Below are 57671 nucleotides of genomic sequence, written 5' to 3'. Positions count from 1 at the left end.
CTCAGCCCCGAGACCGCTCTTCAGATGCAGATCGTCTTCCTCGGCAAACTGCTTCAGGACCGCGACCTCACCGAGACGCAGCTTGAAGTGTTCATCGCCGACGTGGAACGAACGGCCGCCGAGTACCTGTAGCCAGCGGGACTGCGTGCCACCCTCATCTCCGATAGTGTCCGTCCGACCACGCAAACGTGAACTTGTTCGCGCGATCGGCAGACGGAGGGTGGCATGGCCAGCATCGAGGAAGTCAAGGCTGCACTGATGCAGGCCGCCGAGCAGGGCAACGCCACTATCAACCAGATCCGGGCCGCCGCCGAGAACACCGAACAAATGCTGACCCGACTACGCGCCATCTCCGCCGGCACCGGTCATCCGACGATCGCCGAAGCCATCGCCCGCGGCGAGCAGAGCAAGCAGCGCCTGGCCGAAGCCATGGCCCTCGTGCAGGGCAGCTCGGAGGCGGCACGCCGCTACATCAGCGTCCTCGGCTGACTACGAGGCACGACCTCATGGTCAGCCATTGTCGAACCGCATTACTTCGCACGCCGCTACAGGGCGACGACGGCATCCTCGGCGAGGGTGAACAGGCCAGCGTCGAGCGTGATGGTTTTGAGCTTGGTGTTCTTCGGCACGTCGAAGTAGACGTTTGCGGTCACTGAGTTACCCGGGTTGATTTCGTCGAGGAATCCCTGCCCGTCGCTGTTGCCGTAGATTCCGGCTTCCCCGTCGACCTCGTACTCTCGACCACTGGCGTCCTGGGCAGTGAGACTGCCGTCGGCATGGAAGTTCTGCGCGCCTTTGGTGACGTTCTTGACGGTCACGCTGACCTTGCAGAAGGCACCCTGTGCCTTGGTGTTGAGGATTTCGGTGCCAACCTTGGAGATCCCGCATTTCACGCTCTTGACGGTGAACTCGAAGTCACCGCCTCGGACCTTGTCGCCGATGCCGGAGGTCTTCGGCTTCGCAGGCGCGGGAGCCGCCGTCGTCTTAGCTGGCGCTTCCGCCACCGCACTCGCCACCGGTGCCGCTGCGCTCGCCGAGGCGGCGCTGCTGCTGCCGGCAGCGGGCGCGCCGCTGCTGACGGACGTAGCCTCGGTCTTTTTGTCATCGCTGGCCAGGCCAATCACCATCGTGCCGCCACAGCACAGCACCACGAACGCGCCGACACCGATGAGGGTAGGCAGCAGCCAAGGGGCACGCTTCTTGGTGACGGGCGGCGGAGGAAACTGGCCGGGCGTCGGCGGAGGAAGCTGGCCCCCGTGCGACGGCGCGAACTGTCCGGCGGGCACCTGCGAGAACTGGGCGCTCGGTGGGGTCGGCTGCTGGCCGGCGGGCGGCTGATTTGGAACAGGCTCGTAAGGGGCCGTCATTGACTGGCTTCTCCCGGGTCTTTTTGATTGATGCTGCCGCGTGATGCGCAACGCGCTCCCCACGGTGCCACAGTTATCCGAGGCAATGGTCGTCCAGCCGGCTCGACCCGTACGACGGGTTTGCTGAGAAGGCACCCGTTCCGATGACCCAACCGTCAGACATTAGGCCGAAGCATAGGCCTGCAAGGCCACATTCGAGGGCGACTAAGAACATCTAATCGATGCCCAGTTCTGTCGGCTATCCGTCAAGTGAATTTCATCATTTACCACGCCGCCCTGCTCGACACCGTTAACGCCGAGGAAATCGCGCGCCGCGACGAGATCTAGTTCGTGGAGAAGGACGAGGGCGCATCCTCGCCGCACTGTAGACCGAGATCGAGCCTAGGAAGGAAGGCGAAGACCCCATGGCTGATCGGCTCGGCCCGCCCTCAAAAGAGCGAACCGTCCACCTCAGTCAAGCAATTCATCGCCGCACTGCGTTGGCTGTTAGTCCGCCTTTCCGCAGAACCGGCGGTGGTGTTGAAGATTGTCCACTCCGATCGGATGCTTCGGGTGTAGCCGCAGCTTGCCGATCTTCTCGCCACTAACTGCCCACCGCACGACGAGGTCGCTGTCGATGAAGATGGCAAAGGCGTCGAACTGGACGTGGTGATTCGGGCATAGACAGAGCACGTTGTCGATTTGATCCGAGCCCACGTGAGGTCTACCCAGCCCCTTGATGTGGGCCGCCTCGCTGTAGAAGCCAAAGCGAGTCGCCAGCCGGGTATCGCAGATTTGGCAGCGGTGCCCGTGGAGTCGCTTGACCTCTTCGGCGACGGCCGAACTACGGACGATGCGCTCGATCTGCACCGTCTTTCGCCTTGCCGGACCCTGATCACCGGCCTCGGATCCGGCAACCTCCTCTGCGTCCAGCACCCCCGATGCGGAGTCGTAGCCGGCAAGACCGACGTCCGCCAGAAACGCCGCCTTGTCGATGTCGACCGGCAGCGCAGGCGACAGGACGGCCACCGCGCGGCCCTGAGTCTCCGGGTCACCGAGCAGAGCCGTCACTGCCGAGGCGAAACCAATCAACGGGACATCCGCATCCATGGCACGGCGATCGGAGCGCTGCCTCCCATGTAAGCCGGAACGATCGACCTCCCAGAGTTCGCTGCTGCTGGCGATCTCCCACAGCCCGCTATCACGCAGCTTCCCGGACAGCTCCGCATCGCCCGGTCGGCTGTCCGTCGCGTCGTACCGCTGAAGGATCGACTCAAGGTCGGACCTGAGGTGCTGTGGCTCTGCAGGGTGACCGTCAGCTGAGGCGATCTGCCCGATGTTCCAGAGCACAGTCAGCGGCAGGCGCCTTGCGGACGGGTCAACGTCTTGCCCATGACAGGCATCGACGACTCGTTTCAACGCCTTGAACAGCCGCTTGCGGGTCATCTTGCGAGGAGCGGTGAATGTGGGTTCGCGGGGCGTGACCCCTGCCGCGGCCAGCAGGGGCTGGATCGTGGCGTAGTCAGCCGCAGTGGCCAGGGTGAGGCTCCGCAACGGGACGCTCAGCCCGAGCCGACGTAGGATCGGAGCGGCCGGAACTGGCCGCTCAAGGCGCTCGACGTCGCCGAGCGCCATCATGTGCTCCCAGGTCCGCCCGTCGTCATCGGTTCCCCAGATCCGCTTGGCCGCGGCAGGGTTGTGCAGCAGGTGCAGGATCCGAGCACGTGCGAAAAACGCCGTGTCGGCGTAGAAGAGGACGTCATCGCCGACGCGCCGGTCGCGCAGTGCTCGCGCCTTGTAGTTGTTCATCTGGTTCGTCGGCGTCGACCCCCAGAAGCGAGCAACACCGTCCGGGTAGAGCGCGGTGAGTGCCGCCAGGTCGGGACCAAGCTCCGCCGCGACGTCTCCCAGCCGGATTCCGTGCTCGACGGAGTGGGCGTAGTTTTGCGGCCCCCGGATATTGGCACCACCGCGCAACTGCAGGATCAGTTGCGCTACTCCGCTGGCGTTCTCCATGCGATCCACACTCTCAGTCACGGTGTCCCGTTTACCTCAGCACCATCGACCGGTGCGACAACAAGCCGCTCCTGGTCCTTCCTTGCCCTCACGCCGGAACGAGACTCGAGCGATCCGCCCCTAATTGCGACAGCTCCGCGTCGACCAGCTCAGTGAAGAACTGGGCCGGCGAGCCGGGAAAGCCCGGTCGCTCGTCGGCGTACCACTGGTGCAGCCACGGCTCCAGCTCGGCGATGCCCGCCAGCAGCGGCAGCAGCCGATCCGCCGGCCACGCCGCCTGCAACTTCCGGTCCAGGTAGACGGTCGCCAGCGCCTGGGCCTGGGCGAGGTGGTCCCACCCGGCCCAGCCGAGCAGCTCCGTGCCGTCGCCATCCCGGCCCGCCTTCGGGTACGAGATAAAGCGCTCCTTCGGCACGTCGAGCTTGCCCCGCGCCCGCCAGTACGACGGTTGGGTGAAGTCCGCCGAGGTGTACTTCGGCGGCACCTTGATGTCCACATCCTCGCCCGCGTCCTCCAGGCGCTGCTGCGCCCAGGTGCGCTCCCACTGTGCCCGCTTGCGCAGCCCGGACGGCTTGTAGCGGTGGGCCGGCAGGTAGGGCACATGCTCGTCGGCGACCAGCTTTGCAAGGGTCTTCGTCTGGTCGTGGTCGTCGCGGCCGACCCACAGCTCCAGCACCGAACGGAAGTCCTCGTCATGGCGTACCCGGTCGGCGAGCTGCGCCACCGACTGTGGCATCGGCCGGTCCCCCCACAGCTCGGGCGACTCCAACCGGTCGAGCAACCAGTCCCGCAACGCCTTGGTCTGCATCGCGTCCCAGCCGTTGGTAGCCCAGCGGCGCTTGCACTCCGGCCGCTCGACCAACGCGATGTTGCGATCCGACTCGATGACCTCGATCCGCCGCTGCACCAGCGCCCGATAGTCATCCGGCCAATGCGCCGGCACCTCGGTGATCGGCATCGACCCGTGCCGCGCGAACCACTGCGTCTCCACCTCGCCGGCGGCCATCTTCCGCGCCAGCACGATCTCGAACGCTCGCTCCCCCAGCGCAAGACCCGGTGGCTCGGCACAGGTCAGGTCGTCATCGAGCAGCCCGTAGAGGCGATAGACCTCCCAGTCCACCTCCTCCTGCACCGCGATCATGCGGGCTCGGGTCGTGTCGTAGTCGACCTGCGCCGTCCGCAGCCGCTCCCTCGTCGGCACGCCAGACTTTGCGACCGCCGCCGGCGTCAGGCTGGCGAGCCGCTGCGCCAGCAAATCGAGCAGTCGCGCCCGCTCCAACGGGTAAGCCCCTGGCAGCGGAAACTCCTGTAACTTGGTCCCGGTGAATTCGTAGCGGGGCTCCCACGCCTCATCGCCGATCCCGCCACCAATCCCACCGTTGCCCTTATTCTGGCTCACCTGCTTGAGCCAGAAGCAGGCGGTCGAGCTGTTCAGCACCCCGAGCAGCCGCATGTGATCGTCCTCCGCTGCCCCCTCCGGCAACTTAATCACTGGTGCCGACCTATTGAAGACCTTCCCTCCCCGATCCAACACAAAATGGTTATGCGTCGACACAAACGCAAAGGGAATGGAGAGCGGAGTGCGATACGCAGACGCAGTGTGCTGATGATATTCCCACCAGCGCAATCCGGCATCAGCCATACTGCCCTGGAAGGTCCGCCTAGCGGCAAGCATGGTTCGCCACGGCCATAGCTCAACCGACAGACCAGCCTGACCCAGACTCGAATCGTAGGGGTACCAGATTGCGTCTTCGGGCGAGGAGGCCCAGTCTCTGACAGCTTCACCAATTATCAACGGACGCAACGCTCGGGCGTCGGCTGCTACCCGCATCTTCCGGCCCAGCGGCCGCATGAAAGCTTCGTCAGCGCCCGCGCGGATCGCTCGGCCCACTGGCAGATCCACAACCTGCGACATCCGTCTGGCCTCGGCTTCCAGCGAAGCCACCAAATTGCTCGCGCCGCCGCCACTCAGACTCCAGGGATGCGTCTCCAACCGCCCGCGGTCCAAGTCAACCGCGGTCACCCACTCTGAGTTGCCTTCCGACCGAGTGACGCCTGCCTTGATCGCAGACCACACCAATCCTGCTGCCGGGTCAGCAGGCTGGGAGGGCTCTCCGCGAACCCCGAGAACTGCCAAGACTTTTCGAGAGTGCCGGCGATCCTTTGCCCTACCGACAAGAATGACCGTGGGCGTGCCGTGGCCGGGGATATAAGCTCCCGAGGTGTCGATGACCTCGGTCAGCTCGACGGTGTGCGCGAAGTAGTCCTCGATGAGTTTCTTGCCGAACTCGCGCTTCATGAAGGCGTTGCCGGTGATCTGGCCGACGTGACCCGCGCCGTCGCCATGCTCGTCCGACCGCTTGGCCAGATCGAAGAAGCGCTTCGCGAACGGCACCGTCAGCGCGTACTGCCGGTGGCAAACCGACGAGTATTCCTCGCGATAGCGATCGTTGAGCGCCTTGTCCTTCACCGTGATGTAGGGCGGGTTGCCGACTACCACCGTGTACTGCCCCTTGCGCAGGTAGTCACCGAGCACGTCGGCGTCCTCGGTCGCGTACGCGAAGGCGTCCCGACCTCCGAGCACCGCCAACAGATCCCCTTGGTGCCGCGACTTACGGCCCCAGTCGAGCAACGAGTCGCCCGTCGCCACCCGGACCGGCCAGGCCGGTGTGCGTTCCAGGGACGTCAGGCCGCACACCTTCATCGCGGCGATCAGCAGCCGAAACCGCGCGATCGCCACCGCGAACGGGTTGATGTCCACCCCGGTGACCTGCCCGAGCGCCCGTTCCGTCAGCACTCGGATGTCGGTAGCCGGTTCCCGCTGCCACCACTTCGCCACCAGTCGACCGAACGCCCCGAGCAGGAAGTGCCCTGACCCGCACGTCGGGTCGATGACCGACGTCTCCGACAGGCCGAACTCCTTGACCGCCGGCTCGAACGTCCGGTCCAGGATGAACTCCTCGACGAAGTCCGGCGTTTGGAGCAGCGCGTACGTCTTCTTCGCGTGGGTCGACAGGTCCTGGTAGAGGTCGCCGAGGAAGCGGGTGTCGAGGTCCGCGACCCGCAGCGACACCAGCCCCGGCCCGCGCCGGAAGAACTCCGACAGTTTCTCGGCCGCCTCACCGGAGATGCCGAACCGCCACACCGGGTTGTGCTCGTCGAAGATCTTGCCAGTGGCCTTCAGCGTCGCCAGGTAGCCGAACGCCTCCCGCAGCCACTCCCGGTCGTTGTGCCGGGGGTTGTCGATCAGGTACTGCTGGCGGTGCTGCACCGCCCGTTCCACCGGCGCCACCGGCTCCGGGCCACCGATCCACAGCGGCTCGACCAGCGCGTTGTCCTCGCAGAAACGGACGAAGACGCAGCCGAGCACCCAGGCCACGGTCGCCTGGTCGAGGACGTCCTCCAGCCAGGTCTCGAAGGTCCCCGCCGTACGCCGCGCCTCGGTTGCCTGGGCGTGCTCCTTGCGCAGTGACGACTCCAGCTCGGAATCCCGGGCCACCTGGTCGCGCAGGTCATCGGTGAGGGCGGTGACCTGGCCTTGTAGCGCCTTGAGCGCGATCATCGGGGGGTGGTCCTCTCCAGGGCGGGGGTGGGGGGCCAGTCCTCGGGCAGCCACAGTGACTGGCCGGCCGGTGAGGTCAGCGGCAGTTGCTGCCCGTCGAGCAGCACCGGCTCGGTGCGGCGGGCCGGCACCAGCAGCAGCCGGGCGGCCGGGCGAGTTCGGGTCGGATCGGCCAGTTCCTGGATCAGCCGCAACTGCTGGTAGCGGGCCAGCGGCGCGGCCTCAGTGATCAGCACCGGGCGGTCGGTCTCGGCGAGCGCGCGCTCGATCGCCGGGACCACCTCGTGGCGCACCAGCTCGACCAGCGAACGGAAATCGGGGTCGGTGGGCGAGCCGTTGTCGGCGGCGACGATCGCCTCCCATGGGAAGCCGAGCGTGCGCAGCTCCCGCAGCAGGATCGCGGTGACGTCGACCTCCACCAGGTCAAGCCGGTCCAGCAGCGCTCGCCGGGCCCGGCCGAGCCGCCGGATGGAGGCGAGCAGCACCACGAACCCGCGTCGGTCGATCACTCCGGCCAGCCGGGCCGCTGCCTGTGCCGCGGCGTCGGGTTCCAGGAGCGGCCCGACCGTGCTCAACACCCGGGTCCCGGTGACCGATGAGGAGCGGTCCGGCGGCAGGTAATGGCCCGCCACCGGATCCCAGACCAGAGGTATCTCGCGGAGCAACGCGTCCAGCGTCGGCCGGGCCGGCAACGGCACGGCGTGCGGGAATCGGGTACGGACTCTGGCGCGTACCGTCTCGGGGTCGAGCTTCTGACCGACCAGCGCGCCCGCCGCGAGTCGCACCGCGCGCTCGGCGGACATCCCCGCCGGGTAGAGCTGACCCTGCGCGTTGACGGCGGCCTCGCCGCCGCTGCCGGCGGCGGCGAGCTGCAACAGCCGGGCGTCACTGAGCGCTGGCATGCCGGTCGGCGGCGGCTCCAACGCCCGCAGTTCCTCGACGGCCCGGGCCCGGGTGGGCAGCGGGTCCGCGCCGGCCAGCGCGACCGCGCGGCGACCCAGCCGGACCACGTACCCGAGCAGGTCCGCAGCCGTCCGCACGGTGCCGGGGTCGTCCGGCTCCCGACCGATGAGTACGCCGCGACTGCCGCGCAGCCGCTGCTCGGCCAACCGGGCGTCGCCGCCCCGGGCCAGTTCGGTCTCCACCGCCGCCCGGACCAGGCCGATGGCCTGCGCGGTACGCCTCGGTTCGGCCGAGTACGAGCCACGGGTGGCGATCAGCGCCTCGGCCACCTCCTCGGCGGACATCGCCCCGCCGCGCGCGTCCAGCAGCGCGACGATCTCGTCGCGGACCAGGCTCAGCGCGGCGTTCGGCTGCCAGTCCCGGGCGATCACCCGCTTGAGCAGGTTGGAGAACTGCGGCTGCTGCTTGCCGGTGGCGCGGGCCGCCTCCGCCTGCGACGGCCAACGCAGAAAGCTGCCGTCGACGGCGGTCTGCCCGAGCAGCACCTGCAGCATGGGCCGCTGCCCGGCGTTGCGGGTGGTCTCCGCCGGCAGCAGGCTGGCGCAGAGCGCCTCGATGCCCTGGACGTGCGGCCGGGCCGGAGTCGGCTCGGGGTCTGGCCCGAGCAGGTCACGCAGCTCACGAGTGCGCGCCAGGATCTCCTTGCGCGTGGCGTCCGGCACCCCCCGGGCCCGGGTCAGCGCCGACGGCTCGGCGTCCAACAGCTCCCCGACGGTGAGGATGCCGAGCCGTTCCAGCGCCGACCGCGCACGGGCGGTCAACTCGGTGGCCTCCAACGGCGACATCCGGTCCAGGGGCGCCAGCGTGCCGGTGTCGTCGGTGCCCGCCTCCGGCTCCGGGATCTCCCGGAACACCGCCCGCCAGGCGTCGGTCATCTCGTCGAGCGTGTCGAAGCGGTTCGCCGTGTCCCGAGCCAGCGCCTTGGCGAAGAAGGCGACCAGGCGGTCCGCGACGGAGACATCGAAGGCGGCCGGATCGAGGGTGACCTCGTCGGTGATGGCCAACGGGTTGGCGCCCTCGCCCCACCGGGGCAGGGTGCCGGTGGCCATCTCGTAGAGGGTCACCGCCGCGGCGAACCGCTCTGCGGCGGCGTCGAAGCGCAGCCGGCGCGGCGGCCCGAGGAACGGGTCCAGATAGGCGGTGGTGCCGGCGGTGAGCTGATCGGCCGGCACCGCGGCGAGCGAGAAGTCGAAGACGCACAGGTGCGGCTGCTTGTCCTTCGGTCGGGGCCGGGACGCCAGGTTGGCCGGCTTGATGTCCCGGTGCCACACTCCCTGCCCGTCGAGGAATGCGACGATCTCCAGCAGGTCGCGGCCGTAGCGCTCCAGCAGATCCAGCGCCAGCCGACCACCCCGCAGATCCTCGGCGAGGGTGCGTTGCCCGGCGTTCTCCAACAACAGGGCCGTCCGGCCGCCGACCTTGATCGGGCCTTGGACCAGGGCCGCCACGCGGGAGTCGCGGAGCTGCTCGACCGTGCGAGCCTCGGCGGCGAAACGGTCAGCGAACTGCTCGTCACGCGCCACTTTGAGCACCAGTTCCGGGCTGCCCTCCGGCCCGTCCTGGCTGACCAACAGGGCAATGGCCGTGGCACCGCTGCCCATATTGCGGAGCACCGTCAGACCGCCGTCGAGCACATCGCCGCGATGCGCCTGCAGCGGGTCGACCACCGGCACCGGCTCCGGGGCGGTCAGCTCCTCCCAGACCAGGTCGATGCAGGCCCGGAAGTCACCGATCCGCTTCATCCGCTGCGCCGGGTCACCCCGGGTGGCGTCGTAGACCGCCTCCACCAGCGCGTACGGCATGCCGTCGGCGACCGAGTCGAGGTGCAGGCCGCCGTCAGCGACCGCCGCGAGCAACTCCTCCGCCGAGGTCGCCGGTTCCGCTCCCGCGAAGATCCGGTACGCGAGGGCGCCGAGCGAGAAGATGTCGAGCTGATGCCCCGGCAACTCGTCCAGGCTGGCCGCTTCCGGTGCCTGGTAGCGGCGGACCGCATCGTCGAAGAAAAGTTCCAGACTGGCCGGGTCGGTCGGTGAGCCGAAGGAGGTAAGCCTGGTCCCCGGCAATCGCCCCCCGGTCTGCCAGTCCGTCATCACCAGGGTCGGACGGGCACTCTCCGGGTCACAGACGTAGATCGCCCGGGGATTCAACGAACGGTGCGACAGCCTCCGGGAGTGTGCGTGGTCGACGATCTCGGCGAGATCCTGCACGAGCTGGAGCCGTTGGGCCAGTTGCAGCTTGCCGTCCCGCTCGCCCAGCCACTGGTCCAGGCGGACCCATTCCGGCCGGTGGTCGAAGATGACGGCTGGCCCCCACGGGTGTTCCACCAGATCCAACGCCCGCGCGATCCCCGGATGGTGGATGCCCTGCAACAGGCGAAACTCGCGTTCAGCGGCCCGCCGGATCGCCGGCACGTCCTCCTCAGCCGCACGGCTGGTCAGATAGAACCGCACCCGGCGCAGCAGGGAGGTATCGACGGTGTGGTCGGCCAGGAAGTCCTGCCAGCCGAGGCCCTCGGCGAAGGGCCGCTGGCGCAGGACCAACTGGTTGACCCGCCGGTCGGCCACCGAAGGGCGGATCTTCGCGCCGCGGACCAGCTCGACGATCTGCCGCCCGCGCACCGCGTCGACATGGTGCTTGGCGTCGACTGGGCGGGCGAGCAGCATCTCCTTCAAACCTGGCAGCTGGGACGAGTTGCCGTCGAGCCCGTAGACGTGCTGGCGGCCGATGTCATCCAGCTCGGAGCGCATGTTCCGCGCGTGCAGAAACACCGCCGCGTTGACGTAGGGGACCCGGGCGCCATGCGGGGCGTACTGCTGCAGCACGCTGCGCAGCCGCTTGGCCTTGCGGTTGGCGAGGATGAGCGGGCTGTCCAACGTCCGGCGACTGCCGCCCGGCATCTTGCGTCGCCACTGCTGGCCGTCTCCGGCGATCACGCCCTGCCAGTGCTTCAATTCCAGCACATAGAGGCCGCGCGAGGTGAGCACCAGCGCGTCGACCTCGTTGATCGAACCGTCGGTGCCGACAAACTCGACGTTCGCCCAGACGTGGTACGGCTCGGCATCCGGCAGGTACGACGCCAGCTCGCGCAGACCGTCCTGCTCGTGCGGGAACGCGCTCGAATTGATCTGCTCCCAGCGCGGCGAATCCTCACGCATACGGCACCGTGCGCGCCCGCGTAGTCATGACAACCACTCCCCACGAATGCCCTGTGCCGGTCTCGGGGACGCTACCGTCCCTATCGGACAGTGCCCAGTCTCCATTCGGCGGTTAAATGAGGCGGCTTTCCGGTCCATCCGGCCCATTGACGTCCATACCGGCATGCGACCTGCAAACCCCTGGGTTGGGCAGCACGACTCGGGAGCCCGACAGAGTCCGGGATCCGGCACCGACGCTCAGCGCTCGTCAAGCTCACCATCGGCAGCGCCCGAACGGGCGGGCATCGAACCGGTGTCCGAGCGCTCGCTAGGGGTGGCCGGGGTGCCGGTATGCGAACCCGCTGGGCGGTCGGCTCTGACCGCATCGATCCGCCTTACGCCCGGAGCAATCAGTCGACCTGGCCTATGCGGTGCCGGGATAAGCTGCGACAGGAAAGCCTGAGTCTCCGGATCATCCGCGAACAGAAGCGTGCCTCGAAGCCCTCTGGTGAGCAGGACCTTGTACGTGTTTCGGATCAGCCGGTCCGCGTTCCTGGCGATGACCCTGCCCTCGCCATTCACGATTGCCGGGTCGCACGACTTTCTCGGATCGGAGACGAATCGGCCATCGCGCACGACGAGGTCCTTGCCGATGATCACGCCGGACCAGTCGTACTCGAACCCCTGGGCGGTGTAGATGCAGCCAATCTGCCCGAACCCGCGCGGATCCGTGGCCCAGTAGGCGCTGGTCGGAATTCCTTTGGGCGGATAGTCGTCGTACGCGTTCCACGGCCTTGCCCAGCTCTCGATGCGGACGTCGGGCACGAGCCGGCCGTTCTGCGCCCGATGGGTCCACGGCCAGCAGAATCCGGCCGAGATCCTCGCGCTCTCCCCCCGATCTTGGCATCCCCGCAGGATCGTCTCCATTTCCTCGGGAGAATCCACCAGGGCGAGCCGGAACCGTTCGTCGCCCTTCCAGCGGTACGGAGCCGCGCGGGCCAATCCCAACAGGTGCAGCACCCACCGTTCGTAGCGTGGGCTACCGCCGCAGCGGAACTGCGCGCCTAGCTCGATCCGGTCGACCTCCAGATCCAACTGGCCTGCTGCCTCCGTGATCGTGTCTACGCTGCCCACCTCGTCTGGGCGTACGACCTGGTTGTCATCGAGCAGGAAGACCGGCACCTTGGCGGCCTCAATCAGCTCCTGCACCTGGGGCTTGCTGCCCTGCCGCGACCCCTTGGTCGACCGTGCACGAATCCGGTGCGCCTCGTCGCAGATGAGCACGTCGAGCTTATCGGGAGTGGCATCCATGAAGTCCATGAAGTAGCTGAACAACGGTCTGGTCCGCTGCGCAGGGTCCGCGGGTTGACGCCGCGCATACTGCTGGAGGGTCCGGGTAAATGCCCGCGAACCGGTAGCGTGGGCAATCTGCCGTTCCTCGCGGGCCAGTTCGGCGAGCAGGTTGAGCCCGATCGCGCTCTTGCCGCTGCCCGGTCCTCCCGAAATGATCACGACTCGCTTGCCGCGCCCCTCCTCGGCCCAACGCACCCCTCGCAGCACCAGCTCGTATGCCGCCCGCTGCTCGTCCAGCAGGGGGAAGAGCGCCCGGTTGGTCACCTCATCCGCCGCGAGGGACAGCAGTTGCCTGCTCTGCCGAATTGGGCTGGTCAGCAGCCGATACGCAGCCTGCGGGTGCCGCACTCGATGAAACTTACGCTCGAGATAGACAGGGAACTGTTCAGCCTTGTCCGGGGTCCACACCATGCTCTGGTAGCTGCGCTCACGCAGCAGGTCCGGGATGTGGTCGCGCTTGGCGTTGTGCAGGTAGGCCATGCCGTGCACGGCGTTGGGCCACTCCCTTACCTTCTCGACATAGTCCACGAGGTACGCGCAGTACGCCTGCACCTGCAGGGCGGGATGCAGCTGCGGTTGTTCGAGGTAATTGACGCGCAGAACGCTCCCGTCGTCGTCGTACCGCGAAGCCTCGCTCCACTGCTTCAGTTCCACCACGAGGTACGTCGCCCGCATCGTCAAGGGTTCGGCTCCGGCGAGGATGACGTCGATCCGCCGGCTACTGCGAGGAAGTTGGTACTCCACGAGCGCGTCGAGATCGCCGTATCCCAGCGCACACAGGTGTCGCGCAAGGGCTGGCAGGCTGTTTCGCCAGGAGCGTCGCTCAGGCCCGTTCACCTTGTATCCGGAGGCGGTCAGATAGGCCGCCAACTCGTCGTCGAGTCGTTCGTCGTCATGCAGCGCGACGATCTGAGCTGGTGTGGTTTGGAACGCCAGCACTGACAGGCCCCCGAGGCACGAAGATCTCGTGCGGTGGGGGCGTGTCCTCCGCAGGAAGCCCGTCGATCCGCTGAACTGACGGTCACAGTATCGACACTGTGTGGCTGCCGCTACCCGGCTTCGACCTCGAACCTGATCTCCGGTGCCCGTCGGACCCGCACAAGATCGCGCAGGAACTCCCGCGTCTCCGGGTCGGTCGCGTACAGCACCGTGCCGCGCATGCCCCGGGTCAGCAACACCTTGTAGGTGTTGCGGATCAAACGGTCAACTTCCCCGTCGCCGACGGACTTGCGGCTGCGGATCGACGAGTCCTTCGACTCCTCGCGGCGGGTCACCAGCCGGCCGTCCCTCGCCACCAGGTCCGGGCCGATGATGACCCCCGACCAGTCGTACTCGAAGCCCTGGGCGGTATATACGCAGCCGACCTGGCCGAAGCCATTCGGGTCGGTGGCCCAGAACGCACTCCCCGGCGCCTCGCCAACACTGCGTTCGCTCCGGACATTCCACGGTCGCGCCCAGTCACCGATCGTGACGTCCGGCACCAACGTGCCGTCGGGCCTCGGGTCGCTCCACGGCCAGCAGTAGCCGGCCGACATCCTAGCCGTGCCGCTGGTTCCCTGCCGTTCGGCGAGGTATGCCTCCATCTCCTCCGGCGACTCGGCGACCCGCACGTCGAACCTGCCGTCGCCGCTCCAGACGGACGGCTCGCCCCCATCGAGGCCGAGCAGGTCAAGAACCCATTCCTCGTACGCTTCGCTGCCGCCGCAGCGGAACTGGTCGTGCAGGGAGACCACGTCGACGTCCACGCCGAGCTTCTCCGCGAAGGCGGAAATGACCTCAACGCTGCCCAGCTCACCCGGCTTTACCACCTGATGCTCATCGAGCAGGAAGACCGGCACCCGGGCGAGCGAGATGAGTTCCTCCAACTGCGGGCGGGCGACATCCCGCCGGGCCTTAGGTGTGTAGCGGTTGGCCGAGTTCTCCCGCACCCGATGCGCCTCGTCGCAGATCAGCACCTCGATGTCGTTCGGCTCGGCGTCCATGAAGCTGTTGAAGTACTTGAAGAGGCTCTGCAGCCGGGTCGATCCCCGGCCGGCGTAGCGACGCAGCGTCTGGGTGAACGACCGCGAGCCGGTGGCGTGCAGCACCGACCGGTTCTGCCGGGCCAACTCCCCGAGGACCGAGAGGGCGATGACGCTCTTGCCGCTGCCCGGCCCGCCCGCCACCACGACCGCGCGCTTGTGGTTCGCCGTCCGGGCCCGCTCGATCGCGTGCATGACCAACTCGTACGCCACATGCTGCTCGTCGAGCAGGATGAAGTGCGAGCGTTCCTTCAGCTCAGCGGCGGCGTACGCCAACAGATGCCGGCTGGGGCGCACGGTGCTGGTCAGGAACCGGTCCGCCGGGTCTGCTCCCGAAACGGGTGCGAATCGGCTACGCAGGTGATCGAGCCACTGCCCCCGACGCTGCCCGGTGAAGATCCGGCTCTGCTCCGTGGCTGGCCGGTCGAACAGGTCCGCAACGTCACGGTCCACCGCGTTGTGCAGGTAAGCGGCACCCCATAACAGCTTCTGATCGCGGCCGAGCACACCGAGGAAGTCAGTGAGATAGCGGCAGTAATCCTGCACCTGCACACCGGGATGCAGGCGTGGCCCACGGACCTGCTCGACCGCGACGAGAGTGTCGGAGTCCTCGAAGGCCGTGGCGTAGGACCATTGCTTGAGTTCGACGACGAGGTAGGAGTCATCTCCGGTACGCGGGTCGACACCGGCCAGTACCGCGTCGACGCGGCGGCTGGTCAACGGGAGTTGGTACTCGACCAACACCTCGACCTCGGCCAAGCCCGTGTCGACGAGATCCTGCGCGAGTACCGGCAGACTACGCGCCCAAGAGCGCTTCTCAGCGGGGCTCACTCCATGACCGCCGAAGCGAGCCCGCTCGGTCAGCACCTCGACGAGGGTGCCATCAGTGGCGAGACGCGACAGACCAGCAGCGGACGTACGGTACGCCGACATCGACAGGTGCTCCCGGGCAGCACGAAACGATCGTGCGGATGGGGGCATATCCGTGCACTGGAAGCCCGTCGGACCGCCTTACTGCGATGACTGTAGCGAGAAGATCAACCAAGGACTACGACCGTGGCGCCTTCGCCGCGGACCCCCTGGCGATTTCCACCGGGTACCGCCGGGCTGAGTCGGCCAGCTTGTCGGTCGCCGCGCCCACCAGGTCGATGTCGAGGACGTCGGCGAGCCGGACCAGATAAATCATGACGTCGCCGATCTCAGCGCGTACTCGCGCACCCGCCTGCGGGTCCGCCATCACCTGGGCCGCCTGATCTGGTGTCAGCCACTGCAACTCGGCCAGGAGTTCGCCGACCTCGCCGGAGAGCGCCATCGCCAGGTTCTTCGGCGTGTGGAACTGCTGCCACTCGCGCTCCTCCGCGAAAGACCGGAGCTGATCGGCGAGCTGGGTGACACTGCCTGCAGCGGATCCCGCTTCCGAACGGCTGCCCATACCTCAGATCCTCACTGGCCGAGTTCGACCTTCTCGTTGTCGCCTGAACTGAACAAGGTCAGCATCGTCCCCGGCGTGATGATCGTGCTCGAACGTGGAAGTAGTGGCCTCATCGTCGAGGGAGGCCACTACTTCATGGATCGAGCACGATCTTGGGAGGGAAGCTAGCTCCGTTCGATGTCGTTGACGCAGCGCAGCACCGGTCGGGCGGTCAGGGCCGCAGCGTCGAGCAACCCATCGGCCCGCACGGTGAAGGTGACAGACTCGCCCGGCAGCAGAGTGACCAGGGCCTGGTCGACGGACGCCGACGGGTCGAGCCGGTCCGCGAAGAGCGTCAGGTCGCGCAACACCGTGCCGGTGGTGACCCGGACCCGCTGACCGCCGTCGAACGGCTCGACCGTGGCGTTCCACACCGCCGACGGCCAGTCCACGTCCCGGTCCTCGGCGAAGAACCACAGCGCCCGCTCGGCGCTCTGACCCGCCTCGGCGACCAGTAGCTCACGCCGGGTCTCGTCCGGCCGGGCCAGCTCCGCCGGCAGCGCAACCACGACCGAGGCGTACGCGGGGACGTCCAGCTCGAACGTCGTCTTCGCCCGGGGCTCACCGGCGAGGGTCAGCCGGGTCACCGAGGCCGACGCCCGCCAGGTCGTGCCGCCGTCGTTGACCGCGACCAGGGCGAGGCCCCCGTCGCGGGGCTGCACGGTGAGCAGTCGATCGGCGTACGCGTGGCGCAGCGCGTACCACAGGGGTTTGCGACGGCCGTCGCCGTCGACGGCGGACCAGGACGTGACCGGCCAGCAGTCGTTGAGCTGCCAGACGATGGTGCCCGCGCAGACGCCCCGGTGTGAGCGGAAGTGCTCGACCCCGAGCTGGATCGCTCGTGCCTGGTTGAGCTGCGTCAGGTAGTGCCAGTCGTCGAAGTCCGCCGGGGCGGGCAGGTGCGCGTCGAGGCCACGCTGGAGCTTGGCGTCCCCGTCGGCCGCCTTCTGGTGGTGCGCCATGCCCGGTGAGTCGTGCGCCAGGGGTTCGTCGCTGAGCGCCCGGCGGAGGGTGGCGTACGCCGGTGGGCCCTGGTAGCCGAACTCGGCGACGAAGCGCGGCACGTACTCCCGGTACTTGGTGTAGTCGTCGGTGTTCCACACGTCCCAGATGTGGGTGGTGCCGTGCGCCGGGTCATTGGGGTGGATCGCCTCGGTGCCCGACCAGGGGCTGCCCGGCCAGTACGGACGGGTCGGGTCGAGCTCACCGACGATCCGGGGCAGCACGTCGAGGTAGTAACCGCGCCCCCAGGTACGCCCGGCGAGGTCCTGCTGCCAGTCCCAGTCGTGCCAGCCCCAGATGTTCTCGTTGTTGCCGGTCCAGAGCACCAACGACGGGTACGGCGAAAGCCGGGTCACCTGCTCGGCGGCCTCGGCAGCCACCTCAGTGCCGAACGGCTCCTCCTCCGGGTAGGCCGCGCAGGCGAAGAGGAAGTCCTGCTGGACGAGCAGCCCGCGTTCGTCGGCGAGGTCGTAGAAGTCCGCCGACTCGTACCGGCCGCCGCCCCAGACGCGCAGCAGGTTGATGTTGGCCGCGATGGCCTGGTCGAACCGCTCGGCCAGCCGGTCCCGGGTGATCCGGGTGGGGAACACGTCGTCCGGGATCCAGTTGACCCCGCGTACGAAGACGGGGACGTCGTTGACCGACAACGCGAACGGGGTCCCGTGGTCGTCCGCGGTGGTGTCCAGTCGCACGGAACGGAAGCCGATCCGGTGGGACCAGTTGTCGAGGACGTCTCCGTGCGGTCCGTGCAGGGTCACCTCGATCGGGTGGCGCACCTGTTCGCCGTACCCCCGGGGCCACCAGAGCGCGGGCTCGCGGACGGTGAGGGTCAGCACGGCCGTGCGCTGGCCAGCCGGGATGACCACGTCGGCGCTGACGCCGGCGACGGCCGCCCGGACGGTCAGCGGGACGTCCGCGACCCGCTCGACGTCGACGTGCAGCTCGACCTGGCCGTCGCGGCCGTCCATCGTGACCAGTGGGCGGACGGTGGCCAACCGGGCGGTGGACCAGGCGTGCAGGCTGATCTCCTGCCAGATGCCGGCGGTGACCAGGGTCGGCCCCCAGTCCCAGCCGAAGTTGCAGGCCATCTTGCGGATGAAGTGGAAGGGCTCCGGGTAGGCGTTGGGCCGGTCGCCGAGCCGTTCCTGCTGCGCCTCGGCGTAGCGGTACGCGGAGTCGAACGTGATGGCCAGGTCGTTGTCGCCGTCGCGCAGCAACGACCGGACGTCGAACCGATAGCCGCGGTGCATGTTCTCGGTGCGACCGACCTCGACACCGTTGACGGTGAGCGTGGCCACGGTGTCCAGGCCGGCGCAGACCAGGTCGACCCGGTCGTGGTGTTCGGTCGGGCGCCGGAAGCTCGTCCGGTAGTGCCAGTCGGTGCGCCCGATCCAGGCCAGCGCCACCTCGTTGTCGTCGAGGTAGGGATCGGGGATCAGCCCGGCGTCGAGCAGGTCGGTGTGCACACAACCGGGCACGGTCGCCGGCACGGTCTGCCCGGCAATTTCGGCCGGCACGTGCGCTCCGGGTGCCGCCCGCAGGGTCCAACCGTCGTAGAGTGCCTGTCGGCTCAACACTTCACCGCACCTTCTGCATCGAAAGACGTTGACTGAACCGGATAAGCTAAGCCACCGTACGGTTCGGAATCCGGACGGTCAACGGCCAGAGCGAAGGAGCACGCCGGTGAAGCGGCCGACCATCGCCGACGTCGCCCGGTACGCCGGGGTGTCCAAGGGTGCCGTCTCGTACGCGTTGAACGGGCAGCCCGGCGTCTCCGAGGCCACCCGGCAGCGCATCCTGGCCATCGCCACGGAGATCGGGTTCAGCCGCAGCAGCGCTGCCCGCGCACTCTCCGCAGCCACCGCCGGGGCGGTCGGTCTGGCCCTGTGCCGGCCGGCCCGGACACTCGGCGTCGAGCCGTTCTTCATGGCGCTGATCAGTGGCGTCGAGGCCGAACTCTCCGCCCGCTCGTACGCGCTGACCCTCCAGGTGGTGGCCGACCCCGAGGCCGAGATCGCGGTCTACCGGCGCTGGTGGGGCGAGCGTCGGGTGGACGGGGTGCTCGTCTGCGACCTGCGCACCGACGACCGGCGCATCCCCGCACTCGAGCAGCTGCAACTGCCGGCGGTGGTGATCGGCGGGCCCGGTGGCACCGGCGACCTGGGCAGCCTCTGGTCCGATGACGAGGCCGCCTTGACCGAGACGGTGGAATATCTGGTCGCGCTCGGACACCGGCGGATCGCCCGGGTCGCGGGCCTGCCCGACCTGCGGCACACCGAGATCCGTACCGACGCCTTCGCCGCGCTGTGCCAGCGGCTCGACCTGGTCGACGCGGTCACCGTCTGGTCCGACTACACCGGGGAGGAGGGCGGCCGGGCCACCCGCCGGCTGCTCAGCTCCGCCCACCGGCCCACCGCGGTCATCTACGACAACGACGTGATGGCCATCGCCGGGCTGTCCGTCGCCCAGGAGATGGGGCTCACGGTGCCCGGCGATCTGTCCATCGTGGCCTGGGACGACTCGCCGTTGTGCCGACTGGTGCACCCGCCGCTGACCGCGCTGGGCCGGGACATCCCGGCGTACGGAGCGCACGCCGCCCGGCAACTGCTCGCCGTCATCGCCGGACAGCCGGCGAGCCGGGTGCAGGACGAGACGCCGCAGCTCACCCCTCGTGGCAGCACCGCGCCACCCCGGGAGAGATGAACCGGTTCAGCGAAGGCTCAGCGGGACGCCGACGGAAACTCCTCGAAGTACGCCTCGACCCGCTCGGCCGTCGCCGGGCGGGCCAGCGCGAATCCCTGCCCGTACCGGCAGCCGCCCCGGCGCGCCCCCTCGACCTGGGTCGACGACTCCAGCTCCTCGGCAACGATCTCGACGCCCAGCCGCTCGCCGACGTTGACCACCACGTCGATCAGCGGTGGCTGCCCGTCCGGCCGTGCGCCCACCAGCTCCGGGCCAACCTTGAGCAGGTCGATCGGCAGGCGGCGGAGCTGCGCCAGCGAGGCGTGCTCGGGCCGGAAGTCGTCCAACGCGGTGCGTACGCCCAGCGACCGCAGCCCGGCCAGCCGCGCCACCACGGTCGGCAGGTCACCCGCGACCCTCGGCTCGCTCACCTCCACCACCAACCGCTCCGGCGGCACCCCGTACGCGGCCAGCACGGCCGCGGCCCGCTGGACGAAGTCGGGGGTGGTCAGCTCCCGGGTCGTGACGTTGACCGCCATCCACAGCTCCCGGACGCCCGCCGACCAATTGGACAACTGCCGGCAGGCCCGGTCCAGTACCCACCATTCCAGCTCGCCGACCAGGTCCAGATCCTCGGCGACCGGCAGCAACTCGGCCGGGAGCACCGTGCCGAGCACCGGGCTCCGCCAACGCAGCAACGCCTCCGCGCCGACCGGCTGCCCGTCCGCCAGGTCGAGCACCGGCTGGTACACGAGATCCAGCTCGCCACGCGCCACCGCACCGGGCAGTTCCCGTTCCAGGTCGAGCCGGCGAACCAGCTGTTCCTCCAGGAACGCGTCGTACCACTCGACCCGGTCCCGGCCCAGCTGCACGGCCCGTCGTCGGGCCAGCTCGGCCTGCCGGAGCACGTCCGCCGGCCGGTCACCGCTCACCTCGGCCAACCCGATGCTGGTCTGCACGCGCAGCACCGAACCGGCCAGCTGGTAGGGCGGGGCGAGCGCGGTCAGCAGCCGGTTGCCCAGCGCGTACGCCAGCACCGGGCCGGCACCGGTGACCACGGCGAAGCCGGCACCCGTGCACCCGGTGATCAGGTCGTCGGAGGCGACGACCGCGCGGGCCCGGTGCACCGCCTCGGCCAGCACGTCCTCCCGCGCGGTCGGGCCGATCCCGTCGGTGCCGTGCAGGTCCACCAGGAGCAGCGCGCCGGACGGCGCCGGCACGTCACCGATCGCGGCGAGGGCGTCCAGCAGGGCGGCTCGGTCGCCCGGAGGACCGCCGCCCGCCGCAACGGGCCGCCGGTCGAACGTCGGCCAGCCGGCGCCGTCATCCGGCGACCAGGCCGAGCCGGCACCGTTTGCGGTGACCGGACCATCCGAGTCACCGGGGCGGCCGGGCTGGCCGTGCGCGGGCTGCCCAGGTGGGAGATCCGACGTGCCCAGCGAGCGTGGTTGCGCCGCGAAGCGGTGCCGGACGGCGCTGCCGGCGGGTCGGCGATGTGCGGCGCGGCGTTCGGCGGTGGGCGCGTCACCGGCCCGAAGCAGTTCGCGCAGCACCAGGGGCGGCACCGCCGCCAGGGCCAACAACACGCTCGTCCGGTCCGTCGCGCGGCCGGCGCTCAGGTGCAGACCCGCCGCCAGCAGCAGGACCGCAGCCGGGAGCACCGACCGGGGCCAGGCCGGAGCGATCGGATCCGCCGGCCCGGGATCACCGGCGTCCGCCGCGTCGGCCGCACCCACCGCGACGAGCAGCATCCCGAGCACCAGCGGGGGTACGGCCAGCAGGGTCACCCGCCCGGCCGGCGACGGCAGCGCGGCCAGCAGCACCAGCCCGCCCAGGGTGAGCAGGACGCCGCCCCGACACACCGCCGCTGGAGAACGTCGCCGTGGCCCGGCGAACGCGTTGAGCACGGCCATGCCCAGCCCGCCGAGCGCCAACGCGGCGACCAGCCGGACCGAAACCGGCAGGCCGTCATGGGGCAGCAGCAGCCAACCGGCGAGGGCCATCCCGACGGCCGGGCTGGTCGACTCGACCAGCCAGCGCAGCCCGACCCCGGCCGACGGTCGCGTCCGGCCGGGAAGCCGACACAGCCCGGTCACGGAGAGGGCCGCCACGACCAGCGACCCGACCAGCACGGCCGAGGTGTGCCCGCCGTCGACCAGGGGCAGCACGACGGCGGTCAGGCCAGCCGCCACCACCGCCGCGTCGAGCAGCACGCCCGCCGCACGCGGTGACGGATCGGTGCGGCGCCGGGAGGCCAGCCGGGCCAGCCGCACCCCGGCGAGGGTGGCGCCGGCGCCAGCTGCCAGCGCGATCACCACCGGGGCGGGGACCAGGTCGGCGGCACCGGCGAGGAGGAGCAGCGCCACCGCCGTGGACGTGGCGGTCTCCGGTGCCACCCGGCGGGGGACGAGGACGCGGAACGGGTACGCGAGGAGCACAGCGGTCGCCTTCGTGAGGGGGCACGGGGGCGGTGCGACGGTGCAGGACATCGGAGTTTGTTGATCCGCTGTCCAATTACTGACAACGATCGACGGCCAGATCGGTTACGTGCCGGTCACCCGGTGGAGACAACGACCCGTGTCACTGTACGACGCACCGCACCCTGCCGGCACCGCCCGCCGCGAGCCGGACCGGCCGAGGGTGGGATCATCGGAGGGTGAGTAAGCCCGACACGGTCCGCTTCCGGTACAACCAAGCCATCCTGGTCGCCGCGGTCATCGCCTTCATCGGTGCCCTGCCGCTGGCCAACGCCCGGGGCTACCTGCTGCCGGTGCTGCTCGTCCCGCTCGCCGTCGGGCTGTGGGCCTGGCGTGCCGGCACCGACGCCGACGCGCGGGAGCTGCGCGTACGGGCGTTGGTCGGGCAACGCCGGATCAACTGGGACCAGGTCCTCGAGCTGACCACCGACCAGCGCGGACGGGCGGTCGCCCGGCTCGACGACGGCCAGCAGGTCTCCCTGCCGGCCGTCCGCGGCGTGGACCTGCCCCGCCTGGTGTCGGCCACCGGCCAGGCGCTGCCGGACAACGCGGCCGAGGCGCCCGGTCAGTAGCCGTCGACCACCGTGTTGATCAGTGGCTGCCCGGCGGCGAACCGGCGAACCTGGTCACCGACCAGTCGGTAGGCCCGCGGCAGCAAGCCCCGCACCGCCCCGGCCACGTGCGGGGTGAGCAGCACGTTCGGCATCGCCCAGAGCGGAGAGTCGGCAGGCAGTGGCTCCGGGTCGGTGACGTCCAGCGCGGCCGAGATCCGACCGGTGCCCAGCTCGGCGACGAGCGCCTCGGTGTGGGCCACCGGCCCCCGGGCCGCGTTGACCAGCAGCGCCCCGTCCGGCATCGCGGCCAGGAACTCCTTGTCGATCAGGCCACGGGTCTGGTCGGTGAGCGGCACCAGCACCACCACCACGTCCGCCTCGGGCAGCAGCCGGGGCAACTCCTCGACGGCGTGCACCCCCTGCTCCGGGCGGGCCGTCCTCGCGACCAGGGTGAAGCTCACCTCGAACGGGGCGAGTCGGTCACGCACCGCGGTGCCGATCGCACCCGCGCCGACGATGAGCACCCGTTTGCCGGTCAGCTCGCCGGTCGGGGTGTTCCCCTCGTTCGCCCAGCGCCGTTCGGCCTGCGCGCGGACGAACGTCGGGAACGCCCGCAGCTGAGCGAGGATCGCGGTGACGACCCACTCGGCGGTGGACGGGTCGTGCACGCCGCGTGCGTCGCAGAGCGTGACACTCGGCGGCGTCCGGCCGGCCCAGGCATCCGCTCCGGCGGAGAGCAACTGCACCACCGAAAGGTCGGGCAGCTCACGCAGGAGGGCCGTCGCGTCCGTGCCGCCCAGGAACGGTGGCACCCAGACGCGGACGTCGGCGACCTCCGAGGGCATCCGGTCGGCGTGCTCGAACACCTCCACCGTCACGTCCGGGGGCAGCTCCCCCATGAGGTTCAGGCCGGCCTGGTGCGGAATCCATACCTTCACGTCAGCCGACGATAGTCCCCGCCGCCGAGGCCGGCGCAGGCACGGCCGCGAACCGGCGTCCCGGGGGATGGCGCGCGGAGCCGGGGCGGGCGAGACTCAGCACACCGATGTTCGACCCGGGCCTGGACGAGGTATAACGAAGGGTCGGAGGGCCGGTCGGCCTCCGCCCCAGCAGACAGGTGCTCGATGACCGACGGCTCCCCCGCCACCGCCCGGCCTCCGGTCGCCCCACCTGCGGCGCTCGCCGACCCGGAGCGGCTGCGCGCGCTCGCCGACACCGGGCTGGAGGCGGCCCCGGACGAGGCGTTCGATCGGTTCGCCCGGCTGGTCAGCGACCTGCTGGACGTGCCGGTCGCGCTGGTCTCCCTGGTCTCCGCCGACCGGCAGTTCTTTCCGGGCGCGGTCGGGTTGCCGGAGCCCTGGTCGGAGCGCCGGCAGACCCCGCTGAGCCACTCGTTCTGCCAGCACGTGGTGGACGTCGAGGCGCCGATGGTGCTGCCCGACGCCCGGCTCTATCCCCGCGTACGACACAACCCGGCCATCGAGGACCTCGGCGTGGTCGCGTACGCCGGGGTGCCACTGACCGACCTCTCCGGCCGGGTGCTCGGCGCGCTCTGCGCCATCGACAGCAAACCTCGCGCGTGGACCGCCGCGCAGCTGCGGACACTTGCCGACCTGGCGGCCGCCTGCTCGTCGGAGCTGCGACTGCGGATCGCGCTCGACGGCGCGCAGGAGGCACGGCGGCGGGTCGTGCAGGCGCACGAGCGGCTGGAACTGCTGGCCGGGGTGAGTGAGACGTTGGCCGGCACCCTGGACGTGGGCACCGCGCTGCACCGGCTCGCTGCCGCCATGGTGCCGCTGCTCGCGGACTGGTGCCTGCTCACTCTGATCGGGCCGACCGGCCTGCCCCGGGAGGTGGTCTCGGTGCACCGTGACCCGGCCCGGACAGCGGACGTCGGCCGCTTCGGTGAGCTGCTGCGCACTGGGCTGCGCCCGGAGTCGATCATCCGGACGGTGCTCCGGACCGGCCAGCCCCGGCTCGGCGGCGTCGCGTCCCTGGCCGACGTGACGAGGGGCACCACGATCCCGGAGATGACGTCGATCGCCGGCCGTCTGGGCATCGCCTCCTACCTGTGCGTGCCCGTGCGGGGTGTCGGTGGCACCGTGCTGGGCGCGATCACCCTGGTCAACGGCGCTCAGCGTCAGCAGTTCGACGACCGCGACCTGCTCACCGCTGTCGAGATCGGCCGCCGGGCCGGCCAGGCCGTCGGCAACAGCTCGATGTACGGCGAGCAGCGGCACGTCGCCGAGGTCCTGCAACACAGCATGTTGCCGAGGCTGCCGGTCGTGGGGCAGTTGGAGCTGGCGGCCCGTTACCAACCGGCCGCCGACCGGGTGGAGGTGGGCGGCGACTGGTATGACGCCTTCGTCCAGCCCGACGGCGACGTGATCGTGGCGATCGGGGACGTGGCCGGGCACGACATCGAGGCCGCGGCCACCATGGGCCAGTTGCGCAACCTCGTGCGGGGCAACGCCTTCGGTCGGCCGGACACGGTCGGGGCGCTGATGAGCAACCTGGATGGCGCGATCCGTGGCCTGCGGCTGCCGATCGCCGCCACCGCGACGCTGGTCCGGATCTGTCCGCAGGTCGCCGGCGTCCACGAGGTGACCTGGTCCAACGCCGGGCACCCGCCGGCCCTGGTGGTCCGCGTCGGCGGGGCGGTGGAGGCCCTCAACGCGACGCCGGAGCCACTGCTCGGCCTGACCCGGCCGTCACCGCGGACCAGCCAGTCGACCAGCCTGGCCACCGGTGACACCCTGCTGCTCTACACCGACGGGCTGATCGAGCGGCGGGACCGGTCCATCGACGAGGGGTTCGCCGAGCTGGTCGGCCGGCTGACCGGTGCCGACAAGCTGCCCCTCGACGAGCTGTGCGACCTGCTGCTCGCCTCGATCCGCCACCGGGAGGACGACACCGCGCTGCTGGCCGTACGGGCACGGTGAGCGGTCCACCGGGGACCACCCGCCGTGGGTCACCGGCACCGGTCAGTTCCGACGGGCCCGGCCGGGCCGTCCGGCGGGATACCCTGGGCCGGGTGAGAGCCCGTCCCCCGTACCCTCGCATCCCTCGCCTCCGGGTGGCCCTCGCGGCGTCCTGCGCGGCGCTGTTGTTCACCGCTGGTTGCAGCTTCGGCGAACCGGAGCCCGACCCGGCCGGCGAGCCGCCCAACCTGCCGACCCCGTCCGCCTCGGCGAGACCCGGTGGCGCTGGCCAGCAGGCGGTGGCGACGGTGCTCGCCAAGGGTCTACGGGTGCCCTGGGGCATCGCCTTCCTGCCGGACGGCGGCGCGCTGGTCACCGAACGGGACAACGGCCGGATCCTGCAGGTCGGCCCCGAGTCCGGGCCGGACGGGCTGCGGGTTCGCCCGGTGCAGACGATCCCCGACGTGGCGGCTGCCGGCGAGGGCGGCCTGCTCGGCATCGCCGTCTCCCCCGACTACGCCCGAGACAAGACGGTCTTCGTCTACTACACCGCCGAGCGGGACAACCGGGTCGCCCGGCTGCAACTCGGCGGGCAGCCCACCCCGATCCTCACCGGCATTCCCAAGGCCAACGTGCACAACGGCGGCGGGCTGGGTTTCGGCCCGGACGGGCAGCTCTACGTCAGCACGGGTGACGCGGGCCAGCGCCCCCTCTCCCAGGACGTGAAGAGCCTCGGCGGCAAGATCCTGCGGATCACCCCGGACGGCAAGCCCGCCGCGGGCAACCCGTACCCCGGTTCTCCGGTCTGGTCGCTGGGCCACCGCAACGTCCAGGGCTTCACCTGGGACGCCGCCAAGCGGATGTACGCCGTCGAGTTCGGCCAGAACACCTGGGACGAGATCAACCAGATCACCAAGGGCGGCAACTACGGCTGGCCGGACGTCGAGGGGCAGGCCAACGACAGGCGGTTCACCGACCCGATCACGCAGTGGGGGACCGCGGACGCGTCCTGCTCCGGGCTGGCCTCCACGGACCGGCTGTTGGTCACCGGCTGCCTGCGCGGCAAGCGTCTCTGGGTGATGGAGCTGACCGACACCGGCACGCTGCTCGGGCAGCCCAGCGAACTGCTCACCAACCGGTACGGCCGGCTGCGCGCGGTGGCCGCGGCGCCGGACGGATCGCTCTGGGTGAGCACCTCCAACCACGACGGGCGGGGCAACCCGGCGGGCGACGACGACCGGCTCCTGCGGGTGGTCTTCGCGGGCGGCGACGGCGGCCGAAGCTGACGTTCGTCACCATCCGTTCAGGTTTGCCAAGATCCGCCGACGGGCAGGTGAGAATTTCAGCATGGACGGGCAGCGCGACGAGCAGCACGACGACGCCGGTGACCGGGACGACCCGGTGACCGGCGGCGATCTGCCGCGCGCGACGCGCTCTCGGGGCGACCTGGCCGGCCCGCTGCGCCGCGTCGGGCTGATCGTCGCCGTCCTCGCCGTGGCCCTGGCCGGGGCGGTGCTCGGGGTGCTGGCCGGCGGTCAGGTGGACACCGACATCGGGCCGTTCCGGGCCAACCTCAGCATCTCCCCCGCCCGTGAGGGCGGCACCACCGTCGACATACCGCCGCTCGGCGCGCTGCTGCTCGACAGCCACGACGGGCCGACCCACCTCACCGTCCGGCTGGGCGCACTCGACCAGGGGCGCACCGAGGCGCTGATCGACGACCCGGCCAGCATCAGCAGGGCCAGCCAGAGCGCCGTGGAGGACGTCCGCTCCGGGGTGATGCGGCTCGGCCTGCGGACCCTCGGCGCGTCGGTGCTGGTCACCCTGGTCCTGGCCGGGCTGATCTTCCGTAACGCCCGACGGACCGCCTGGGCGGGCGGGTTGGCGCTGCTGGTCACCGCCGGCAGCCTCGGCACGGCGGCGGCCACCCTTCGCCCGCAGGCGATCGAGGAACCACGCTACGAAGGGCTGCTGGTCAACGCGCCGGCCATCGTCGGTGACGCCCGCCGGATCGCCAACGACTACACGAAGTACGCGGAACAGTTGCAGCGCCTGGTCGGCAACGTCAGCCAGCTCTACACCACCGTCTCGGCGCTTCCGCTGTTGGAGCCGACCCCGGGCACCACCCGGGTTCTGCACGTCTCCGACATGCACCTCAACCCGACCGGCTGGCAGCTGATCCGGACGGTGGTGGAGCAGTTCGGCATCGACGTGGTGATCGACACCGGGGACATCACCGACTGGGGCAGCGAGCCGGAGGCGTCCTTCGTCGGTTCGATCAGTCTGCTCAAGAAGCCGTACGTCTTCATCCGGGGCAACCACGACTCCGGCAAGACCGCCGCCGCGGTGGCCCGCCAACCGAACGCGATCGTGCTGAACAACTCGACGACGACCGTCGCGGGGCTCACCATCGCCGGGATCGGCGACCCGCGCTTCACCCCGGACAAGAACACCTCCCCCGCCGGCAGCGGGTTGACCCAGCAGGTGGCCGACCAGGTGATCGGGGTCGGCAACCAGCTCGCCGAGACGGTCCGCAACTCACCGCGACCGGTCAACATCGCCCTCGTGCACGACCCGGCGTCGGCCGGGCCGCTCGCCGGCACCTGCCCGCTGGTGCTGGCCGGGCACACCCACGCCCGGCAGGTCTCCAAACTGCCGCAGGCGCCGGGGCAGCAGCCCACCACGTTGATGGTGGAGGGCTCCACCGGCGGCGCCGGGCTGCGTGGCCTGGAGGGCGAGAAGCCCACCCCGCTGTCGATGAGCGTGCTCTACTTCGACCAGCAGAAGATGCTCCAGGCGTACGACACCATCACCGTCGGCGGCACCGGGCAGGCCCAGGTCAACCTGGAACGACGCCTGGTGGAGAACCCGACCGCCGGCACCCCCGCCTCGGCCACCCCAACCCCGACGCCGACCCCGACCCGCTGAACGCGGGCCGGGAGTCGGAGGTCAGCGCAGGGCGATGGCGGCCAGGGCCGCGTTGACGATGCTGCCGGGCAGCAGGTCGTGCAGTTCGTACAGCTCCGTGACGCTGCCGGACTGGCCGAACTCGTCCACGCCGAGCGGCACCGCCGGCGCGCCGAGCGCCGACCCGAGCCAGGCCATCGCGTGCGACGCGGCGTCGTGCACGGTCACCACCGGCACCCGGTCGGCGAACGCGGACCGCAGCGCGCCCGGCACGCTCGGCACCGTGGCCGTGCGTACGCCCTGACGCAGGGTGCGCTGCCAGGCCCGGTAGAGCCGGTCCAGCGAGGTCACGTCCACCACGTGCGCGGCGATGCCCTCCTCGGCCAGCTCCGCCGCGGCGGTCAGCACCTCGGGCAGCACCGCGCCGGAGGCGGCCAGCTGCACCACCGGGGCGTCGACCAGGTGCGGGTACGTCTGGTGGGCGTCGACCAGCCGGTACGCCCCGGCGACCACCTGCCGGCGCAGCACCGCGTCGCCGAGCCGGGCCCGAGCCGCCTCGAAGGGCGCCTGGTCCAGCGGACGGGTGCTCAACCGGAAGTAGTACGCGCCATCCTCGGCGGGTGCCGCGGTCGCGGCGGGAGCCGACCCACCGGCGATCTGCCCGAGCGCGTCGCAGAGCAGCCAGTCCAGGCTGGCCGCGTACGCCGGCTCGACGAAGGTCACCCCGGGCAGTTCCAGGCCGACCGATGCGGTGATGGTGGACTGGTGGGCGCCACCCTCCGGGGCGAGGGTGATGCCGGACGGGGTGCCGGCCACCACGAACCGGGAGCCGGAGTACGTGCCGTAGAGGAACGCGTCGAGGCCCCGCAGCACGAACGGGTCGTAGACCGTGCCCACCGGCAGCAGCGGCTGCCCGGACAGGTCCCAGGACAGGCCGAGCTGGCCGAGCAGCAGGAACAGGTTCATCTCCGAGATGCCCAGCTCGATGTGCTGCCCAGCGGGGCTCTCCGTCCAGCGCAGCATCCGGTCCTCGGTCCAGGAACGCTGCTCGGTGGGTGCGAACACGCCGGTCTTGTTGATGAACCCGGCCAGGTTGGTGGAGGTGGCCACGTCCGGGGCGGTGGTCACCAGGTAGCGGCCCACCTCCCGGTCCCGAGCCAGGTCCACCAGCACCCGACCGAACACCTCCTGGGTGGAGATCGGCTTGTTGGCGCGTACTCCTGTGCTCTCCGGGACGGTGACCCCCAGCGCGCGCTCGCGGGGCGCGCGGGACAGCGCCTCGCGGCGGGCGCCGGCCTGGATGCCGGCCGGTGACGCCGGGTCGAGGCGGTCCCACTCGGTCTCCCGGGTCAACCCCTGCGCGGCGCGCAACGTGTCGACCTGCTCCGAGCTGAGCAGCGCGGAATGGTTGCGCGGGTTGCCGGCGATGGGCAGACCCCACCCCTTGACGGTGTACGCGAAGACGACGCTCGGCCGGTCGGTGACGGCGTCACACTGGGCGTACGCGTCGAGCATCGCCTGCAGGTCGTGCCCGCCCAGGTCGGTGACGAGCGGGCGCAACTCCTCGTCGGCGATGCCCGCCACGAAGGCCTCCACCTCGGCCGGCGCACCGTCCAGGAACTGCTTGCGCAGCAACGGGCCGTCCAGCCCGAACAGCGACTGGTACTGCTCGTTGGGCATCGCGTCGATCCAGTCGCGCAGTTTCTCGCCGCCCGGCCGGGCGTACGCCTCGGCGAGCCGACGGCCGTACTTGACCTCCACGACGTGCCAGCCGGCCGCCTCGAACTGACCCCGCCACTGGTTGATCCGGATGCCCGGCACCACGCGGTCCAGCGACTGGCGGTTGAAGTCGACAAGCCACATGACGTTGCCCAGCCCGGTGGTGGCGGGGTCGGCGACCGCCTCCCAGATGTTGCCCTCGTCCAGCTCGGCGTCGCCGATCAGCGCCACGAACCGCGAGTGCGGGCGGGCCCCGAAGTGCGCGTCGACGTACCGCCGGGTGGCGGCGGCGAAGAGCGGCGCCGCCGCGCCCAGCCCGACCGAACCGGTGGAGAAGTCCACCTCGTCCGGGTCCTTCGTCCGCGACGGGTACGACTGGAGGCCGCCACGGGCCCGCAGCCGGGGCAGGTAGGAGCGGTCCAGGTTGCCGAGCAGGTACTGGATGGCGTGGAACACCGGCGAGGCGTGCGGCTTGACGGCTACCCGGTCCTCCGCGTCCAGGTGCGCGAACCACAGCGCGGTCATCGCCGTGACCAGGGAGGCGCTGGACGCCTGGTGGCCGCCGACCTTCACACCGTCCCCGGTGGCCCGGTCGTGGTTGGCGGCGTCCACGATCCGGGTGGCGAGCCAGAGCACCCGCCGCTGGATCTCGTCGAGGACATCGAGGTCGTGCTTGGTCACGGTGGCTCCATTCGGGCGTCGCCGTTGACGCCCTCGTGAGGGGTGCGGATCGCGCCGCGCGAGGCGGCGGGGGTGACGTGTGCCGGGTCAGCCCTCGACGCCGAGGCGCTCCAGGATCAGCTCACGCAGGGTCTTCGCGTCGGCCTGGCCCCGGGTGGTCTTCATGACCGCGCCGACCAGAGCGCCGACCGCCGCGACCTTGCCGCTGCGGATCTTGTCGGCGATGCCGGGGTTCGCGGCGATGGCCTCGTCCACGGCCGCGGTGAGCGCGCCGGTGTCCGAGACGACCTCCAGGCCCCGGTTGGTCATGATCTCGGTGGGTGAGCCCTCACCGTCGACCACGCCCTCCAGCACCGTACGGGCCATCTTGTCGTTGAGCTTGCCTGCGTCGACCAGCCCCTGCAGCTCGGCGACCTGGGCGGGGGTGGCACCGATCTCGGCCAGCTCCACGCCGCTCTCGTTGGCCCGGCGGGACAGCTCACCCAACCACCACTTGCGGGCCGCCGCCGGGGTGGTGCCGGCCGCTACGGTGGCCTCGATCAGCTCGACCGCGCCCGCGTTCAGCACCGACTGCATGTCCAGGTCGGACAGACCCCACTGCTGCTGCAGCCGACGCCGGTGCACCCGGGGCAGCTCCGGCAGGGCGGCCTTCAGCTCGGCAACCCACGCCGGGTCCGGGGCGATCGGCACCAGATCCGGCTCCGGGAAGTACCGGTAGTCGGTGGCGGTCTCCTTCGAGCGACCCGGGGTGGTGTCGCCGGTGTCCTCGTGGAAGTGCCGGGTCTCCTGGGTGATCCGGCCGCCCGCGTCCAGCACCGACGCCTGCCGCAGCATCTCCGAACGGACCGCCCGCTCCACCGAGCGCAGCGAGTTGACGTTCTTCGTCTCGGTGCGGGTGCCCCACTCCGCACCCGGCAGGTTGAGGGAGGTGTTCACGTCGCAGCGCAGCGAGCCCTCCTCCATCCGCACGTCGGAGACGCCGAGGGTGCGGATCACGTCCCGCAGCTCGGCGACGTACGCCTTGGCCACGTCGGGGGCGAGCGCACCGGTGCCGGGGATGGGCTTGGTGACGATCTCGACCAGCGGAATGCCGGCCCGGTTGTAGTCGACAAGCGACTCGGTCGCACCGTGGATGCGGCCGGTGGCACCGCCGACGTGCAGCGTCTTGCCGGTGTCCTCCTCGAGGTGCACCCGCTCGATCTCGATCCGCACCGTCTCGCCGTTGACCTCGACGTCCAGGTAACCGTCGACGCAGATCGGCTCGTCGTACTGGCTGATCTGGAAGTTCTTCGGCATGTCTGGGTAGAAGTAGTTCTTCCGGGCGAACCGGCACCACTCGGCGATCGAGCAGTTCAGCGCCAGACCGATCCGGATGATCGCCTCGATGGCGGCCTTGTTGGCCACCGGCAACGAGCCGGGCAGGCCAAGGCACACCGGGCAGACCCGGGTGTTCGGCTCGCCACCGAAGTCGGTCGGGCAACCACAGAACATCTTGGTGTTCGTGCCCAGCTCGACGTGGGTCTCCAGGCCGATCACCGGTTCGTAGCGCGCAACGACCTCGTCGTACGCGGGCAGTGTCGTCGTCATCTGGGCTCCTGCCTCACAGCGCCGGTGGGGTGAACGTGCCGACCGCGGACTCCAGCGCGGCGGCGACCCGGTACATCCGATCGTCGGCCATCGTCGGGGCCATCACCTGCAGGCCGACGGGCAGCCCCTCGGAGAGACCGCAGGGCACCGAGATGCCCGGCCCGCCGTACAGGTTGGTCGGGATGGTGAACAGGTCAGCCAGGTACATCTGGTACGGGTCGGCGGTCCGCGCGCCCATCGGGAACGCCACCGACGGGGTGGTCGGCGAGATCAACGCGTCGACCCGCTCGAACGCGGCGGTGAAGTCCCGGGTGATCAGCGTCCGGACCTTCTGCGCCTGCCCGTAGTACGCGTCGTAGTAACCCGACGACAGCGCGTACGTGCCGATCATGATCCGGCGCTTGACCTCCGGACCGAACCCGGCCTCGCGGGTCAGCGACATGACCTCCTCCAGCGACCGGTTGCCGTCGTCGCCGACCCGCAGGCCGAACCGGACGCCGTCGAACCGGGCCAGGTTGGAGGAGCACTCGCTCGGGGCGATCAGGTAGTAGGCCGGCAGCGCGTACGCGAACGTCGGGCAGGACACCTCGACGATCTCCGCACCCAGCTTCGCGAGGGCGTCCACCGATTCCCGGAACGCCGCCATCACGCCCGGCTCCGAGCCCTCGCCGACGAACTCGCTCACGATGCCGAGCCGCACACCGGTCAGGTCGCCGGTCGCGCCGAGCTTCGCCGCCGCCACCACGTCCGGCATCGGCTGCGGGATCGAGGTGGAGTCACGCGGGTCGTGCCCGCCGATCACCTGGTGCAGCAGGGCCGCGTCGAGCACCGTACGCGCGCACGGGCCGGGAGTGTCCAGCGACGAGGAGAAGGCGACCAGCCCGTAGCGGGAGGTGCCGCCGTAGGTGGGCTTCGCGCCCACGGTGCCGGTGACCGCACCGGGCTGACGGATCGAGCCGCCGGTGTCCGAGCCGATCGCCAGCGGCGCCTCGTACGCGGCCAGCGCGGCGGCACTGCCACCACCCGAGCCGCCCGGGATCCGGCTCAGGTCCCACGGGTTGTGCGTGGGTCCGTACGCCGAGTATTCGGTGGAGGAGCCCATCGCGAACTCGTCCATGTTGGTCTTGCCGAGCATCACCGTGCCGGCGTCGCGCAGACGCTGCACGATCGTCGCGTCGTACGGCGGGCGCCAGCCCTCCAGGATCTTCGACCCCACGGTGGTCGGCACGCCCCGGGTGGCGAGCACGTCCTTGACCGCGACCGGCACGCCGGCCAGCGGGCCAAGCTCCTCGCCGGCGGCGCGACGCTCGTCGACCGCGCGGGCCGCGGCGAGCGCGCCGTCGGTGTCCACGTGCAGGAAGGCGTGCACCCGGTCGTCGACCGCGGTGATCCGGTCCAGATGCGCCTGGGTCACCTCGACGGCGGAGGTCTCGCCGCCGGCGACCAGGGCCGCGATCTCGGTCGCGGTCATTCTGGTCAGATCACTCATGAAGCCACATCCTCGGTCAGGATCCGCGGTACGCGGAACCGCTGGTCCTCGGCGTCCGGCGCGCCCGACAGCGCCTCCTGCGGGGTCAGGCACGGCGTGACCACGTCCTCGCGGAAGATGTTGGTCAGCGGCACCGAGTGCGAGGTCGGCGGAATGTCCGCGGCGGCGACCTCGCCAACCTGGGCGACCGCCTGGAGAATCACGTCGAGCTGGCCGGCGAACATGTCCAGCTCCTCCTCCGTGACGGCGAGCCGCGACAGGCGCGCCAGGTGCGCGACCTCCTCGCGGGAGATGGCGGCCATCCGTGCCCCCTTCTGATGTCCTGCTGGTCGGGCGGTGTGCCGGTCGCGCGGCGGGTGGAGAGTGACGCGCGGTGACCGGAGCGAGTCTATTGTTCCGCTCCGGTGCCGCGTCCCCGACTCCCCCTCCGCCGGCCCTGATGTCGTGTCGACGGTCGGTCAGCGGGTGGGGCGGCGACCGGCGTCCGGCTCCGGGTGCCCGCCGCTCGGCCGGACCGGCCGGTAACGGGCCAGCCAGGTGACCAACTCCTCGGCGGGCATGGGCCGGGCGTAGAACCAGCCCTGAGCAGCGTCGCAACCGGCCGCGTGCAACAGTCGCCAGGTCCGCTCGTCCTCCACGCCCTCGGCCACCACCCGCAGCCCCAGAGCGCCGGCCAGGTCGATCATCGACCGGACGATCGCCGCGTCGTCGGTGTCCTCGGCCATGCCGAGCACGAACGACCGGTCCACCTTCACCTCGGACAGGGGCAACCGGCGCAGGTGCTGCAGAGACGAATATCCGGTGCCGAAATCGTCCAGCGCGATGGCCACCCCGATCCGGTGCAGCCGGGAGATGGTGGCCAGCACCCGGCGTGGGTCGGCCATCAGGGCGCCTTCGGTGATCTCCACCTGCAGCCGCTCGGCCGGCACCTCGTAGCGGGCCAGCCGGTCGGCGATCTGGTCGGCGATCTCACCGGTGTGCAGGTCGCGCACGCTCACGTTCAACGCCGCGCGCAGCCGGATGCCGGCCGCCGACCACTTGGCGATCTGCTCCACCACGTCGTCGACGACCCGCCGGGTGAGCAGCCGCATCACCGCGCTCTGCTCGGCGACCCGGATGAGTTCCTCCGGGTCGACCATGCCCCGCCGCGGGTGCCGCCAGCGCAGGAGAGCCTCGACGCCGATCACCTCGCCGGTCGCGATGGCGATCTGCGGCTGGTAGTACATGGTGATCTCGCCGGGGTCGTCAGCCAGCGCGCCGGCCGCGTGCGCCCACTCGGTCGATTCGAGCGGTTGCGGCGACGTGCCCGACCCGCCGTCAGGGCGCGGCCCGGGGCCACCGATACCCATCGCGGCGACCGTGCCCGCGCTCGGCGACCGCCGGCCGTTGCCGAGCCCGGCGCGTCGTTCCCGGGCCGGGCTCGGGCGGGTGACGGTGGCACGGGTGCTGCGGCCCCGGATCGGGTCGGCGCCGGTGGCGATGCGGTTGATCAGCTCATCGGCGTGCGCCAGCTCCGCGTCGCCGCGCCGGCGGCGTCCCCACCACCGGCCGGCGGTCGGTGTCGGCGTGGCGATCGCCGGCGCCGGGTCCGCGGGTGGCGGGGCCTCGGCCGGGGCCCCGGTGGGCAGCGCCGCCCCGTCACCGCCGCGCACCTCCGCCGACACGGCGAGGGGTACGTCCATCCGCTCCGTGCCGTCCGGCACTCCGACCGGGCCGACCCCGTCGGCCTGCTCGACGTGCCCCTGTCCCGCCGGCTCGGCGTCGAACGGGCCGTCGGCCGACGGGCTGGATTCGAGCACCCGGCGCAGGTCGGCGAGGAGGCCGAGTCGCTCCGCGGAGTTGTGGTCGGATTCGGGGGCGTAGACGGCCACCGTGTCGTTGCGGTGCTTGGCGTCGTACATCGCCACGTCGGCGTGGCGCATGAGGGTGGCGAAGTCCTCGCCGTGCTCGGGGAAGAGGGCGATCCCGATCGACCCGCCGACGTCCAACGGCAGCCCGTCGAGCGGCACCGGCTCGGCCAGCGCCTGGACCACCCGGTCGGCCAGTTCACGTGCCTGACCGACGTCGGTCAGCCCGGTCATCACGATGGCGAACTCGTCGCCGCCGAGCCGGGCGATCATCTGTGGCCGGGGCCACACGTCGGTGAGCCGCGCACTGACCTCGACCAGCAGCCGGTCGCCCACGGCGTGCCCGAGGGCGTCGTTGACGTTCTTGAAGCGGTCCAGGTCGATCAGCAGCAGCGCCAACTGCCCGTCGGGTTCACCGCGGGCCGTCCGCTCGGCATGAAGGTGCACCTGCTCCGCCACCTCGGCCAGCAGGGCCTTGCGGTTGGGCAGCCCGGTCAGCGGGTCGGCGGCGGCGAGGTGCTGCTGCTCGACGGTCAGCCGGGCCATCCGGTAGACGGCGAAGAGCGGCACCAGCACCAGCGGGATCAGCGCCGCGCTGACCCGTGCGGCGGCGACCAGCACCGGGGCGAGCAGCAGCAACGAGCCGGTGGAGAGCAACTCGAAGCCGAGGCCCTGGCGGAGGGTGGGCCACCACCGGTCTCCGAAGCGCAGCCGCACCGCCCAGCTGACCAGCCCGTAGTTGACGACGAACCAGGCGAGCGTGGCACCCCCGACGGCGGCCACGTCCGTCCAGTGCAACCGGTCACCGGAGAAGATGGCGCCCGGCCCGAGCTGGATGACCCCGTACGCGGCGGCGAGGGCACACGCGTACTGGCCGACGTTGAACGCCGTCCGCCACGCCGCGTGCCGCATCCGCCAGCCCGACACGACCACCCCCACCGCCTGCACCACCACCGCCGGGCCCAGCCCCCAACCGAGCAGGATCGCGAAGGTGAAGCAGGTGGACGGGAACACCGCGGAGGTCTGCCGACGCCCGGGCGGGACGAACGGGCGGGCGTCGCAGACCACGGCGAGCGCAGCCATCGTCCAGAACGCCACCGGCAGCCGGGACACCTCACCGGGGAGCGTCGCGAGTGGACCAGCGGCGGTCAGCGCGGCGACCACCAGGATGCCGACGACGAAGGCGGCGAACGGTGTCACCCGTCCCGGGGGGAGCGAGTTGCGTGGGTCGGCGACCTCCACGACACCTCCCGACCGATCGTCGGCGTGCCGATGCGCACGCCGTGACCCAATGAAACGCCCTCAGCCCCCGATTTCCCGGTATGACAGTCACGAATCGGTCGTAGTCGTAATTAAGTTGGTATACGCGGTCAGTCGGCGCATCGAGCCACCAACGAGATCAACCGCCCGGCTGGGCGACCTCGCGCGCGGCGTCCGGACCCGCGTCCAGCAACACCTGGAACCCGGCCTCGTCGAGCACCGGCACCTTGAGACTGGCCGCCTTGTCGGCCTTGGACCCGGGGTTGTCCCCCACGACCACGAAGCTCGTCTTCTTGGAGACCGAACCACTGACCTTGCCGCCTCGGCTCTGCACAGCCTCGGCGGCCTGGTCCCGTGAGAAGCCGGCGAGCGTGCCGGTCACCACCACGGTCAGCCCCTGCAACGGGCGCGGCCCCTCGTCGACCGCGTCCTCGGCCATCCGTACGCCCGCCTCGGCCCACTTGCGGACGACCTCGCGGTGCCAGTCCACCGCGAACCACTCCCGGAGGCTGGCCGCGATGGTCGGCCCGACCCCGTCGACCGAGGACAGCTCCTCCTCCGTTGCCGCGTCGATGGCGTCCACCGAGCGGAAGTGCAGGGCGAGCGCCCGGGCCGCGGTGGGACCGACGTGCCGAATGGAGAGCGCCACCAGCACCCGCCACAGCTCGCGCTCCCGGGCGACCGCGAGATTGTCCAGCAGCTTCGTCGCATTGCTGCCGAGGGTGCCGTCCTTGTTGACGAAGAACGGCGACCGGGACAGCTGCTCGGCGTCGAGTTGGAAGAGATCACCCTCGTCCGTGATGATCTGCGCGTCCAGCAGTGCTCCCGCGCCCTTGTAGCCGAGCACCTCGATGTCGAACGCGCCCCGGCCCGCGAGGTGGAACACCCGCTCCCGCAACTGCGCCGGGCAGCTGTGTGTGTTGGGGCAGCGGATGTCGACGTCGCTCTCCTTGGCCGGGGCGAGCGGGGTGCCACAGGAGGGGCAGGTGGTGGGCATCACGAACGGACGCGCGTCGGCGGGGCGCAGGTCGACCACCGGGCCGAGCACCTCGGGAATCACGTCACCCGCCTTGCGCAGCACCACCGTGTCGCCGATCAGCACGCCCTTGCGTTCCACCTCGCGGGCGTTGTGCAGCGTGGCCTGGGCGACCGTGGAGCCCGCCACGTGCACCGGCTCCAGCACCGCGAACGGGGTGACCCGGCCGGTGCGCCCGACACCGACCTCGATGTCGAGCAGCTTGGTGGTGACCTCCTCCGGCGGGTACTTGAAGGCGATCGCCCAGCGCGGGGCGCGACTGGTCGACCCGAGCCGACCCTGGATCGAGACCGCGTCGATCTTGACCACCACGCCGTCGATCTCGTGCTCGACATCGTGCCGGTGCTCGGCGTAGTAGGCGATGTATTCGGCCACGCCGGCCAGATCCGGCACGACCCGCCACCGGTCGCTGGTCGGCAACCCCCAGGACTTCAGCGCCGCGTACGACTCGGACTGCGCCGTGGGCTGGAACCCACGGCGAGCGCCGATGCCGTGCACGACCAGGCGCAGCGGCCGGGAGGCGGTCACCCGCGGATCCTTCTGCCGAAGGCTGCCCGCGGCGGCGTTACGCGGGTTGGCGAACGGTGCCCGACCCTGCTCGACCAGGCTGGCGTTGAGGTCGGCGAACCCGGCGATCGGGAAGTAGATCTCGCCCCGGACCTCCAGCAGCTCCGGAATGTCCGGGAATTCGGCGGACGGGGCGAGCTGGCTGGGCACGTCACGAATGCTGCGCACGTTGGCGGTGACGTCCTCGCCGGTGCGGCCGTCGCCCCGGGTGGCCGCCCGGACCAGCCGGCCACGCTCGTAGGTCAGGTTGATCGCCAGCCCGTCGACCTTCAACTCGCACAGGTAGGGCACCGGGCCACCCGCGTCCCGCTCGACCCGCTCGGCCCAGGCCGCCAACTCCTCGTCGGCGAAGGCGTTGTCGAGCGAGAGCATCCGCTCGGCGTGGGTGACCGGGGTGAAGTCGGTGGAGAAGGTGCCGCCCACTCGCTGGGTCGGGGAATCGGGCGTACGCAGCGCCGGAAACTCCGCCTCCAACGCCTCCAACTCGCGCAGCTGCCGGTCGAACTCGGCGTCGGCGATGGTCGGCGCGTCCAACACGTAGTAGCGGTACTGGTGCTCGGTCAGCTCCTGGCTGAGCGTGGCGTGCCGCTCCCGGGCCTGCGGCGTCGGCTCCGCCCCGGCCGCCGCCTCCTGCTCCGGGCTGATCTGCTGACCGATCTGCTCCTCGGACACACCGCCACCTTCGGACACGCCTGCGACCTCCCTGATCACGCTACCCGGGCACGGTATCGGGCCGGGGTGACAATCCGTCGCCCACCCGCGTCCGTGCGGGACGTCCCTCTCTCCCGCGTTCCCGTGATCACTCGACGCTCGGCAGTCGTCGACAGGCCGATCCAACTGCTCCGCAGCAAGTGCTCGAGGGTCGCTCTGGAGTGCCTCGGGGCGGTGGGCGGCTGCGGTGTGGTTGGCGGGCGGCACGGGCGGCGGCGTGCGAGGATCGCCGGACGATGGGTGGCCGGTGGGCCGCCGAGAGGCGGAGGTGGCGATGCCGGACGCGCTGCTCTGGGCGGTGGCGATCCTGCTGGCGGTGGCCGCCGGCTGGGCGTGGAACAGCTGGCGGCACCGGGTGGCGAACCGGCGTCCCGGAACCCGGCCGGGTCGAGGCACAACCGCCCGCACCGGTGGTCGTCGTCCCGCGCCGCCCCGGCCACGAGGCGCCGACCGGCCGGCCACCAAGCCCCGCTCGGGCGACGCCGACCGGAAGGCGGGCACGCCGGCACCCGGCGAGATCTGGTGGGCCGACGTGCCGTACGCCGACGGCAGCGGGTCGAAGGTGCGCCCCTGTCTGGTGCTGCGCGCCGACTCCCGGGGTGTCGACGTCCTGAAGATCACCAGCCAGGACAAGAGCGACCGGGACGACCACGTGCGGATCCCCACCCAGGAGTGGGACCCCGGCGCGGAGCACGACAGCTACCTCAGCCTGACCGAGCCGATCCGGATCAGCCCGGCCGCCTTCGCCGACCACGCCGGCCGCTGTGACGCCGACCTGTGGCAGAAGATTCGCAGCCTGCGCCACCTGCCCACCCGCTGACCGCGCTCGCGGCCGCCAGGTCGGGTCGGCCGGGAGCGTCGGTCCCCGGCAGCGCCGAGCGTGACGAGCTGGTCCGCGTGCGCGATGCGGTCGACCCGGCCGGCCAGGCGGCCATGATGCCCGGCCGGCGCGACCCACGCCAGGCTCAGTCCCAGCAGAGGCAGAACGGGTGGCCGGCCGGATCCGCGTAGACCCGGAACCCCTCGCCCTCACCGGGCAGCCGCCGCGCACCAAGCGCCAGCGCCGCCTTCTCGGCGGCCTCGATGTCGTCCACCGTCACATCCAGGTGGAACTGCTGAGGGCGTTCCGGGTCGGGCCAGGCTGGTGGCCGCAGATTGAGCGCCCGCTGGAAGGCGAGGCGCGGCTGGTGCCCGGGCGGGCCGCCCAGCACCACCCAGTCGTCGTTGGAGTCGCCCTCGGCCAGAGGCACGCCGAGCAGCTCGGCGTAGAACGCCGCCAACGCCCGCGGATCCGGGCAGTCGATCACCACTGAACGCAGCTGTCCAATCATGACGGCCATTCTGCCCAGCGGGTACGACACCAAACCTCAGTCCTCGGCGAACCGCCGGCCGGCGTCCCGGCACGCGGCGAGCACCGCCCGCGCGTACTGCTCGCTGGCGCCGGCGAGACCGCAGGCCGGAGTGACCACCACCTGCTCGGCGAGCTGCCGACGAGGAAACCCGAGGCGGTCCCAGAGCTGACGTACCCGGTCGGCGACCTGCGCGGAGGTCGGCGCGCCACCGGCCGACGGCGGTCGGGTCGGTGCGGCCCCGGCCAGCAACCCGAGGCCGGCGTCGATCGCCTCGCCGAGCGGGTCCAGCTCGGTGACAAGATCCAGGTCGAGGGCGACCCCGACGGCGCCGGTGGAGCGGATCAGCTCCAGCGGCACGTCCGGGGCGCAGCAGTGCACCACCGTCGGCACACCGACCGCCTCGACGACCGTGCGCAGCAGCGCGGCCGCGTCCACCGACTCGACCGCCCGGTACGCGCCCAACCCACTCTCGGTCGGCACCCTCCCGGCCAGCACGGTCGGCAGTGACGGCTCGTCCAACTGGAGCAGCACCGACGCCCGGGGCAACCGCCGGGCCACCGCCGCCACGTGCGCGCGCAGCCCCTCCGCGAGGGAGCCGGTCAGATCGCGGACCGCACCGGGGTCCCGCAACAGGCGGCCACCGATCGGCAACTCCAGTGAAGCGGCCAGCGTGAGCGGGCCAGCGGCCTGCACCTTGATCGGCCCGGCGTACTCCTCGGCCTGCTCGGCGAGCTGGTCCAGGTCGCGTTCCATCAGGTCACGGGCCCGGCGCAGGTCGCGGCCCGCGCGCGGGGCCACCCGCCACCGCCCGGCGTACACCTCGACAGGCAACTCGACCAGCAGCCCGGCGCCGCGACCGATCAGGTCCGCGCCGGGGCCCCGGGCCGGCAACTCGGGCAGGTGGGGCAGGTCGGGAAGCTCACCAAGGACCACCCGCTGGGCCTCGGCGATGTCGGTGCCGGGCAGCGAACCAATTCCGGTCGCCGCGCCGGCCGGCCAGGGCCATGCCTGATCTGTCACGGCCGAAGGCTATCCCGCGAACACCCAGGCCGCGCCGTCAGCCGGTGATGGTCGCGGAGCCGAGGACCACGTCGCCGGCCGGATCCGGCCGGTACGCCACCACTGCCTGACCGGCGGCGACGCCACGTACCGGCCGACGCAGCTCGGCGTGCAGCCTGTCGCCGTCGAGGGCGACGGTCGCCGGCACCACGGCACCGTGTGCGCGCAACTGCACCTCGCACTCGACCGGCGCGTCCGGACGGGCACTGCCAGTCCAGACCGGACGAACGGCGCGCACCTCGGACACCTCCAGTGCCTCAGCGGGGCCCACGGTCACCGTGTTGGTCTTCGGCGTGATGGAGAGCACGTAGCGCGGCCGCCCGTCCGCGGCAGGCCGGTCCAGGTGCAGACCACGACGCTGCCCCACGGTGTACGCGTACGCGCCGCTGTGACTGCCGACCACCGCGCCGGTGCTCGCGTCCACCACGTCGCCGGGGGCCTCGCCGAGCCGGCCGGCCAGGAAGCCGCGGGTGTCACCGTCGGCGATGAAGCAGATGTCGTGGGAGTCGGGCTTGTCGGCCACCGCCAGGCCGCGCTCGGCGGCCTCCTCGCGGACCTGCGCCTTGGTCGAGTCGCCCAGCGGGAAGATCGACCGGTCCAACTGCTCGCGGGTGAGCACGGCCAGCACGTACGACTGGTCCTTGGCCACGTCGACACTGCGCCGCAGCAGCCCGTCCGCGCCCAGCCGGGCGTGGTGCCCGGTCACCACCGCGTCGAAGCCCAGGGCAACCGCCCGGTCCAGCACCGCGGCAAACTTGATCTTCTCGTTGCAGCGCAGGCAGGGGTTCGGCGTACGGCCGGCCGCGTACTCGGCGACGAAGTCGTCCACCACGTCCTCGTGGAAGCGGTCGGCCATGTCCCACACGTAGAACGGGATCCCGATCACGTCGGCTGCCCGTCGCGCGTCCCGGGAGTCCTCCAGGGTGCAGCAGCCGCGCGCCCCGGTCCGATAGGTCTGTGGATTGCGGGCCAGCGCCAGGTGCACGCCGGTCACGTCGTGCCCGGCCGCCACCGCCCGTGCCGCCGCCACCGCCGAGTCAACCCCACCCGACATCGCCGCCAGAACCCTCACCAGCCCACTCCCTTCCCCCGCGCGCTCGTCCCCCACACAACCCTATCCACCCAGCCCACCCCACCCCCAAACCCGCCACCACCCCTCCCACCCCCCGTCGCCGCCCCCGCCCCCGTCGCCGTCGATCATGGAGTTGTGGTGCCCGAAGAGAGGGCGAAGGCACCTTTTGTCCCCACCACAACTCCATGATCGACGCAGGCAACGCGCCGGGCCGCGAACACCACACCCCGAGCGCGCCCCTCCCCCGCGCCGATCTTGCAGTTTCTGTCCCGGCAAAGGCCGCAAAAGCCACGAACAGCAGTCCGAAAGTGCAAGATCGGCGCGGGAAGGGGGGCGCGGCGTGACAGGGCGCGCGGCGGGGCGGGGTGTGCGGGGTGGGGGTTTTAGCGGGGGGTGCGGAGGGCGGCGGCTCGGCGGGCTCGGTCCACTGCTGCGGGGAGGGCTGCGATCAGCGCGTCGACGTCGGCCTGGGTGCTCGTGTGGCCCAGGGAGAAGCGCAGCGAGGAGCGGGCGCGGTCGTTGTCGGCGCCCATCGCCAGCAGCACGTGCGACGGCTGGGCCACTCCTGCGGAGCAGGCGGACCCGGTCGAGCAGGCGATTCCCTGGGCGTCGAGCAGCAGCAGCAGGGCGTCGCCCTCGCAGCCGGGGAAGGAGAAGTGCGCGTTGCCGGGCAGTCGGTCGGCCGGGTCACCGTTGTAGATCACCTCGGGCACCGCCTGCCGTACCCGTTCGATCAGGTCGTCGCGGAGTGCGGCCACTCGGGTCGCGTACTCCTGTTGGCCCTTCACCGCCGTCTCGACGGCGACCGCGAAGGCGACGATGCCGGCGGTGTCCAGGGTGCCGGAGCGGACGTCGCGTTCCTGGCCGCCGCCGTGCAGGAGCGGCGTGGCCGCCACGTCCCGGGCGAGCAGCAACGCGCCCACTCCGGTCGGGCCGCCGAGCTTGTGTCCGGTGACGGTCAGCGCGGCGACCCCGCTCGCGCCGAAGTCGACGGGTGCCTGGCCGACGGCCTGGATGGCGTCGGTGTGGAACGGCACGCCGTGTTCGGCTGCGACGGCGGCCAGCTCGGCGATCGGCTGGATGGTGCCCACCTCGTTGTTGGCCCACATCGCGGTGACCAGGGCCACCCGGTCGGCGTGCGCGGACAACTCGGCGCGCAGGTCCTCCGGGTCGAGGCGACCGGCGGCGTCGGCCGGCAGCCAGCCGACCTCGGCACCCTCGTGCTCGACGAGCCAGTCGACCGAGTCCAGCACCGCGTGGTGCTCGACGGCGCTGGAGACGACCCGACGGCGGTCCGGGGCGGCTGCCCCGCGGGCCCAGAAGATGCCCTTGACGGCGAGGTTGTCGCTCTCGGTACCACCGCCGGTGAAGATCACCTCGGACGGCCGGGCGCCCAGCACCGCGGCCACCCGCTCGCGGGACTCTTCGACCCGGCGACGGGCACGGCGACCCGCCGCGTGCAGGGAGGACGCGTTGCCGACCTCGCGGGCGGTAGCGACGTACGCCTCCAGTGCCTCATCGAGCATCGGAGTCGTCGCCGCGTGATCCAGGTATGCCATCACCGTTCAGCCTACGGCTGACACCTCGGGGACCGGATGCCGGAGGGGACTCCGCGCGACGGCCGGGGTGGGTTTCCCCACCCCGGCTCGTGCCGACGGCCCCGGTCAGGCGGGCACCGCGGTGACGACGATGTTGTCGCGGTACCTGCGGGCCTTGGCGTCGAACGGCCCACCACAGGTGATCAGGGTCAGCCGCGGCTTGCCGTCCCGGGCGAAGTACCGGTCCAACGGGATCCTGGTCTTCGCGTACTCCTCCCGGGCGACGACCCGGTACTGCCGTGCCGTGCCGTCGCTGCCGGTCGCGGTCAGGGTGTCGCCCTGGTTCAGCTCCCGCAGCCGGAAGAACGCGCCTTTGCCCTGCCTGGCGCTGTCCACGTGACCGGCGACGACCACCGAGCCGCTGGTCGCTTCCAGGCCGGGTCCGTAGCGGTACCAACCGATCTGGTCGACGCTCGGCGGCACCTCGAACTCGTTGGTCCGCTCGTTGATGCCGACCGCGTTGACGGTGGCCGTGACGTCGATCTCCGGGATCACCAGCCGTACCGGCGGGACGGTCTTCGTGCCGGCCGGCAGTTCCCCGGCGGTCACCGGCACCGACGGGCCGTCAGCGGCGCTGGCCGACGGGGTTGCCGGGGTGGTGGCCAACGTGCTCGCCTCCTCGGCGCCCACGTTCCCGGCCGGCTGGGAGGCGCACGCCACCACGGTGGCCACGGTGAGCGCGGCGACGCCGGCGGCCAGGGCCGCCAGCGCGCCGCGGTTGCGCATCGTCACTTGCGACCGGTCCGCGCGGTCGCCATCCGCACCCCACCACCCAGAAGCAGGAGTACGCCGGCACCGGTGAGCACGTACCACCACGTCCCAACGCCCGTACCGGCCTGACCGCCGTCACCGCTGGGCACGCCGCCCGGGGCGGAGTGCAGGCCGGTGATGGTCTGGGCCACCACGCCGAGGCTCTTGCCCTCGGCGGAGCCGATCGCGTAGACGATCGTCGCGGTGCCCTCCTTCAGGTTGAGGTCCGCCGGGCCGATGGCCACGGTGTCGGTGCCGGCGAGCACCACGTCCGCCTTCACGCTGCCCGCGTCGACGTCGCCCTTGGCTTCGTTCGGGTTGGTCAGGCCCTCGAACACCGGGGTGCCACCGGCTCGGACGTCCACCGCCGGGGCGGCGGCGGTGTGCCGGACGATCAGCCGGGCCTTGCCGGCGTCGACCTTCGAGACGTCGTTGACGAACGGGGTGATCTTCGGCTGGCCGGCGGCGTCGAGGTGTGCCGCGATGCTGATGTTCGCACCGCCCGGCACCGCCGCGTCGTCGACCTTGAGGATCGCCTTGTCGATCGCCTCGCCCGGCTTGGTGAGGGCGATGTCGTAGTCACCCTCCTCCAGGTTCAGCGGGCCGGCCACGTCCCCGGGCTTGAAGTTGTCCAGCGTCTTCTTGCCGTTGACGTAGACGTCGACCGGGGTGTCCGGGATGCCGTGCACGACGGAGACCTTCGACGTGGCGGCGTACGCGGGGGTGGCGGTGAGTGCGCCGACGCCGGCGAAGGCCAGCGTGGCTACGGCGCCGCCCGCGGCGACCCGACGCAAGTACGAAAGCTGCATGTCTGCCTCCTGCTGATTGGTGCTGATTCGTCAGGCCTGGCTTGCAGAACGGGTTACGCCGGCTTCCCGACGGGCGGATGCGCGCCGGAGGCACTTTTCTTTTCCGCCGCCGGCTGCATCCGGATCAGGGTCGGAGGACGAAGAGCAGGTGAGATGAGATCGACGGGGAGAGTGGGGCGGAGGCTGTGGCAGCTACAGTCGGGCATGCCCCATCGAAGGCGAGCCGCCCGATGACGGCGCTGCGACAGGATCCGGATCCTCCGGCTGACGACCTGGATCTTCGGTTCTGCGCGGGCGACGACGTGGCGCTCCGCGAGGCGTACGACCGGTACGGCCGCGCCGTGCTCCACCTGGCCACCTCCATGCTGGCCAACCGCAGCGACGCGGAGGACGTCACCCAGGCGACGTTCGTCGCCGCGTGGCTGGGTCGCGACACCTTCGACCCGGCCAAGGGATCGCTGATCGGTTGGCTGCTCGGCATTGGACGGCGGAAGGTGATCGACCGGATGCGCGCCTCGGCCCGGGAGACCCGGGTGGTGGAGTCGGTCCGGCAGCTGCCCGAGCCGACGCAGTCCGACCCGAGCCCAGACCGCGTGGTGGACCGCCTGGTGATCGCCGACGAGCTGGCTCGCCTCCCGGACGACCAGCGACGCATGCTGGAGCTGGCCTTCTACGACGACCTGACACACCAGCAGATAGCCACGGTGACCGGAGTGCCGTTGGGCACCGTGAAGAGCCACATCCGGCGCGGCATGGCGAGCTTGAAACGCAGATGGGAGGTGGACGGTGCAGCACCTGGACCACGACCGGCTGGTCTTTCTGGCGCTCGGTGAGAGCGAGGTGGACGACGGGGAGAGCACCCACCTCGACACCTGCGCGCCCTGCCGTACGGAGATGGCGACCCTCCAGCGGGTGGCCGGGCTCGGCACCGAGACGCGCGGGCTGTCTGACCTGCCCGACCCGCCGGAGCACGTCTGGCAGGGCATCGCTGCCCAGGTCAGAGCGGCGGAGTCCCGGTCGGCGCTGGACGAGACCCGGCGGCAGGTGCCCGAGCAGGCCAGCGGCTCCACGACGGAGCCGACCGCCGGCACGATCGCCGAGCCGGCGGTTGTCCGGCTGGATTCGGTGCGCCGGTCCCGCCAGGGCCGTGGCTGGTCCCTCTGGGCGGCGACCGCGGTGACCGCGGCTGCCGCCGCGGCGGTGGGCGTGGTGGGCACGGTAGCCGTGCTGCAGCCGGACGACCCGACGCCAACCCCGACCCAGGCGGTGGTGGCGAGCGCGCCGTTGGCGGCGTATGGATCGACTCCGCCGGAAGCCCAGGGGGATGCGCGGGTTCTGCAGAATCACCAACTTCATCTGCATGTGGCGAATCTCCCGCGCGTCCCGGGGTACTACGAGGTGTGGCTGATTAATCCGACGACGATGAAGATGCTCTCGGTCGGCACCCTCGGTGGCGGCCCGGACGCGCTACTGCCCCTGCCCCCGAACGTCGACCTCAAGAGCTACTCGGTGGTCGACGTCTCTGCCGAGCAGTACGACAACAAGCCCGCTCACTCCGGCGACAGCCTGCTGAGGGGCACCCTGACGGGCTGATCGGCGGGCCGGCTCAGCTCCCCGGCCCGCCGGTCAGCTCCCACGAAAGAGAGTGGCCGCCCATCCGATGGGCGGCCACTCTCTCGTCGTGCGGTGCCCGGGGGCACCGGCGGGTCACTTGCGCTTGCGGATCTCCTCGGCGGCCTGCGGGACGATCTTGAACAGGTCGCCCACCACGCCGAAGTCGGCCAGCTCGAAGATCGGCGCCTCGCCGTCCTTGTTGACCGCGACGATGGTCTTCGAGGTCTGCATGCCGGCCCGGTGCTGGATGGCACCGGAGATGCCGAGCGCGACGTAGAGCTGCGGGGAGACCGTCTTACCGGTCTGGCCCACCTGGAACTGGTGCGGGTAGAAGCCGGAGTCGACGGCCGCGCGGGACGCGCCGACAGCACCGCCGAGCAGGTCGGCGAGCTCCTCGACCAGCTTGAAGTTGTCGGCGTTGCCGACACCGCGACCGCCGGAGACGACCACGCCGGCCTCGGTGAGCTCGGGGCGGGAGCCCTTCTGCTCGGCGACCCGCTCGACGACCTTGGCCAGCTTGTCGGTGTCGGTGACCGACACGGTGAGCTGCTCGATCGTCGGGGTGGCCGCCGCCGGGGCGGGGGTGACCGAGTTGGGCCGGACGGTGACCAGCGGCAGGCCCTTGGTGACCTTGGACTTGACGATGGTGGAGCCGGCGAAGGCGATCTGCGTCGCGGTGCCGTCGGCGTCGAGACCGACCACGTCGGTCAGGATGCCGTTGTCCAGCTTGACGGCGAGCCGGGCGGCGATCTCCTTGCCCTCCTGGGCCGAGGCCAGCAGCACGGCGGCCGGCTGCACCCGCTTGACCAGCTCGGCCAGCACGGTGGCCTTGGGGGCCACCAGGTAACCGTCGATCTCGTCACCCTCGGCGGCGTAGATCTTCTCCGCGCCGTACTCGCCCAGCTTGCCGCTCAGCGCCTCGGCGGCGCCGGCGCCGCCGAGCACCACCGCGCTCGGGGTGCCCAGCTCGCGGGCGAGGGTGAGCATCTCCAGGGTGACCTTCTTGACGCCGAATTCCTTGGTGGCTTCGACGACGACGAGAACCTCAGACATGTCCAGACCCGCTCTCACACGAACTTTTCGGTGGCGAGGAACTCGACCAGCTTGACGCCGCCCTCGCCCTCATCGGTGATCTTGGCGCCGCCGGAGCGCGGCGGGCGCTTGGTGTGCTCGACGACGGCGCTGGTGGCACCGTCGAAGCCCACCTCGGCGGGCGCGACGCCGAGGTCGGCCAGGGACAGCGTCTGCACCGGCTTCTTCTTGGCGGCCATGATGCCCTTGAAGGAGGGGTAGCGCGGCTCGTTGATGGTGTCCCAGACGGAGACCACGGCCGGGGTGGAGGCGGTGATCACCTCGTAGCCCTCCTCGGTCTGCCGCTCGACGGTCAGCGTGGCGCCGTCGACGGTGAGCTTGCGGGCGCCGGTGAGCGCCGCGACGCCCAGCCGCTCGGCGATCATGTGCGGCAGGACCTGGACCCGACCGTCGGTGGACTCCGCACCGCAGATCACCAGGTCGGCACCGAGCTGGCCGAGAGCGGCGGCGAGCACCTTCGAGGTGGCGACGGCGCAGGAACCGTGCAGGGCGTCGTCCACCACGTGGACGGCCTTGTCCGGGCCCATGGAGAGCGCCTTGCGGATCGACTCGGTCGCCCGGTCCGGACCCATGGTCAGGATGGTGACCTCGCCGCCGTGCGCCTCCTTGATCTTCAGCGCCTCCTCGATGGCGTACTCGTCCATCTCGTTGATCACGTTGTTCGCCGAACCGCGGTCGACGGTGTTGTCGTCATTGCGCAGGTTGCGGTCCGCGCCCGAATCAGGCACCTGCTTGACGAGTACGACGATATTCATCGCGCTTCGACGACCCTCCTGTGTGGTGATGCGATTCGCTCGCCCGGTATGGGCCGCAGCGTCGCGCGTCGGTCGACGCCAGGTCAACCGCGGGCTGCTGTGCAGTTGCCCACGGCGCAATGTTACCTGTCGGTAGCTTGCGCTCCCGGGGCACTCAGGGTGACACAGCTCACCGACCGGCGGCCGGTCAGGCCGGCTCGGCCAACGCGCCCCGGATCTGGTCGATGGCCGCCGCTTCGGCAGGAGCGACCCCGTCGTGCGCCCGGGCCACCCGGTCCGCCGCGGTCAGCACCACCGAGCGGTACGCCTCCACGTCCTGCGGCGACTTCTCGTGCAGGATGCGCACCGACTGCCGCAGTGCCGGCAGCACCACCGACTCGATCTCCAGCTGCGAGTCCCGGGGAAGCCGAGGCAGCGGGCCGGTGGTCAGCGCCTCCTTGACGGTGCCGCTGGCGTCGGCGAGCGCGCCGGACGCGGCCAGGCTCTCCCGGATCACCCCCAGCACCCCCGGGTCGGCGTTGGAGACCAGGAAGACGGCACCGAAGGCACCCGTCTTGAGGGTCAGCCGCTCCTCGTCCGTCAACCGCTGCTCCATGATCACGGAGTGTAGACGTACGGGGTGGTGGTGGTGACCGCGACGAGGCCGAGCCGCTGCAGGATCGGTCGGCTGTCCTCGGAGGCGTCGACCTGCAACAGCGTTCGGTCGCGCTGCTCGGCCAGCCGCGCCCGGTAGGTGACCAACGCCCGGTAGATGCCCTTACGACGCCACTGCGGCAGGGTGGAACCGCCCCAGAGGGTGGCGAAGCCGGTGTTCGCCGGGAAGCGGACCCAGCCGGCGCTCACCACCGTCCCGTCCGCCTCGGCCACCACCACGGTGATTGAGTGCGGGTCGGCGTCGATCTCCTTGGCCAACCCCCAGACGAGGTGCGAGCGATCCTCCTGCCAGACCTCCTCCTCCATGGCGGCGATCCGCTCCAGGTCGGCCCGGGAGGTCACCTCACGCAGGCGTACCCCCTCGGGGGTGACCGGCAGCGCGGCCGCCAGCGGCGCGACCGGCCCGACCACGACGGTCTCCCGGTCCTCGGGCACGAAGCCGGCGGCGCGCAGGCGGTCCGCCAGGTCCGCCGGCTCGTCGTGCCCGTTGAGCTTCCACTCGACCGACTGGCCGCACTCGCGGAACAGCTCCACCTGCCGGGCGATCAACTCGTCCAGCGCGTCGCCGGTGAGGCCGCCGAGGTCGCGGTAGGTGAGGAACCCGCCGGCGTCGAGCCCGACGATCCGGACCAACGGTCCGTCCCGCTCCACCGTCACCCCGGCCGGGACCGGGTCGGGGATCTCCGGGCGGAGTTGGTTGTCGTAGGCGGCACGCAGCGTCAGTACGTCGAGATCAGTCACCGAGTCAGGCTAAGCGGCATGGGAAGCGGATAATCTCCCAGCGTGTGGGCGGCGATCAGGCAATGGTTCGACCCGGCGGAGATGCGCTCGGTCGGTGAACCGCCGGACTACCGGTTCTCGCTGGCCAACGAACGCACCTTCCTCGCCTGGCTACGCACCGGGCTGGCGCTGGTCGGCGGCGGGTTGGCTGCCGCGCAGTTCCTGCCGCCCCTGCCGATGAGCCACCTACGCGAGGTGATCGCGGTCGCGCTGCTGCTGCTCGGCGGCGCCGTGGCGATCCGCGCGGTGGACCACTGGGCGCGTACCGAACGGGCCATCCGGCTCGGTCAGGAGCTGCCCGCGTCCCGGTTCCCCGCCATCCTCGCTCTCGCCGTCGGCGCCGGGGCGGTACTGCTGGTGGTCGCCGTCCTGGTCCGAGCGATCGGCGGGCGGTGAGCACCGCGCGCGACCCGGGGCTGCAACCGGAGCGGACCCGGCTGGCCTGGCGGCGAACCCTGCTCACGGTGACCGTGGTGGCCGCGCTCGCCGTCCGGCTGGCCTCGACGGGCGGCACGACCGGGGCGCTGATCGCCGGCCTCACCGTGCTGGTGTGGGGCGCCGTGCTGGTGCTCTGCTGGCCCCGTGGCACCGGCACCGGTCCGGCCCGCACCGGCGGTCGGACACTGCCCCTGGTCACGGTGGGCACCGTGGTGCTCGCGTTACTGGGAGTGCTGCTGGTGCTTCGCGGACTGTGGTGACGGGATTCGGTGAGCCATGATGGGTGCATGGCCCGGCTTGGCGTACTCCTCTTCCTGGTGCAGATCGTCCTCGCGGTCTGCGCGCTGATCAGCTGTCTCTCCGCCGAGGAGGACCAGATCCGCTCCCTGCCCCGGATCGCCTGGGTGCTGATCATCTTGTTCTTCCCGCTGGTCGGCTCGATCGCCTGGTTCGTCGCCGGCCGGAAGCCCAACTCCGGCGAGCGCAAGGGCTGGCCGGGGGGCACCGGCACCGCGCAGCGGCAGCAGCCCCGGCCGGTCGCCCCCGACGACGACCCGGAGTTCCTCAGCTCGATGCAGGACCGCGCCAAGCAGCAGGACCAGGAGCTCTTCCAGCGCTGGGAGGAGGACCTGCGCCGACGCGAGGACGACCTGCGCCGCCGCGACGGTGAGCCTCCGCGCGAGGAGGACCGGCCGGAGGTGTGAAACGCAACCGCCGCCGCCCGCTGAGGGGCGACGGCGGCGGCGGGTGCGACTCAGGCCAGGTTCGACGAGCGGGGGTACGCGTCGGTCGGGTCGGTGAGCACGTTGACCAGGTACGGCACTCCGGCGTCGAACGCCCGCTGCAGGGCCGGGCCCAGATCGGCCGCCTTGGCGACCGTCTCCCCCGCCCCGCCGAGCGCGCTGACCACCGTGTCGTAGCGCAGCTCCGGCTGGAGGTCGGCGGCCACGTCATAGCCGTACATGGCCTGCATCGGGTGCTTCTCCAGCCCCCAGATGCCGTTGTTGCCGACGACGATCACCACCGGCAGCTTCTGGCGGACCAGCGACTCGACGTCCATCAGCGAGAAGCCGGCGGCACCGTCGCCCATGAGCACGCAGATCTGCCGGTCGGGGTGGCTGACCCGGGCGCCCATCGCGTAACCCATGCCGGTGCCGAGGCAGCCGTACGGGCCCGGGTCCAGCCAGGTGCCGGGCTGGGCCGGCTCCAGGTAGCGCCCGGCGTACGACACGAAGTCGCCGCCGTCGCCGATGGTGATCGCGTCACGGGCCAGCACCCGACGCAACTCGCCGTAGATCCGGGCCGGGCGGATCGGGTCGGTCTCGGCGGCCATCTCGGCAGCGTCCCGGGCCTTCGCCGCGTCCTCGGCGACGCGCAGGTCGGCGATCCAGTCGGTGTGGTCGGCCCGGTCGCCGGAGTGGTCGGCCAGCGCGGAGAGGATCAGGCGCAGGTCACCGGCGGGGGCGGCGGTCGGCTGCACGTGCGTCGCCCGCTGGCTGGGCGCATCGACGATGTGCACCACCTTGGCGTCACCGAAGTCGCCGAAGCTGAGCCGGAAGTCCAGCGGGGTGCCCACGACCACGACCACGTCGGCGCCGGAGAGCGCGGCCCGGCGGGCCTTGGCGAACGCGAGCGGGTGCTCCGGCGGGAGCGAGCCGCGACCCATGCCGTTGGTGAAGACCGGCACCTGCAACGCTTCGGCCGCCTCGCGCAGTGCGGCGACGGCGTCGCCCGCGTACACGTCGGAGCCGGCGATGATGACCGGTCGCTGCGCCCCGGCGATGAGCATCGCGGCGCGGCCGACCTCCTCCGGGTCCGGCACGACCGGATCGACGCCCGTCACGGCGGGCAGCTCGACCTCGGCGACCGAGAAGACCGTCTCGAGCGGGAAGTCGAGGAAGGCCGGACCACGGTGCGGGCTGAGCGCGGCGGTGAGGGCGGCGCCCACCGCGCGCGGGATGTCGTCGGTGCTGAACACCGTCTCGGCGTGCTTGGTGACCGGGGAGACCAGTGGCAGGTGGTCCATCTCCTGCAGGCTGCCCGAGCCCCAGCGGAACGCGGGCGCGCGACCCCCGAGCACCAGCACCGGGGAGGCGTTGAAGAACGCGCTGGTCATGCCGGAGATGCCGTTCGTGACACCGGGGCCGGCGGTGAGCACGGCGAGGCCGGGGCGGCGCTGCAGCTTGGCCACCGCCTCGGCGGCGAAGACCGCGGACTGCTCGTGCCGGACGTCGTAGATCGGGAAGTCGGTCTTGTACGCGGCGTCGTAGAGCGGAAAGACATGCCCGCCGGAGAGTGTGAACATCTCCCGTACGCCGTGCGCGCGTAGTGCCGCGAGCGCCAACTCGCCGCCGTGACCCTCGATCCGCTCCGTCATGTCGCTCCCATCGTCCGTGGCCGGGATCACAGGTTACCGGCCAGTCACTTGACCGTCCGACCGTGGTCCCGGCCGGTGGACGCCGCCGAGGTCAGGGGCAGTTGGGGCGCAGGGCCCACGGGTGTCAGCGGCCGGTGAAGTCCGGCTTGCGCTTCTCGACGAAGGCCACCATGCCCTCACGCCGGTCGTCGGTGGCGAACAGCGCCGCGAAGAGCTGCGTCTCCCAGGCCAGGCCCGAGTTCAGGTCCATGTCCAGGCCGCCGTCGACCGCCAGCTTCGCCGCGCGCAGCGCCTGCGCGGGCCCGGTCAGGTACGGGGTGATCAGCGCGACGGCCGTGTCGTACACCTCGGCGGCCGGTGCGACCCGGTCGGCGAGACCGATCCGCAGCGCCTCCTGCGCGTCCACCATCCGCCCCGACATGATCAGGTCCTTGGCGCGGGCCGGGCCGACCAGGCGGGCCAGCCGCTGGGTGCCGCCCGCACCGGGGATGATGCCCAGCTTGATCTCCGGCTGGCCGAGCTTGGCGTCCTCGGCGACCACTCGCCAGTCGCACGCCAACGCCAGCTCGCAGCCGCCGCCGAGGGCGTAACCGGTGATCGCGGCGACCACCGGCTTGGGGATTCGGGCGATCGCGCCGAGCGCGGTGGACAGGTTCGGGGCCCGGTCGACCATGTCCACGTAGGACATTTCGGCCATCTGCTTGATGTCGGCGCCGGCGGCGAAGACCTTCTCCCCGCCGTACAGGATGACGGCGCGGACCTCAGGGTCGGCGGTGGCCGCGGCGGCGGCGGCGCGCAACTCCTCCTGCACCTGGGTGTTGAGCGCGTTCATCGGCGGCCGCTCCAGCCGGATCGTGCCGATGCCGTCCTTGGTCTCCAGCCGAACGAACTCGCCCACGCTGCCCTCACTTCCTCGTCGAAGTCGCGTGCCAACCTTACGACCCGGCTCGTTTGGGTAAGTAGTGTGGTGTCAGCCCCCCGGGCGGGAGTCCAGCCATGATCACGTATTACGACGACAAGTCGGTGCAGGTCACCTCCACCGCCTTCCGAGTCGACGGCCGCAGCTACGCGCTGAGGGACATCACCATGATCTGGCACCGCCGTGGCACCCGTTCCTGGCGCGTGCTCGTGGGCCGGGGCGCGATCGGCGCCGCACTCGCCGGTCCGCTGGTCGCGGCGGTGCTCGGCATCGGCCTGGCCGTCTGGCTGCACCGCTCGCCCACCGTGACGATCGCGATCGTCGGCGCTTCGGTGCTGGTCGGGCTGGCCGTCGGGCCGGTCGCCGACTTCCTCTTCGAACACCTGGACCGCTCGTACGCCCGGGGCAGCCGCCAACTGGAGATCTGGGCCCGTTGGCGGGGCCAGCCGGTGCGGTTGCTGCGCACCGGCGACGCGCTGCGCTTCGGTCAGATCTACCGCGCCGTGCAACGCGCGGTCGAGCACAGCCAACCGGCCCGCCCCGGCACCCGCCGCTGAGCGTCGGGTTTCGGCCTGACGGGAGTCGGGCGGGGCGAGGGTTGCCTGCCGGTGGTTAGGCTTAGTGATGACCCTCTATTACCGGGACGACGCGGTGCAGGTGACCTCCGAGTCGATCCGGGCGGGCGGTCACGTGATCGCCCTGTCCGACGTGGCATTCGTCTGGCACGCGCGGGGGCAGAAGACCCTCGCCGTCCGCGGCCGGGTGCTGGGTCGCGGCGTCCTGGTCCTGCTGCTGTCGCTGCCGCCGCTGGTCGCGGTGGTCTGCGTGCTGTCCCTGGCCTGGTCGGCACAGGACCGGGGCAACTGGCAGCTGGCGCTGATCATCCTCGCCGCCTGCGCGGTGGGGACGTTGGTGATGCTGCCGTTTCTGGAGATCCCCCTCGGCTGGCTGGACCGCTCCTACGAGCGCGGCAGCCACGTGCACGAGCTGTGGGTGCAGCACCACGGCCGGGAGGATCTGCTGGTGCGCACCCCGGACGCGCTACGGTTTGGGCAGATCTACCGGGCCGTGCAGCGCGCCGTCGAGCAGCACGGGGACCATCGATGACCATCACCGCCGCGTCGCCGTCGAGCGGTTGCGGCGCGGCCGACGCACACTTGATCCCATGGCGATTCCCCTCCCCACACCGACCGCGGTGGTCGGCCTGACCCGCTCCGCTCTCGACCAGGCACTCGGCTCGGCCGCCTCGTTCGCCGCCGTGCCCGCCCGCGCGTTCGCGGTGCTGGACGGGGTGGAGGCGCTGCTGGCCCGAATCAACAAGGTGGTGGACCGGATCGAGACCACCCTGGACCGGACCGATCAGGTGCTCACCGACGCCGAGACGGCGGTCCGCGAGGTGGCCGTCATCAGCGCCGCCGCGACCACCGCCATCGACACCGCCACCGAGGTGGCGGCCACCGCTGCCGTGGTGGTGACCGAGGCCGACCGGGTGGCCCGGGCCGCCGGCACGGTGGTCGCCGAGGCCGACGGGGTGGCCGGTCGGGCCGCCGTCACCGTGGGCAGTGCGGCGGAGGCCGCCGCCACGGCGGCCGAGCTGCTGGCGGCGTACGAGCCGGCGTTGCGCCGGGCCGCGCCGATGGCCGGGCGGTTCGTCGAGGAGCTGAGCCATGAGGAGATCAGCGCGGCGATCCACCTGATCGATGAGCTGCCCAAGCTCAAGGAGCACCTGACGGCCGACATCCTGCCGATCCTGGCCACCCTGGACCGGGTCGGGCCCGACCTGCACGACCTGCTCGACGTGACCCGCGATCTCAAGCTCGCCGTGGCCGGCATCCCCGGGCTGGGCATGCTGCGCCGTCGCGGCGAGAAGCTGACCGACGAGCCCGCCGGCTGAGCCCTCGGCCGGCGGCGCTGTCAGTCGGCGCTCGGCTCAGCAGTCGCAGGTGATCGTCGCGGTCGGCGCGGTCAGGTCGTCGACCGGGCGCCTGGTCAGCCCGGACGTCGTCACCACCGGCAGCCCTTCCCGCACCCAGTACTCGAAGCCACCGAGCATCTCCTTGACCGGGTAACCGAGCCGGGCGAACTCCAGCGCCGCGCGGGTCGCGCCGTTGCAGCCGGGACCCCAGCAGTAGGTGACCACCGCCGAGCCGGCGGGGATCAGCTCCGCCGCCCGGGCCACGATCTCGGCGGTGGGCAGGTGCACCGCGCCCGGGAGGTGTCCCTGTGCCCAGGCGGCCGCGCCCCGGGAGTCGACCACCACCAGATCTGGGGTACGCGCCGACAGGTCGGCGTGTACGTCACTGACGTCGGTCTCGACGCTGAGCCGGGTGCGGAAGTAGGCGGCGGCGGTGGCCGGGTCGGCCGGCGCAACGGCGAAGCTGAAGGTCATGCACCGATTTTCGCCAGGGCCGGCGCATCGAGGTGAGTGGCGGAGACGACGTCCTGCGCTAACATCTCGCCATGCCGATCCCGGCCACGACCACCGCCCCGCGCCTGCTGCCTGCGCCCCGACGGCCGGCAGCCGCGCACCGCGTCGCCGTGCTCGCGTACCCGGGGATGTCGGTGTTCGAGACCGGCATCGTCACCGAGGTCTTCGGGCTGCCCCGGCCCGAGTTGAACGTCGACTGGTACGACCTGGTGGTCTGCGCCGAGCAGCCGGGACCGGTCCCGGTGGTCGGCGGAGCCAGCCTGCACACCCCGTACGGTCTGGCGGAGCTGGCGGCGGCGCGGACGGTGATCGTGCCCGGCGTACCGGACGTGACCGGCGACCCGTCACCCGAGCTGGTGACCGCGCTACGCCAGGCGCACCGGCGCGGTGCCCGAATCATGTCGATCTGCTCGGGCGCGTTCGCGCTGGCAGGCGCCGGGCTGCTCGACGGCCGACGGGCCACGACCCACTGGCGGTACGCGGAGCTGCTGGCACGGCGCTACCCGCGGGTCGAGGTGGACCCGGACGTGCTCTATCTCGACGACGGCGACCTGCTCACCAGCGCCGGCAGCGCCGCTGGCCTGGACCTCTGCGTGCACGTGATCCGGCGCGACCACGGCGCGGCGATTGCCAACGCGGTCGCCCGGCGGCTGGTGATCCCGCCGCAC

The 57671-nt window shown here is 71.2% G+C and carries 46 protein-coding genes (2 of these 46 running past the window's edge); 17 read left to right on the top strand and 29 right to left on the bottom strand.

The window, feature by feature from the left end; genetic code table 11:
• Together HNR20_RS20380 and HNR20_RS20375 are read left to right on the top strand one after the other, a co-directional pair.
• A protein-coding gene (locus tag HNR20_RS20380) for a hypothetical protein (RefSeq protein ID WP_229687454.1) crosses the window boundary here: on the top strand, positions 1–132 show its final stretch. The gene continues 300 nt to the left of window position 1, outside the view; only the last 132 of its 432 coding nucleotides appear in the window; its start codon lies off the left edge, out of view; the stop codon is at positions 130–132.
• A 93-nt stretch (positions 133–225) separates the two neighbouring features.
• On the top strand, positions 226–489 hold the full coding sequence (locus tag HNR20_RS20375) for a hypothetical protein (protein ID WP_184182192.1): 264 nt from the start codon (positions 226–228) through the stop codon (positions 487–489).
• A 56-nt stretch (positions 490–545) separates the two neighbouring features.
• Here the strand turns inward: HNR20_RS20375 and HNR20_RS20370 are convergent, their stop codons facing one another.
• From HNR20_RS20370 to HNR20_RS20335, 8 genes are all read right to left on the bottom strand, one after another.
• A complete protein-coding gene (locus HNR20_RS20370; RefSeq protein ID WP_184182190.1) occupies positions 546–1367 on the bottom strand; it encodes a DUF4352 domain-containing protein in 822 nt (273 codons plus the stop codon).
• Between the two features lie 486 nt (positions 1368–1853).
• On the bottom strand, positions 1854–3362 hold the full coding sequence (locus HNR20_RS32410) for an HNH endonuclease (protein ID WP_229687453.1): 1509 nt from the start codon (positions 3360–3362) through the stop codon (positions 1854–1856).
• An 88-nt stretch (positions 3363–3450) separates the two neighbouring features.
• Positions 3451–6924, bottom strand: coding sequence for a BREX-2 system adenine-specific DNA-methyltransferase PglX (gene pglX / locus HNR20_RS20360; RefSeq protein WP_184182188.1), 3474 nt, complete (start codon positions 6922–6924; stop codon positions 3451–3453).
• Positions 6921–11042, bottom strand: a complete 4122-nt coding sequence (pglW, locus tag HNR20_RS20355) for a BREX system serine/threonine kinase PglW (RefSeq protein WP_184182186.1) — start codon at positions 11040–11042, stop codon at positions 6921–6923. The genes pglX and pglW overlap by 4 nt, the downstream gene beginning before the upstream one ends.
• A 237-nt stretch (positions 11043–11279) precedes the next feature.
• The gene (locus HNR20_RS20350) at positions 11280–13313 is read right to left on the bottom strand and encodes a DUF2075 domain-containing protein (RefSeq protein WP_184182184.1); all 2034 of its coding nucleotides are present in this window, start codon (positions 13311–13313) and stop codon (positions 11280–11282) included.
• A 110-nt stretch (positions 13314–13423) separates the two neighbouring features.
• Positions 13424–15328, bottom strand: coding sequence for a DUF2075 domain-containing protein (locus HNR20_RS20345; protein ID WP_184182182.1), 1905 nt, complete (start codon positions 15326–15328; stop codon positions 13424–13426).
• 115 nt (positions 15329–15443) lie between these two features.
• The gene (locus HNR20_RS20340) at positions 15444–15827 is read right to left on the bottom strand and encodes a nucleotide pyrophosphohydrolase (protein ID WP_184182180.1); all 384 of its coding nucleotides are present in this window, start codon (positions 15825–15827) and stop codon (positions 15444–15446) included.
• 164 nt (positions 15828–15991) lie between these two features.
• Positions 15992–18442 carry a glycoside hydrolase family 2 protein gene (locus tag HNR20_RS20335; protein ID WP_184182178.1) on the bottom strand — a complete coding sequence of 817 codons (2451 nt, stop codon included), beginning with the start codon at positions 18440–18442 and terminating at the stop codon, positions 15992–15994.
• A 109-nt stretch (positions 18443–18551) separates the two neighbouring features.
• Here HNR20_RS20335 and HNR20_RS20330 point away from each other — a divergent pair, with 109 nt between their 5' ends.
• Positions 18552–19571 carry a LacI family DNA-binding transcriptional regulator gene (locus tag HNR20_RS20330; RefSeq protein WP_184182176.1) on the top strand — a complete coding sequence of 340 codons (1020 nt, stop codon included), beginning with the start codon at positions 18552–18554 and terminating at the stop codon, positions 19569–19571.
• Between the two features lie 17 nt (positions 19572–19588).
• Here the strand turns inward: HNR20_RS20330 and HNR20_RS20325 are convergent, their stop codons facing one another.
• Positions 19589–21988: a GGDEF domain-containing phosphodiesterase gene (locus tag HNR20_RS20325; RefSeq protein ID WP_229687452.1), complete on the bottom strand. Its 2400-nt coding sequence runs from the start codon at positions 21986–21988 to the stop codon at positions 19589–19591.
• 218 nt (positions 21989–22206) lie between these two features.
• Between HNR20_RS20325 and HNR20_RS20320 the strand changes: the two genes are divergently transcribed.
• A complete protein-coding gene (locus HNR20_RS20320) occupies positions 22207–22599 on the top strand; it encodes a PH domain-containing protein (protein ID WP_184182172.1) in 393 nt (130 codons plus the stop codon).
• On the opposite strand, the gene HNR20_RS20315 is transcribed toward HNR20_RS20320, so the two are convergent.
• On the bottom strand, positions 22593–23519 hold the full coding sequence (locus HNR20_RS20315) for a 2-hydroxyacid dehydrogenase (RefSeq protein WP_184182170.1): 927 nt from the start codon (positions 23517–23519) through the stop codon (positions 22593–22595). The two genes, HNR20_RS20320 and HNR20_RS20315, sit on opposite strands and share 7 nt — an antisense overlap.
• A gap of 186 nt (positions 23520–23705) precedes the next feature.
• Between HNR20_RS20315 and HNR20_RS20310 the strand changes: the two genes are divergently transcribed.
• The 3 genes from HNR20_RS20310 (at position 23706) to HNR20_RS20300 (ending at position 28430) form a co-directional block, all read left to right on the top strand.
• Entirely contained in the window at positions 23706–25523 is a 1818-nt protein-coding gene (locus HNR20_RS20310) for a GAF domain-containing SpoIIE family protein phosphatase (protein WP_184182168.1), read from the top strand.
• A gap of 92 nt (positions 25524–25615) precedes the next feature.
• The gene (locus HNR20_RS20305; protein WP_184182166.1) at positions 25616–26788 is read left to right on the top strand and encodes a PQQ-dependent sugar dehydrogenase; all 1173 of its coding nucleotides are present in this window, start codon (positions 25616–25618) and stop codon (positions 26786–26788) included.
• 61 nt (positions 26789–26849) lie between these two features.
• Positions 26850–28430, top strand: a complete 1581-nt coding sequence (locus HNR20_RS20300) for a metallophosphoesterase (protein WP_184182164.1) — start codon at positions 26850–26852, stop codon at positions 28428–28430.
• Positions 28431–28451: 21 nt separating this feature from the next.
• Here the strand turns inward: HNR20_RS20300 and HNR20_RS20295 are convergent, their stop codons facing one another.
• The 6 genes from HNR20_RS20295 to ligA all read right to left on the bottom strand — a co-directional run bounded on the left by HNR20_RS20295 (position 28452) and on the right by ligA (position 39267).
• Positions 28452–30809, bottom strand: coding sequence for a thiamine pyrophosphate-binding protein (locus tag HNR20_RS20295; RefSeq protein WP_184182162.1), 2358 nt, complete (start codon positions 30807–30809; stop codon positions 28452–28454).
• An 87-nt stretch (positions 30810–30896) separates the two neighbouring features.
• Entirely contained in the window at positions 30897–32396 is a 1500-nt protein-coding gene (gene gatB, locus HNR20_RS20290) for an Asp-tRNA(Asn)/Glu-tRNA(Gln) amidotransferase subunit GatB (protein ID WP_184182160.1), read from the bottom strand.
• Between the two features lie 13 nt (positions 32397–32409).
• Positions 32410–33885: an Asp-tRNA(Asn)/Glu-tRNA(Gln) amidotransferase subunit GatA gene (gene gatA / locus HNR20_RS20285; protein ID WP_184182158.1), complete on the bottom strand. Its 1476-nt coding sequence runs from the start codon at positions 33883–33885 to the stop codon at positions 32410–32412.
• Positions 33882–34187, bottom strand: coding sequence for an Asp-tRNA(Asn)/Glu-tRNA(Gln) amidotransferase subunit GatC (gatC, locus tag HNR20_RS20280; RefSeq protein ID WP_099851058.1), 306 nt, complete (start codon positions 34185–34187; stop codon positions 33882–33884). The genes gatA and gatC overlap by 4 nt, the downstream gene beginning before the upstream one ends.
• Positions 34188–34343: 156 nt before the next feature.
• Positions 34344–36974 (bottom strand): putative bifunctional diguanylate cyclase/phosphodiesterase, encoded by a 2631-nt coding sequence (locus tag HNR20_RS20275; RefSeq protein WP_184182156.1) that lies wholly within the window; start codon positions 36972–36974, stop codon positions 34344–34346.
• 157 nt (positions 36975–37131) lie between these two features.
• Positions 37132–39267, bottom strand: coding sequence for an NAD-dependent DNA ligase LigA (gene ligA, locus HNR20_RS20270; protein WP_184182154.1), 2136 nt, complete (start codon positions 39265–39267; stop codon positions 37132–37134).
• Positions 39268–39553: 286 nt separating this feature from the next.
• On the opposite strand from ligA, the gene HNR20_RS20265 reads away from it, so the two are divergent.
• Positions 39554–40126, top strand: coding sequence for a type II toxin-antitoxin system PemK/MazF family toxin (locus tag HNR20_RS20265; RefSeq protein ID WP_229687451.1), 573 nt, complete (start codon positions 39554–39556; stop codon positions 40124–40126).
• A 145-nt stretch (positions 40127–40271) separates the two neighbouring features.
• Here the strand turns inward: HNR20_RS20265 and HNR20_RS20260 are convergent, their stop codons facing one another.
• The 6 genes from HNR20_RS20260 to HNR20_RS20235 all read right to left on the bottom strand — a co-directional run bounded on the left by HNR20_RS20260 (position 40272) and on the right by HNR20_RS20235 (position 45946).
• Positions 40272–40637, bottom strand: coding sequence for a VOC family protein (locus tag HNR20_RS20260; protein WP_184182152.1), 366 nt, complete (start codon positions 40635–40637; stop codon positions 40272–40274).
• A gap of 36 nt (positions 40638–40673) precedes the next feature.
• Positions 40674–41678 carry a methionine synthase gene (locus HNR20_RS20255; protein ID WP_184182150.1) on the bottom strand — a complete coding sequence of 335 codons (1005 nt, stop codon included), beginning with the start codon at positions 41676–41678 and terminating at the stop codon, positions 40674–40676.
• Positions 41679–41715: 37 nt separating this feature from the next.
• Positions 41716–42789 (bottom strand): tRNA 2-thiouridine(34) synthase MnmA, encoded by a 1074-nt coding sequence (mnmA, locus tag HNR20_RS20250; RefSeq protein WP_184182148.1) that lies wholly within the window; start codon positions 42787–42789, stop codon positions 41716–41718.
• Positions 42790–43172: 383 nt separating this feature from the next.
• Positions 43173–44348, bottom strand: coding sequence for a cysteine desulfurase family protein (locus HNR20_RS20245; protein WP_184182146.1), 1176 nt, complete (start codon positions 44346–44348; stop codon positions 43173–43175).
• Positions 44349–44453: 105 nt separating this feature from the next.
• Positions 44454–45119 carry a class F sortase gene (locus tag HNR20_RS20240; protein ID WP_184182144.1) on the bottom strand — a complete coding sequence of 222 codons (666 nt, stop codon included), beginning with the start codon at positions 45117–45119 and terminating at the stop codon, positions 44454–44456.
• Positions 45116–45946, bottom strand: a complete 831-nt coding sequence (locus tag HNR20_RS20235) for a DUF4397 domain-containing protein (protein WP_184182142.1) — start codon at positions 45944–45946, stop codon at positions 45116–45118. Before HNR20_RS20235 ends, HNR20_RS20240 begins: the two co-directional genes overlap by 4 nt.
• A gap of 230 nt (positions 45947–46176) precedes the next feature.
• On the opposite strand from HNR20_RS20235, the gene HNR20_RS20230 reads away from it, so the two are divergent.
• Positions 46177–46779, top strand: a complete 603-nt coding sequence (locus HNR20_RS20230; RefSeq protein WP_184182140.1) for an RNA polymerase sigma factor — start codon at positions 46177–46179, stop codon at positions 46777–46779.
• Positions 46733–47539: an anti-sigma factor gene (locus HNR20_RS20225; RefSeq protein ID WP_184182138.1), complete on the top strand. Its 807-nt coding sequence runs from the start codon at positions 46733–46735 to the stop codon at positions 47537–47539. Before HNR20_RS20230 ends, HNR20_RS20225 begins: the two co-directional genes overlap by 47 nt.
• Before the next feature lie 114 nt (positions 47540–47653).
• Here the strand turns inward: HNR20_RS20225 and HNR20_RS20220 are convergent, their stop codons facing one another.
• From HNR20_RS20220 to HNR20_RS20205, 4 genes are all read right to left on the bottom strand, one after another.
• Complete coding sequence (locus HNR20_RS20220) at positions 47654–48613, bottom strand: electron transfer flavoprotein subunit alpha/FixB family protein (RefSeq protein WP_184182135.1); 960 nt, start codon at positions 48611–48613, stop codon at positions 47654–47656.
• Positions 48614–48627: 14 nt separating this feature from the next.
• The gene (locus HNR20_RS20215; protein ID WP_184182134.1) at positions 48628–49407 is read right to left on the bottom strand and encodes an electron transfer flavoprotein subunit beta/FixA family protein; all 780 of its coding nucleotides are present in this window, start codon (positions 49405–49407) and stop codon (positions 48628–48630) included.
• A 187-nt stretch (positions 49408–49594) separates the two neighbouring features.
• Positions 49595–50008, bottom strand: a complete 414-nt coding sequence (locus tag HNR20_RS20210) for a hypothetical protein (protein WP_184182132.1) — start codon at positions 50006–50008, stop codon at positions 49595–49597.
• Entirely contained in the window at positions 50005–50802 is a 798-nt protein-coding gene (locus HNR20_RS20205; RefSeq protein ID WP_184182130.1) for a GNAT family N-acetyltransferase, read from the bottom strand. Before HNR20_RS20205 ends, HNR20_RS20210 begins: the two co-directional genes overlap by 4 nt.
• An 81-nt stretch (positions 50803–50883) precedes the next feature.
• Between HNR20_RS20205 and HNR20_RS20200 the strand changes: the two genes are divergently transcribed.
• The 3 genes from HNR20_RS20200 to HNR20_RS20190 are packed head-to-tail and all read left to right on the top strand — an operon-like array spanning position 50884 to position 51983.
• Complete coding sequence (locus tag HNR20_RS20200; RefSeq protein WP_221310801.1) at positions 50884–51237, top strand: YidH family protein; 354 nt, start codon at positions 50884–50886, stop codon at positions 51235–51237.
• Positions 51234–51539: a DUF202 domain-containing protein gene (locus HNR20_RS20195; RefSeq protein ID WP_184182126.1), complete on the top strand. Its 306-nt coding sequence runs from the start codon at positions 51234–51236 to the stop codon at positions 51537–51539. The genes HNR20_RS20200 and HNR20_RS20195 overlap by 4 nt, the downstream gene beginning before the upstream one ends.
• Positions 51540–51566: 27 nt before the next feature.
• A complete protein-coding gene (locus HNR20_RS20190) occupies positions 51567–51983 on the top strand; it encodes a PLD nuclease N-terminal domain-containing protein (RefSeq protein ID WP_184182123.1) in 417 nt (138 codons plus the stop codon).
• A gap of 50 nt (positions 51984–52033) precedes the next feature.
• Here HNR20_RS20190 and HNR20_RS20185 read toward each other — a convergent pair whose 3' ends face one another.
• On the bottom strand, positions 52034–53656 hold the full coding sequence (locus tag HNR20_RS20185) for an acetolactate synthase (protein ID WP_184182121.1): 1623 nt from the start codon (positions 53654–53656) through the stop codon (positions 52034–52036).
• 124 nt (positions 53657–53780) lie between these two features.
• Positions 53781–54554 carry an enoyl-CoA hydratase/isomerase family protein gene (locus HNR20_RS20180; protein WP_184182119.1) on the bottom strand — a complete coding sequence of 258 codons (774 nt, stop codon included), beginning with the start codon at positions 54552–54554 and terminating at the stop codon, positions 53781–53783.
• A 98-nt stretch (positions 54555–54652) separates the two neighbouring features.
• On the opposite strand from HNR20_RS20180, the gene HNR20_RS20175 reads away from it, so the two are divergent.
• From HNR20_RS20175 to HNR20_RS20165, 3 genes are all read left to right on the top strand, one after another.
• Positions 54653–55132: a DUF6232 family protein gene (locus HNR20_RS20175; RefSeq protein ID WP_184182117.1), complete on the top strand. Its 480-nt coding sequence runs from the start codon at positions 54653–54655 to the stop codon at positions 55130–55132.
• 67 nt (positions 55133–55199) lie between these two features.
• Positions 55200–55682: a DUF6232 family protein gene (locus tag HNR20_RS20170; RefSeq protein ID WP_184182115.1), complete on the top strand. Its 483-nt coding sequence runs from the start codon at positions 55200–55202 to the stop codon at positions 55680–55682.
• 58 nt (positions 55683–55740) lie between these two features.
• Entirely contained in the window at positions 55741–56469 is a 729-nt protein-coding gene (locus tag HNR20_RS20165; protein ID WP_184182113.1) for a hypothetical protein, read from the top strand.
• Between the two features lie 36 nt (positions 56470–56505).
• Here the strand turns inward: HNR20_RS20165 and HNR20_RS20160 are convergent, their stop codons facing one another.
• Positions 56506–56964, bottom strand: a complete 459-nt coding sequence (locus HNR20_RS20160) for a rhodanese-like domain-containing protein (protein WP_184182111.1) — start codon at positions 56962–56964, stop codon at positions 56506–56508.
• A 71-nt stretch (positions 56965–57035) separates the two neighbouring features.
• Here HNR20_RS20160 and ftrA point away from each other — a divergent pair, with 71 nt between their 5' ends.
• Positions 57036–57671, top strand: the 5' portion of a protein-coding gene (ftrA, locus tag HNR20_RS20155) for a transcriptional regulator FtrA (RefSeq protein ID WP_184182109.1). Its footprint extends 393 nt past the window's final position; 636 of the gene's 1029 nt are visible here — the first part of the coding sequence; the start codon lies at positions 57036–57038; the stop codon falls past the right edge of the window.

This window comes from Micromonospora parathelypteridis (genome assembly GCF_014201145.1).
Classification (GTDB): Bacteria; Actinomycetota; Actinomycetes; order Mycobacteriales; family Micromonosporaceae; genus Micromonospora; species Micromonospora parathelypteridis.
This window is presented reverse-complemented; position numbering and strand designations above follow the sequence as displayed.

Bases quoted from the DNA above. Each gene is read 5' to 3' on its own strand.
- HNR20_RS20340 (WP_184182180.1), bottom strand. From the start codon at position 15,827: ATGGGCAGCCGTTCGGAAGCGGGATCCGCTGCAGGCAGTGTCACCCAG.
- HNR20_RS20345 (WP_184182182.1), bottom strand. From the start codon at position 15,328: ATGTCGGCGTACCGTACGTCCGCTGCTGGTCTGTCGCGTCTCGCCACT.
- HNR20_RS20170 (WP_184182115.1), top strand. From the start codon at position 55,200: ATGACCCTCTATTACCGGGACGACGCGGTGCAGGTGACCTCCGAGTCG.
- HNR20_RS20200 (WP_221310801.1), top strand. From the start codon at position 50,884: ATGCGCTCGGTCGGTGAACCGCCGGACTACCGGTTCTCGCTGGCCAAC.
- gatB (WP_184182160.1), bottom strand. From the start codon at position 32,396: ATGACGACGACACTGCCCGCGTACGACGAGGTCGTTGCGCGCTACGAA.
- HNR20_RS20300 (WP_184182164.1), top strand. From the start codon at position 26,850: ATGGACGGGCAGCGCGACGAGCAGCACGACGACGCCGGTGACCGGGAC.
- HNR20_RS20160 (WP_184182111.1), bottom strand. From the start codon at position 56,964: ATGACCTTCAGCTTCGCCGTTGCGCCGGCCGACCCGGCCACCGCCGCC.
- HNR20_RS32410 (WP_229687453.1), bottom strand. From the start codon at position 3,362: ATGGAGAACGCCAGCGGAGTAGCGCAACTGATCCTGCAGTTGCGCGGT.
- HNR20_RS20215 (WP_184182134.1), bottom strand. From the start codon at position 49,407: ATGAATATCGTCGTACTCGTCAAGCAGGTGCCTGATTCGGGCGCGGAC.
- HNR20_RS20235 (WP_184182142.1), bottom strand. From the start codon at position 45,946: ATGCAGCTTTCGTACTTGCGTCGGGTCGCCGCGGGCGGCGCCGTAGCC.
- HNR20_RS20245 (WP_184182146.1), bottom strand. From the start codon at position 44,348: ATGGCATACCTGGATCACGCGGCGACGACTCCGATGCTCGATGAGGCA.
- HNR20_RS20370 (WP_184182190.1), bottom strand. From the start codon at position 1,367: ATGACGGCCCCTTACGAGCCTGTTCCAAATCAGCCGCCCGCCGGCCAG.
- pglW (WP_184182186.1), bottom strand. From the start codon at position 11,042: ATGCGTGAGGATTCGCCGCGCTGGGAGCAGATCAATTCGAGCGCGTTC.
- HNR20_RS20165 (WP_184182113.1), top strand. From the start codon at position 55,741: ATGGCGATTCCCCTCCCCACACCGACCGCGGTGGTCGGCCTGACCCGC.
- HNR20_RS20310 (WP_184182168.1), top strand. From the start codon at position 23,706: ATGACCGACGGCTCCCCCGCCACCGCCCGGCCTCCGGTCGCCCCACCT.
- gatA (WP_184182158.1), bottom strand. From the start codon at position 33,885: ATGAGTGATCTGACCAGAATGACCGCGACCGAGATCGCGGCCCTGGTC.
- HNR20_RS20230 (WP_184182140.1), top strand. From the start codon at position 46,177: ATGACGGCGCTGCGACAGGATCCGGATCCTCCGGCTGACGACCTGGAT.
- HNR20_RS20375 (WP_184182192.1), top strand. From the start codon at position 226: ATGGCCAGCATCGAGGAAGTCAAGGCTGCACTGATGCAGGCCGCCGAG.
- HNR20_RS20260 (WP_184182152.1), bottom strand. From the start codon at position 40,637: ATGATTGGACAGCTGCGTTCAGTGGTGATCGACTGCCCGGATCCGCGG.
- HNR20_RS20220 (WP_184182135.1), bottom strand. From the start codon at position 48,613: ATGTCTGAGGTTCTCGTCGTCGTCGAAGCCACCAAGGAATTCGGCGTC.
- HNR20_RS20185 (WP_184182121.1), bottom strand. From the start codon at position 53,656: ATGACGGAGCGGATCGAGGGTCACGGCGGCGAGTTGGCGCTCGCGGCA.
- pglX (WP_184182188.1), bottom strand. From the start codon at position 6,924: ATGATCGCGCTCAAGGCGCTACAAGGCCAGGTCACCGCCCTCACCGAT.
- HNR20_RS20190 (WP_184182123.1), top strand. From the start codon at position 51,567: ATGGCCCGGCTTGGCGTACTCCTCTTCCTGGTGCAGATCGTCCTCGCG.
- gatC (WP_099851058.1), bottom strand. From the start codon at position 34,187: ATGGCCGCCATCTCCCGCGAGGAGGTCGCGCACCTGGCGCGCCTGTCG.
- HNR20_RS20175 (WP_184182117.1), top strand. From the start codon at position 54,653: ATGATCACGTATTACGACGACAAGTCGGTGCAGGTCACCTCCACCGCC.